Origin of the sequence: Endozoicomonas sp. OPT23 (genome assembly GCF_009653635.1) — a bacterium.
Taxonomy (GTDB): Bacteria; Pseudomonadota; Gammaproteobacteria; order Pseudomonadales; family Endozoicomonadaceae; genus Endozoicomonas_A.
Map to the genome: position 1 here is coordinate 405,110 of NZ_PPFD01000001.1, position 57,671 is coordinate 462,780.

At 47.0% G+C, this 57,671-nt stretch carries 48 protein-coding genes (1 of these 48 cut by a window edge); 32 read left to right on the plus strand and 16 right to left on the minus strand.

All coding sequences use genetic code 11. From position 1 onward, the window contains the following. Window positions 1–575: the 5' portion of an autotransporter assembly complex family protein gene (locus tag EOPP23_RS01630; protein WP_153764232.1), read on the minus strand. The gene continues 1,144 nt to the left of window position 1, outside the view; only the first 575 of its 1,719 coding nucleotides appear in the window; the start codon lies at window positions 573–575; its stop codon lies off the left edge, out of view. A gap of 397 nt (window positions 576–972) precedes the next feature. Between EOPP23_RS01630 and rpsF the strand changes: the two genes are divergently transcribed. From rpsF to EOPP23_RS01665, 7 genes are all read left to right on the plus strand, one after another. Then, window positions 973–1,416 carry a 30S ribosomal protein S6 gene (gene rpsF, locus EOPP23_RS01635; RefSeq protein ID WP_153764233.1) on the plus strand — a complete coding sequence of 148 codons (444 nt, stop codon included), beginning with the start codon at window positions 973–975 and terminating at the stop codon, window positions 1,414–1,416. A gap of 57 nt (window positions 1,417–1,473) precedes the next feature. Then, window positions 1,474–1,698: a 30S ribosomal protein S18 gene (gene rpsR, locus EOPP23_RS01640; RefSeq protein WP_020584246.1), complete on the plus strand. Its 225-nt coding sequence runs from the start codon at window positions 1,474–1,476 to the stop codon at window positions 1,696–1,698. 43 nt (window positions 1,699–1,741) lie between these two features. Continuing rightward, window positions 1,742–2,614: a hypothetical protein gene (locus EOPP23_RS01645; protein WP_153764234.1), complete on the plus strand. Its 873-nt coding sequence runs from the start codon at window positions 1,742–1,744 to the stop codon at window positions 2,612–2,614. Between the two features lie 31 nt (window positions 2,615–2,645). Next, entirely contained in the window at window positions 2,646–3,092 is a 447-nt protein-coding gene (gene rplI, locus EOPP23_RS01650; protein ID WP_153764235.1) for a 50S ribosomal protein L9, read from the plus strand. A 143-nt stretch (window positions 3,093–3,235) separates the two neighbouring features. Further along, window positions 3,236–4,642: a replicative DNA helicase gene (gene dnaB / locus EOPP23_RS01655; RefSeq protein WP_153764236.1), complete on the plus strand. Its 1,407-nt coding sequence runs from the start codon at window positions 3,236–3,238 to the stop codon at window positions 4,640–4,642. Window positions 4,643–4,803: 161 nt separating this feature from the next. Continuing rightward, on the plus strand, window positions 4,804–7,272 hold the full coding sequence (locus EOPP23_RS01660; RefSeq protein WP_153764237.1) for an autotransporter domain-containing protein: 2,469 nt from the start codon (window positions 4,804–4,806) through the stop codon (window positions 7,270–7,272). Window positions 7,273–7,373: 101 nt separating this feature from the next. Further along, window positions 7,374–8,126, plus strand: a complete 753-nt coding sequence (locus EOPP23_RS01665) for a hypothetical protein (RefSeq protein WP_153764238.1) — start codon at window positions 7,374–7,376, stop codon at window positions 8,124–8,126. A 66-nt stretch (window positions 8,127–8,192) separates the two neighbouring features. On the opposite strand, the gene EOPP23_RS01670 is transcribed toward EOPP23_RS01665, so the two are convergent. The 4 genes from EOPP23_RS01670 to EOPP23_RS01685 form a co-directional block, all read right to left on the minus strand. Then, a complete protein-coding gene (locus EOPP23_RS01670; RefSeq protein ID WP_153764239.1) occupies window positions 8,193–10,667 on the minus strand; it encodes a CS1-pili formation C-terminal domain-containing protein in 2,475 nt (824 codons plus the stop codon). Between the two features lie 129 nt (window positions 10,668–10,796). Further along, complete coding sequence (locus EOPP23_RS01675) at window positions 10,797–11,702, minus strand: hypothetical protein (RefSeq protein ID WP_153764240.1); 906 nt, start codon at window positions 11,700–11,702, stop codon at window positions 10,797–10,799. Between the two features lie 154 nt (window positions 11,703–11,856). Then, window positions 11,857–12,396 carry a hypothetical protein gene (locus EOPP23_RS01680; protein WP_153764241.1) on the minus strand — a complete coding sequence of 180 codons (540 nt, stop codon included), beginning with the start codon at window positions 12,394–12,396 and terminating at the stop codon, window positions 11,857–11,859. Between the two features lie 261 nt (window positions 12,397–12,657). Beyond that, entirely contained in the window at window positions 12,658–13,656 is a 999-nt protein-coding gene (locus tag EOPP23_RS01685; RefSeq protein WP_153764242.1) for a serine/threonine protein kinase, read from the minus strand. Window positions 13,657–14,289: 633 nt separating this feature from the next. Between EOPP23_RS01685 and EOPP23_RS01690 the strand changes: the two genes are divergently transcribed. Then, on the plus strand, window positions 14,290–19,281 hold the full coding sequence (locus EOPP23_RS01690; RefSeq protein WP_153764243.1) for a hypothetical protein: 4,992 nt from the start codon (window positions 14,290–14,292) through the stop codon (window positions 19,279–19,281). On the opposite strand, the gene EOPP23_RS01695 is transcribed toward EOPP23_RS01690, so the two are convergent. Continuing rightward, the gene (locus EOPP23_RS01695) at window positions 19,278–20,027 is read right to left on the minus strand and encodes a ComF family protein (RefSeq protein ID WP_153764244.1); all 750 of its coding nucleotides are present in this window, start codon (window positions 20,025–20,027) and stop codon (window positions 19,278–19,280) included. The genes EOPP23_RS01690 and EOPP23_RS01695 overlap by 4 nt on opposite strands. Before the next feature lie 199 nt (window positions 20,028–20,226). Between EOPP23_RS01695 and bioB the strand changes: the two genes are divergently transcribed. From bioB to EOPP23_RS01725, 6 genes are all read left to right on the plus strand, one after another. Further along, window positions 20,227–21,285, plus strand: a complete 1,059-nt coding sequence (gene bioB, locus EOPP23_RS01700) for a biotin synthase BioB (protein ID WP_153764245.1) — start codon at window positions 20,227–20,229, stop codon at window positions 21,283–21,285. A gap of 2 nt (window positions 21,286–21,287) precedes the next feature. After that, window positions 21,288–22,490, plus strand: coding sequence for an 8-amino-7-oxononanoate synthase (gene bioF / locus EOPP23_RS01705; RefSeq protein ID WP_153764246.1), 1,203 nt, complete (start codon window positions 21,288–21,290; stop codon window positions 22,488–22,490). Continuing rightward, window positions 22,487–23,239, plus strand: coding sequence for an alpha/beta fold hydrolase (locus EOPP23_RS01710; RefSeq protein WP_153764247.1), 753 nt, complete (start codon window positions 22,487–22,489; stop codon window positions 23,237–23,239). Before bioF ends, EOPP23_RS01710 begins: the two co-directional genes overlap by 4 nt. Further along, entirely contained in the window at window positions 23,224–24,027 is an 804-nt protein-coding gene (gene bioC, locus EOPP23_RS01715) for a malonyl-ACP O-methyltransferase BioC (RefSeq protein WP_153764248.1), read from the plus strand. The genes EOPP23_RS01710 and bioC overlap by 16 nt, the downstream gene beginning before the upstream one ends. A gap of 33 nt (window positions 24,028–24,060) precedes the next feature. Continuing rightward, entirely contained in the window at window positions 24,061–24,741 is a 681-nt protein-coding gene (bioD, locus tag EOPP23_RS01720) for a dethiobiotin synthase (RefSeq protein ID WP_153764249.1), read from the plus strand. Window positions 24,742–25,125: 384 nt separating this feature from the next. After that, a complete protein-coding gene (locus EOPP23_RS01725) occupies window positions 25,126–26,916 on the plus strand; it encodes an acyl-CoA dehydrogenase C-terminal domain-containing protein (protein ID WP_153764250.1) in 1,791 nt (596 codons plus the stop codon). Between the two features lie 75 nt (window positions 26,917–26,991). Here the strand turns inward: EOPP23_RS01725 and EOPP23_RS01730 are convergent, their stop codons facing one another. Then, on the minus strand, window positions 26,992–27,222 hold the full coding sequence (locus tag EOPP23_RS01730) for a hypothetical protein (RefSeq protein WP_153764251.1): 231 nt from the start codon (window positions 27,220–27,222) through the stop codon (window positions 26,992–26,994). Window positions 27,223–27,413: 191 nt separating this feature from the next. Between EOPP23_RS01730 and EOPP23_RS01735 the strand changes: the two genes are divergently transcribed. Both EOPP23_RS01735 and EOPP23_RS01740 read left to right on the plus strand, forming a co-directional pair. Further along, window positions 27,414–28,034 (plus strand): hypothetical protein, encoded by a 621-nt coding sequence (locus EOPP23_RS01735; protein WP_153764252.1) that lies wholly within the window; start codon window positions 27,414–27,416, stop codon window positions 28,032–28,034. 184 nt (window positions 28,035–28,218) lie between these two features. Continuing rightward, window positions 28,219–30,003 carry an acyl-CoA dehydrogenase C-terminal domain-containing protein gene (locus tag EOPP23_RS01740; RefSeq protein ID WP_153764253.1) on the plus strand — a complete coding sequence of 595 codons (1,785 nt, stop codon included), beginning with the start codon at window positions 28,219–28,221 and terminating at the stop codon, window positions 30,001–30,003. Window positions 30,004–30,170: 167 nt separating this feature from the next. Here the strand turns inward: EOPP23_RS01740 and EOPP23_RS01745 are convergent, their stop codons facing one another. Continuing rightward, on the minus strand, window positions 30,171–32,972 hold the full coding sequence (locus EOPP23_RS01745; RefSeq protein WP_153764254.1) for a response regulator: 2,802 nt from the start codon (window positions 32,970–32,972) through the stop codon (window positions 30,171–30,173). 188 nt (window positions 32,973–33,160) lie between these two features. Beyond that, complete coding sequence (locus tag EOPP23_RS01750; protein WP_153764255.1) at window positions 33,161–34,528, minus strand: S8 family peptidase; 1,368 nt, start codon at window positions 34,526–34,528, stop codon at window positions 33,161–33,163. A 163-nt stretch (window positions 34,529–34,691) separates the two neighbouring features. Here EOPP23_RS01750 and EOPP23_RS01755 point away from each other — a divergent pair, with 163 nt between their 5' ends. The 5 genes from EOPP23_RS01755 to EOPP23_RS01775 all read left to right on the plus strand — a co-directional run bounded on the left by EOPP23_RS01755 (window position 34,692) and on the right by EOPP23_RS01775 (window position 39,654). Beyond that, window positions 34,692–35,273, plus strand: coding sequence for a DedA family protein (locus EOPP23_RS01755; RefSeq protein WP_153764256.1), 582 nt, complete (start codon window positions 34,692–34,694; stop codon window positions 35,271–35,273). A 26-nt stretch (window positions 35,274–35,299) separates the two neighbouring features. After that, window positions 35,300–36,490, plus strand: a complete 1,191-nt coding sequence (locus EOPP23_RS01760; protein WP_153764257.1) for an ATP-grasp domain-containing protein — start codon at window positions 35,300–35,302, stop codon at window positions 36,488–36,490. A gap of 35 nt (window positions 36,491–36,525) precedes the next feature. Beyond that, window positions 36,526–36,990: a YHS domain-containing (seleno)protein gene (locus EOPP23_RS01765; protein WP_153764258.1), complete on the plus strand. Its 465-nt coding sequence runs from the start codon at window positions 36,526–36,528 to the stop codon at window positions 36,988–36,990. Between the two features lie 105 nt (window positions 36,991–37,095). Next, complete coding sequence (locus tag EOPP23_RS01770) at window positions 37,096–37,542, plus strand: MauE/DoxX family redox-associated membrane protein (protein ID WP_153764259.1); 447 nt, start codon at window positions 37,096–37,098, stop codon at window positions 37,540–37,542. 330 nt (window positions 37,543–37,872) lie between these two features. Further along, window positions 37,873–39,654 carry a lysophospholipid acyltransferase family protein gene (locus EOPP23_RS01775; protein ID WP_153764260.1) on the plus strand — a complete coding sequence of 594 codons (1,782 nt, stop codon included), beginning with the start codon at window positions 37,873–37,875 and terminating at the stop codon, window positions 39,652–39,654. A 20-nt stretch (window positions 39,655–39,674) separates the two neighbouring features. Here the strand turns inward: EOPP23_RS01775 and EOPP23_RS01780 are convergent, their stop codons facing one another. Continuing rightward, a complete protein-coding gene (locus EOPP23_RS01780; protein WP_153764261.1) occupies window positions 39,675–40,187 on the minus strand; it encodes a DinB family protein in 513 nt (170 codons plus the stop codon). A 241-nt stretch (window positions 40,188–40,428) separates the two neighbouring features. On the opposite strand from EOPP23_RS01780, the gene gcvH reads away from it, so the two are divergent. Both gcvH and EOPP23_RS01790 read left to right on the plus strand, forming a co-directional pair. Beyond that, complete coding sequence (gene gcvH, locus EOPP23_RS01785) at window positions 40,429–40,821, plus strand: glycine cleavage system protein GcvH (protein WP_153764262.1); 393 nt, start codon at window positions 40,429–40,431, stop codon at window positions 40,819–40,821. 185 nt (window positions 40,822–41,006) lie between these two features. Further along, window positions 41,007–41,765: a molybdopterin-synthase adenylyltransferase MoeB gene (locus tag EOPP23_RS01790; protein WP_228550515.1), complete on the plus strand. Its 759-nt coding sequence runs from the start codon at window positions 41,007–41,009 to the stop codon at window positions 41,763–41,765. Window positions 41,766–41,817: 52 nt separating this feature from the next. Here the strand turns inward: EOPP23_RS01790 and EOPP23_RS01795 are convergent, their stop codons facing one another. Further along, window positions 41,818–42,078, minus strand: a complete 261-nt coding sequence (locus EOPP23_RS01795; protein WP_153764263.1) for a TfoX/Sxy family protein — start codon at window positions 42,076–42,078, stop codon at window positions 41,818–41,820. Between the two features lie 150 nt (window positions 42,079–42,228). Then, on the minus strand, window positions 42,229–43,380 hold the full coding sequence (locus tag EOPP23_RS01800; protein ID WP_194842455.1) for a bifunctional aminoglycoside phosphotransferase/ATP-binding protein: 1,152 nt from the start codon (window positions 43,378–43,380) through the stop codon (window positions 42,229–42,231). A 107-nt stretch (window positions 43,381–43,487) separates the two neighbouring features. On the opposite strand from EOPP23_RS01800, the gene EOPP23_RS21310 reads away from it, so the two are divergent. From EOPP23_RS21310 to EOPP23_RS01815, 4 genes are all read left to right on the plus strand, one after another. Further along, on the plus strand, window positions 43,488–43,715 hold the full coding sequence (locus tag EOPP23_RS21310) for a hypothetical protein (RefSeq protein WP_194842458.1): 228 nt from the start codon (window positions 43,488–43,490) through the stop codon (window positions 43,713–43,715). After that, window positions 43,699–45,954 carry a penicillin-binding protein 1B gene (gene mrcB, locus EOPP23_RS01805; RefSeq protein WP_228550516.1) on the plus strand — a complete coding sequence of 752 codons (2,256 nt, stop codon included), beginning with the start codon at window positions 43,699–43,701 and terminating at the stop codon, window positions 45,952–45,954. The genes EOPP23_RS21310 and mrcB overlap by 17 nt, the downstream gene beginning before the upstream one ends. Next, a complete protein-coding gene (locus EOPP23_RS01810) occupies window positions 45,955–46,347 on the plus strand; it encodes a M48 family metallopeptidase (protein ID WP_153764266.1) in 393 nt (130 codons plus the stop codon). Window positions 46,348–46,431: 84 nt separating this feature from the next. Beyond that, a complete protein-coding gene (locus tag EOPP23_RS01815) occupies window positions 46,432–46,746 on the plus strand; it encodes a YqcC family protein (RefSeq protein WP_153764267.1) in 315 nt (104 codons plus the stop codon). A gap of 31 nt (window positions 46,747–46,777) precedes the next feature. On the opposite strand, the gene EOPP23_RS01820 is transcribed toward EOPP23_RS01815, so the two are convergent. Further along, window positions 46,778–47,251, minus strand: coding sequence for a DUF4124 domain-containing protein (locus tag EOPP23_RS01820; RefSeq protein ID WP_194842456.1), 474 nt, complete (start codon window positions 47,249–47,251; stop codon window positions 46,778–46,780). A gap of 354 nt (window positions 47,252–47,605) precedes the next feature. Between EOPP23_RS01820 and EOPP23_RS01825 the strand changes: the two genes are divergently transcribed. Together EOPP23_RS01825 and ilvN are read left to right on the plus strand one after the other, a co-directional pair. Then, the gene (locus EOPP23_RS01825; RefSeq protein WP_370514579.1) at window positions 47,606–49,324 is read left to right on the plus strand and encodes an acetolactate synthase 3 large subunit; all 1,719 of its coding nucleotides are present in this window, start codon (window positions 47,606–47,608) and stop codon (window positions 49,322–49,324) included. Further along, window positions 49,324–49,815 carry an acetolactate synthase small subunit gene (gene ilvN / locus EOPP23_RS01830; RefSeq protein WP_153764269.1) on the plus strand — a complete coding sequence of 164 codons (492 nt, stop codon included), beginning with the start codon at window positions 49,324–49,326 and terminating at the stop codon, window positions 49,813–49,815. The genes EOPP23_RS01825 and ilvN overlap by 1 nt, the downstream gene beginning before the upstream one ends. 300 nt (window positions 49,816–50,115) lie before the next feature. Here the strand turns inward: ilvN and ilvY are convergent, their stop codons facing one another. Then, window positions 50,116–50,988, minus strand: a complete 873-nt coding sequence (gene ilvY, locus EOPP23_RS01835; protein WP_153764270.1) for an HTH-type transcriptional activator IlvY — start codon at window positions 50,986–50,988, stop codon at window positions 50,116–50,118. 184 nt (window positions 50,989–51,172) lie between these two features. On the opposite strand from ilvY, the gene ilvC reads away from it, so the two are divergent. The 3 genes from ilvC (at window position 51,173) to EOPP23_RS01850 (ending at window position 55,963) form a co-directional block, all read left to right on the plus strand. Then, complete coding sequence (gene ilvC, locus EOPP23_RS01840; protein WP_153764271.1) at window positions 51,173–52,189, plus strand: ketol-acid reductoisomerase; 1,017 nt, start codon at window positions 51,173–51,175, stop codon at window positions 52,187–52,189. A gap of 149 nt (window positions 52,190–52,338) precedes the next feature. Beyond that, window positions 52,339–53,259 (plus strand): DMT family transporter, encoded by a 921-nt coding sequence (locus tag EOPP23_RS01845; protein WP_153764272.1) that lies wholly within the window; start codon window positions 52,339–52,341, stop codon window positions 53,257–53,259. Between the two features lie 232 nt (window positions 53,260–53,491). After that, window positions 53,492–55,963 carry a M48 family metallopeptidase gene (locus tag EOPP23_RS01850; protein WP_153764273.1) on the plus strand — a complete coding sequence of 824 codons (2,472 nt, stop codon included), beginning with the start codon at window positions 53,492–53,494 and terminating at the stop codon, window positions 55,961–55,963. A gap of 44 nt (window positions 55,964–56,007) precedes the next feature. Here the strand turns inward: EOPP23_RS01850 and EOPP23_RS01855 are convergent, their stop codons facing one another. After that, a complete protein-coding gene (locus tag EOPP23_RS01855) occupies window positions 56,008–56,532 on the minus strand; it encodes a DUF3087 domain-containing protein (RefSeq protein WP_153764274.1) in 525 nt (174 codons plus the stop codon). A gap of 35 nt (window positions 56,533–56,567) precedes the next feature. Further along, window positions 56,568–57,521 (minus strand): hypothetical protein, encoded by a 954-nt coding sequence (locus EOPP23_RS01860; protein ID WP_153764275.1) that lies wholly within the window; start codon window positions 57,519–57,521, stop codon window positions 56,568–56,570. Window positions 57,522–57,671: the final 150 nt, after the last annotated feature.

A 57,671-nucleotide genomic window follows, 5' to 3' on the forward strand; every position in this document is an offset into this window, starting at 1 on the left:
ATGTCTCCGACCCGGTATCGCACACCTGAATCAAGAATAAGGTCAATGTCTGCAGCCTGCTGCTCTGGATAAACCTTAATGGTATGGCGTATCACGTGAGCATCAAAAAATCCCAGAGTCAGGGAGAGTGAGTTGAGCCTACCCTTCAGTGCTTCGTATTTGCCCTGATTGAGCACAGCTCCTTTTTTTAGAGTTGTTTGACTCAATAAACGTTTGAACGCTTTTGACTGGCGGGCATCACCCAACAGCTGAATGGATACATCCCGAAGCAGAACGGGGTTTCCGGAAGACATATTCAGGCTCAATGTATCGCCTTTCAATTGTTCCTGAATGTCTGGTTGGTAATACCCCAGTGCCTGTAATGCCTTGTGAGTCGTATCAATAATTTTTTTTCGAGAGCTCTGGTAGTGACGAGCTTCGATATCCGGCAGGGATTCCAGAAAAAGTCTGACATTCTGTTCAAGATCGTTGTCCAGCCCTTCTACTCGATACTTAAGCTGCCCGGCCTGAGTAGATGAAACGGATAAGAAGAGAAACAGGAAAACCGTAATGACACTGGTAAATAGTGTTTTCACAAAAATCAGCTGTCAGTAAAAAATGAATTTATAGACTTGGGGGCAGTGAGCTACTACTTATTAGAGCTACTACCCATAGGTCAACTACTCATAGAGTAGGGAGTGTCAGAACCGGACTCAAGCGATTAAATAATAATCACTAGGCTTATTCACCTAGTTATTTGATGACGGTAACAGACAGTCCTGCGGCCATTGGCTCTTGCAACCATCGTCACACTTCTCTAGAATTCCGGCCTCTTGTATGCTGGGGATGAGCTATGGTTACTGATTCGGTTTTTCTGAAGCACAACTAAAGCTTGTTTCCACCTCCTTGCCTTACTACTGGCGTGAGGAACAAAAGTTCTGCTTTTGTTATGAACGTTGAGTGGGAGGCTGTTTAACCCGTAAGGAGCAAATAATGCGTCATTACGAAATTGTTTTCCTGGTTCATCCTGACCAGAGCGAACAGGTACCAGGCATGATTGAGCGTTACACACGCGCAATCTCCGAGAACGGCGGTCAGGTACACCGTCTGGAAGATTGGGGTCGTCGCCAGCTGGCTTACCCAATCAACAAGATCCATAAAGCTCACTATGTTCTGATGAACATCGAGAGCAGCAATGAGATCCTGGAAGAGCTGACTGATAACTTCCGTTACAACGACGCAGTTATCCGTAACATGGTGATCCGTCGTGATGAGGCTATCTCTGAGCCATCCATCATGATGCAGGCTGAAGAAAAGCGCGAGCGCCGTGATGATCGTCGTGACGACCGTCGCGAAGAGCGTCGTGAAGCTCCAGCTGCTGAAGAAGCTCCAGTTGCTGAAGAAGCACCTGCTGCTACTGAAGAAGCTGCCGAGTAAGTTCTGATCTTTCGGGATCGAACTATCACCATTTAGTTAATTCAAGGAGACGTTGCAATGGCACGTTTTTTCCGCCGCAGAAAGTTCTGCCGTTTCACCGCTGAAGGCGTGAAAGAGATCGATTACAAAGATCTGAACACTCTGAAAGCTTATGTTTCTGAAACTGGCAAGATCGTACCAAGTCGCATCACCGGTACCAAAGCCCGTTATCAGCGTCAGCTGGCAACAGCTATCAAGCGTGCTCGTTACGTAGCACTGCTGCCTTACACTGATCGTCACTGATCAGCGACTGGCATAGATATTTGAAACTGTAGGTATTGCTTTGATGCGTAAACTGGCGGAACTGGCAATGAAAGGCCCGAAACAAGCCCTGTTTCTGGCCGTATTATTTGCCTGTATTCCCATGGTCTCCTGGCTGAGTGCGGCGATTGTATCCCTGGTGGTACTTCGTCGCGGTGTGGACCACGGACTTAAAGTCCTGATGTGGGCCCTGCTGCCAGCGATTGCGTGGGCCGCCTTTGGTCAGTTCAGCGTTATTATCGGGTTGGTAGCGACTACGCTATTAGCCTGTGTACTGCGACAGACGACTTCCTGGCAGAGTACTCTGCTGGCTGTGGTACCGGCCGGAGCAACTATTGCTTTCGGCATGTATCAGTTCGCTCCAGAGACCATTGAGTTCATGGCCAATGCTGTGGTCGGGCTTTTGAAAGAAAGTCTGCCACAGGCGGGTAATGAAACTCTGGTCAATAAACTGGAAGCGGTCAGGCCAATAATGGAATACGGTGTTGCAGGTGCCATGGCGTGGGTTCACAGTTCATTCAGTGTCTTATCACTGATGCTGGCCCGCAGCTGGCAGGCAGGTCTGTATAACCCGGGGGGATTCGGAGACGAGTTCCGCCAGGTAAGACTGTCTCCCGGTGTGGCGATGACATTGCTGGCTCTGACGTTGATGGGTTCCGCTATATCACCGGTATTAACGGTGTTGCTACCCATCGCTTCGCTGCCATTGTTCTTTTCTGGCATGGCCATGATGCATGGTCTGGTCAAAATGGGACGTATGAGCAGCTTTTGGTTGATCGGCATCTATGTGTTGCTGATTGTCCTTACGCAACTGGCATACCCGGTTATGGTTTTGACAGCTTGTCTCGACAGCCTGTTCGATTTTCGCAAACGCGCATCGATCAAGGCTCAGGGCTGACAGGCACTAGGTATAAGGTAAGAGGCTAGCGATGGACGTTATCCTGCTTGAGAAAATTGCCAACCTTGGCAACCTTGGCGACAAGGTATCGGTTAAATCCGGTTACGGTCGTAACTTTCTGATTCCTTTCAGCAAGGCTGTGCCTGCTAATAAGGAAAACGTAGAAGCATTTGAAGCTCGCCGCGCCGAGCTGGAAAAAGCTGCTACAGCAAACCTGGCGGCTGCTGAGAAGCGTGCTGCTGAAATGGCTGAAGTTGAACTGACCCTGACTGCCAAATCTGGCGACGAAGGTAAGCTGTTCGGCTCTATCGGTCCACGTGATCTGGCTGAAGCCATCACTGGCGCTGGTATGAAAGTAGCCAAGAGCGAAATCCGCATGGCGGACGGTCCTATTCGCGCTACTGGCGAATACGACATCGCTATCCAGCTGCACACTGACGTTGCAGCTACCATCAAGGTATACGTTGAAGCTGAATAATTTCAGATTTAACTGACTTGATGTAAAAAGCCCGCTCCTGGTAGCGGGCTTTTTTTTGCCATCAATAAATTGCATTTAGAGTTCAGCCACCGTTGAACTTGCGGTATGCTTTTTCCATTAGTCCTCTGAATCCTTTATCCATCATGCTTGAAGCTCTGCCCCGGGATAGCGTACAACTCCCCATTGATGAAGCCACGGTTTCATTAAAGACTCCGCCTCACTCCATAGAAGCGGAGCAGTCTGTCATTGGCGGTCTGCTGCTGGACAACGAAGCCTGGGATAAGGTTGCGGACAAGATCGTAGCGGAAGATTTTTATCACCCGCGTCACAAGGTGATCTTCAAGGCGATGGCTCAATCGGCCAACGAAAGCCTGCCCTTTGACCCTCTGACACTAGCTGCTGCACTGGATAACCTGAGTGAACTGGAAGAAGCCGGTGGTATGGGGTATATCACCGAAGTCGTAGCGAATGTGGCGGGTATCGCGAATATTGAAGCCTATGCCGCCATCATTCAGGAAAAATCAGTTTTCAGAAAGCTGATTAACATCAGCTCCCAGATTTCCGAAAAAGCCTATCAGCCGGAAGGCCTGAACAGTCAGGCGATTCTCGATGAAGCTGAACGACTGGTGTTTAACATTGCCGAAGAGCGCCCGAAAACCGGTGGTCCTGTAGGCGTTCGAGAGATACTTGATAACACCGTTCAGAAGATTGATGAACTGTTCAACACCAAAGGTTCATTAACGGGTGTCACTACCGGCTTTAAAGATCTGGATGAGATGACCTCGGGTATGAACCCGTCGGACATGATCATTGTTGCAGCTCGTCCTTCCATGGGTAAAACCACCTTTGCCATGAACCTGGTGGAAAACGCCCTGCTGAATTCTGACAAGGTGGTGATGGTATTCAGTCTGGAAATGCCCAGTGAACAGTTGATGATGCGTATGTTGTCATCTCTTGGTCGTATCAATCAATCGAAGGTGCGCTCCGGTCAGCTGGAAGAAGAAGACTGGCCGAAGCTGGTGTCTGCTGTGGAACGTATCAAAGACAAAAAACTGTTTATTGATGATACGTCGGGTATCAGTCCTTCAGAAATGCGCTCACGAATTCGCCGTGTTGTACGTGAACATGGTGATATGGCCATGATCATGATCGACTACCTTCAATTGATGCAGATTCCTGGCTTCAGTGAAGGCCGTACCAACGAGATCTCTGAAATCTCCCGATCTCTGAAAGCGATTGCCAAGGAATTTAATGTTCCGGTGGTTGCACTTTCGCAGCTGAACCGTTCCCTTGAGCAAAGACCGAATAAGCGCCCGGTAAACTCTGACCTTCGTGAATCCGGCGCAATTGAGCAGGATGCTGACGTCATCATGTTTATCTATCGTGATGAGGTCTATAACCCGGACACTGAGTACAAAGGTGTCGGTGAAATCATCATTGGTAAGCAGCGTAATGGCCCTATCGGTTCTTGCCGACTGGCCTTTATTGGTCAATATACCCGTTTTGAAAATCTGGCTCCGGATGCCTTTGCCAACTTTGATGATGAATGATTGAAAACCCGCTTTAACCTATAAATCGCCTCAGTTTTGTTACCAGTGCTGTCATTGCAGTTAGTGCCGGTAACAACTTCCTTCCAGTTCCTTTTTTATAAGGAACTTTGCTTCTAGCCTGTAATCAAGTCTACGAATAAACGTTACAGGGAAGGAACGTTATGAAGTATTTACGCGCTCTTTTAATCACTCTATTAACTGCGTCAGGCATGGTGCTTGCCGAGCCTGTATCGAATGAAGCAGACGATAAAGTAAAGATACCTCAATCGAAATACGTCAGGTCTATCTATTCCGGTGGTGATCCAAGGGATTACTCGGAAGATATAAAACAAAACCATAAACAATATACCGATTGGCGTGGTATGGATTACCAGTTTCATGACCTTTCCGAGTCAGGATCTCCTGTCATGAAGGCGTTGAACGGCAAACAAAAATACTGGGCCAAAATCGTTATTCTTCAGCAGGCCATGAACGATTCTAATATCCCTGAAGGTAGCTGGGTTGCCTGGGTTGATGACGATATTGTTATCAATGATGTTAATCATAGCCCTGCAATGATAGACCGTATTATTCAGAAACATGGAGAAGGAAAAAGCGTCATAGTTGCAAAAGAAGACAGTGACTGGGCTTATCTGAATACCGGGATCATGCTGATTAAAAAAGATCAGGGTGGGCGAGATGTATTAGAAAATCTTATGAAAAAGTCAGATCAATCTAAATTTGGGAAGCTTGATCAGACTAAAAGTTTTCATGAACAGGGCGCTTTGAAAGAACTTTATTTAGGCTCTGACAAGGATAGTGCCGGAGAAAATCTGAAACGACATGTCGCAGTTGTCCCACAGCGAGATGAAGAACTGAACTTTAATAACTTCAGAAGGTTCTCACATACCGATGAAAACCGTTTGATAAAAAATCCAGAAACTCAAGAGTTTGAGCCGATGGAACTGGTTTATGACGACAGTCAAAGTGCCAAGGCTCAGGACACGGATGCATTTATTCATCACACAGGAATGAAGCAAAGCCTACGTTCTGATTCCATTAAAAAAACCATTAATGATGTAAATAAAACACCTTTGAATTTTTTTCCGGAAGAGTCAGATGAGAAATTCAAAGCTGATCAGGTAGAGCGTCGAAATAGCATTCGAGAAGAGAAAATCAAAGAGCGAGATGAGAAGAGAAGAGGTACTCCAATTTCTCCTCCTTCAGAAGAAGAGCTGACAGCTTATCAGAGAGAACATCGAGATAATACTCGAAAGGAGAGACTTAAAGAACGGGATGAAAACATCAGAAAAAGAGACGAGAAGAGAAGAGGTATTCCAGTTTCTCCTCCTTCAGAAGAAAAGTTGAAAGCTGATCAGAGAAAGCACCGAGATAACATCCGAAAAGAAAGAATTAAAGAACGAGACGAGAAAATAAGGAAGCAAGCTGAAGAAAGAGCGAAGCTGGATGAAGCAAAGAAAAAGGCTGAACCGGAAGTTATTGAAGAGCCTGTTGTGTCTGCTACGGACACAGTAAAGCCTGCAGAAGAAGCAGTTGAACCTTATAACCTTTATGACTCATTGAAAGCTCAGCTGCTTTCTGAAGTCAGCGAGACTGTGGAACAAGGCATTTTGGGTGTGCAATCACTGAACAGTGCTGCATCCATGATGATGCTGACAACAATGACTGGCTTCAGCAGTGCAATGAGTGGCTTCAGAACAGGGCGCTTATTTTCTTACGGAATGACCAGTATCGATGAAGTTGTGCCAGAGGGTGCTGTGGCCAGTATTCACCCACCTGCACAGGGTCGCACTATTAGTCGTGAAGTAGGCAGCTGGCACAATTTTGTGCAGCTTAATATGCTTCAGGGTGATCGAAAGGCTGTGGATGGCTTACCGGGTGGCAGTGTAAAAGGCCACGGTTTGACGGCAGGTGTTTTTTACCAACTGGATGAAGATCTGATTACAGGAATGATGCTGTCCATTGGTAAAACTCAACACAGCCTGAGTCAGGCTAATGGCTCTGGCAGTATTGAAAGCATTGGCATAGGGCCATTTATTTCCTACACAAAGAATGACTGGCACATAGATGGTGCACTGACTTATTCCAGCGACAGTTATGCCATGAAACACAGTGACGCTCTCGGAAATCAGTTCAAGTCGGAGTTTTCCGGCAATACGCTGACTGGTTATCTCGGGGTAGGTTATGACATTCATCTTGAATCGTTATCACCATCCCTGACGCTGACACCCATGATTGAGGTGATCCACAGTCGCTCAAGTCATGATAGTTATCAGGAAAAGACTTCTCAGAGCCAAGGCATGAAAATAGGAAGCTCATCCACTCAGGTCACAAGCACTCGCTTTGGGCTGGAATTGGGCTACCTCATGGATCTGGAAAACCCGATGGAGCTGAAAGTGCGTGCCGGTATGCAGCATCAGACTATTTCGGGACAGAGCACCAGCTATGAGTTGCCATTTGGTATGCAGGGGCAACTGAGTGTTCCCGGTAGCAGCGAGAAAGCTCTGTTTACCGGGTTGGCTCTGCATAAAAGAGTAGGAAGTGGTCATATGGCTCTGAGTTACTCGGGTACCCATTCTTCTGCCAGCAGTAGTCACGGCTTACAGCTGGAGTATGAAAGAAGCTTCTAACCGAAGCTTCTTCTTTACTTACTTTTCCAGCTAACAGTCAGTCTAAGCTGAACTACCATTAAAGGTAATCCGGTTACCTTGAAATGGACTTGAGGCGAAGAATGGACTTTCAACTTAGCAGACAATCACTCGTTAAAAATATCTGTAGAAACACTTTTACCGGTTTTTTTGCATCTCTGGTTTTCTCATTGCCCGCTCAGGCAGATATGACGCTCAGCCGAATGATTGTCGATTTTCAGTCGGAGACCCTGCATCATCAGGATGTGACAGTTTTTAACGGGGATCAGGGCAACCTGTATGTCACTGTTAATGTCTTTGAAATATTGAACCCCGGAACGGCTCAGGAAAAAAGAGTGCCAGTTCAGGACATGAAAAATATCCCTCTGGTTGCTACGCCAAAAAAACTGATTGTTCCAGGCAACAGTCAGAAAAATGTCAGGCTGGTTTCCCTTGAAGAAAGTGTTTCTAAAGACAGAATTTTCAGGGTTAACTTTTCACCGGCTTTAGGCAAACTAAAAGCTAGAACGTCCGGTATCAGAATTCTGGCCGCTTATGACAACCTGGTGATTATCAGACCGGAGAAACCTGTTATCGACATCACTACTGAGCGTAAGTCTGGCCGTATTGTGTTCCAGAACAAGGGCAATAGTAATGCCATTCTTCAGAATGGTTACCAGTGTCATCCGGAAAAGAAGAAGCAATGCGAGAAGCTACCGAATCGCAGGCTTTATGCGGGCAATACCTGGGAGCTGAAGACACCTTTCAGCGGTCCGGTTTACTATGAAGTGGATGATGGTAGCGGTGTGAAGAATCGGACATTTGGTGCTGCAGATAAAAAACTGACTTCCAGATAATATTCTTATGCCATCAAATTAATGATCATAAGGTGCTGAGTAGTGAACACCTTATGATCCATATCCTTACTTACAGATTAACTCTCCAGTCAGTACCACGCCTCTACGAACCTTTAACTGCTCAGGTAGTTCAAATGAACAGCTCTTACCATTCTCAAGATTGGCGTTAAGTTTTCTGACTCCTGTGTTCACTCTTGCCTGAAAAACGCCATTCTCATCAGTATCAGCAACGCCTGTCACGCCTTCCAGTTCAGCTTTTCTAATGGGCTGACCACCGCTGTCGACCAGCTGCCCGATAATGACCAGAACCTGCTCAATATCCCAGCTGAAACTCTGAACGTTGCCTGGATAAAGGGCAAACTCCTGCTCTCGCTCATCAAACTCATAGTAGGACTCTCCCCGGGATTTGATGGATACCCGATAACGTTCGAAAGAGGGCAGATTAATCAAGGTACTGCTGCCAACACTGCCATACCCTCTGCGTTGGCCGTTGACCAGAATGTCGAACTCACCTTTTACCTGACCATTAAGTTTAACCAGCAGGCCACTCTCGGTGTTGCCCTCGCCACCAATAACAATCTTCTTACCGTCGGTGATCAGGCTGGTATTTAAGCTGCCGGAATAACTGGTGACTTTGTCACCGTCTTTCTGGTCGAGGTGGTTAACTCGGGCCGTGGTGTTCAGGTATTGGCCGTTATAATGAATGCCTGCACCCAGTGTTGAGCGGTTATTCTGTTTTTCGGCAAAGCCTTCCAGTTCGATTTCCGCTTCAAAGGTATCCCGGTCATACCAGGTCGCGGCTGCCTGATAATGATCGTCCTTATCAGTGATAGTTGCGTCGTCAGTCTTGTCGCGATTATGTTCAGCCTGATAGGAGATGCGGTTGTACCAGCTTCTGGTCCACTGACGAAGTTCTACGCCAGCCAGAATACGGAAGTTATCCCGCTCCTGAGAAACATCTGTTTTGAACTGAAGCTCATAACCGGCTTCCCGCCAGAGAGGAAAACTGAGTGAAGCGCCGTCAATGACCCGGGTTCTGTCGTCGGACTCATCCTTAAAATAACTTCTGCGAAAGTCCAGGTTGCCCTTACCCAATGCAATGCCCAGTGACGCTGTGCCCTGATAAAAGCTGTTGCCCAGCAGGAGGTAATCATCATCAGCGGGGGGGTCCTTGATTGCTGTACTCCAGAGTCTGCGGTAATTAAGGTTCAGATTGGCTCGGCCCATGGACAGAAAAGTCATCATGGAAAAACCGTACCTGTCCCGATCGGCGACCATGACACTGGTACCCAGCTGGTAGAAATCACCCAGTTTCAGCCCTGAAAGCTCAAGCAGCGCTTCTTTGCCTGTTGCAGCACCGGCTATCGCCAAGCTGGCTGTTTCACCGGCTCGCCAGTTATAGCCTGAACGAACAAGTGATGTGTCCTGGGTTTCAGGGAAGGTTTTGTCCGCTTTGGTGTTTACTGGCTTACCCATTTCCAGAAAGTACTGGGGCTCATCAGCGGGTGGCAGGAACGTGGTTTTTACAAAGAACCGTGTGTCTTCGTCTCGCAGAACATCTCCGTCATACTGCTTGATCGTGATTTCGTAGGCTCCGGAAGGAAAAGAAACAGTATTGATCAACTGGCTTCCTGCTTCCTGAAATTCAGAGTGGATCAACCTGCCATCACGAAACACTTCAACCCGACCACGGTTGCTTCTGAATACTTCGAGCCTGGTGCTCTGGGTGACACCATTACTCGTCAGAGTTCGCAAAGACGAACCAAAGCGACCACCAATCATGGTCTTGTCAGCCGTGAAGGTCAGGCCGAAACTCTGACTCTGAATCAGGCCTGCGCCGTATGAAAAGCCTTCCTTGTCATGATTGAAAGAGAGGCTTCTGACACTGGTATTGCGCTCTTTATCGTAATCCCAGAGGCTTTCCAGATTGTTTTCCTGAAATGAAAGCATTGAGCGTCCAAACAGAGTCCAGGTTTCATTGTTTTCGGTATTGTTGTCACTGCTACGAGAGCCGGTAAACAGAGCGTTTACTGTCTGAAGGAATGCTGTGTCTGAAGTTGATTCAGGCAGGTAGTGCGACGAAAGCTCTTCAGGTGGCAGCAGGAATTCAGGGTTAACGACCAGATCCACACGGAAGCGTGATTCATCAAAAATAAGCCCGGCGACATCCGGTAACAGGCTGGGGCAGACAGCTCTGTTGTTACACAGGTAATCACTATGACGATCCTGTGAGCCGGTCAGCGCTTCTGTCACCAGTTTCAGATTATTAAGACCGGGCAACATTCGGGCTACCTGCTCGGGGTCCGGGAATTCCACGGTAGTCGGTGTATAAACCGCTTTAACAGCATTGAGATAACGACCGTTGTAATAGACATCAACCACGGTCAACTGTGGTGAAGCAAGCAGTTCAAACCCCTCAGGAATACCGTCCTCTTCAAAAACAGTATCGGCACTGATGGCAGGAAGGCTGGTGCTGAGCAGTAAACAAAAGGCAGGTGTACTGAATATCTCACGCCTTAAGGTATTGAGTACCTTTTCCATGGCAGAATCCGGCTGGTTGTTATTCTGTTGATTGAGTGCAAGCCAACTTTTTCAGGTATTCAATAAACCTGAAAAAGTGGGGCGCAACCTCACTTTTCACTTAAGAGCAGTTATCGACTGAAAACGGCTTTATTGCACCCCGACACTGATGGTCAGCTGACCCTGGTAAGAGCCAGCGTAAGCCTTTTCAATCTCTGAAGATGGGACAGAAACAATCAGGGATAGAGGGTTGGAGCCGCAATTTTTACTGCCCTTTAGCCCAGATACGGGCACTTGAGGAGTCAGTGCCTGAACGCCATGGGCACTGTTTCTAATTTCGAGGTTGTACTTTATCCGGCTGGCTTGCTGCCCGCTTCGAATCATCTCAAACGAACCTGGATTTGAGTCAGGTGCAGAGGCTCGAAGAGTGAAGCTCCCGCCGCCATTTCGGTTAACGCAGATATTGACTTCCTTTCTTGGGTTCCTGAAGTCTTCCAGGACAATCTCTTTTGGAAGGGTCAGTTTGATCACCTCGGGAATCTGAATAAGGATATCTAAGGTCTGTTCTGTCATTTTTTGAAAGACCCCTGAGAAGGCTGAAATCCTTACTTTGGCCTGATAATCACCGGCAGGCAGGTCATCAAGGTTGCTGGCTTTGGCGATCAGTTGCAGATCAGGCACATTACAGAGAGTGTCGCTTTGAATTGATGCTGAGTTTCGGTTAGCTGTAATCTCTTCTCTTCCGGAAGACGTTACCAGGATAAGGTTGATGGGGATTCTGTTGCCCTTGCTGATGGCCACAATCTCATTGCCGCCACCATTTAAATCCTGAAAGCGCAGTGAGTAGTTGATATTACTGTTATCCAGGCTGTCGGGCTGGGCACTGCTCTCGGCCTGCAGGCAGAAAGTTCGGGAAGCCTGAGATGTTGTTTTTCCGCCAGACCAGTCAATTCGAATAGGATCAGAAAGGTGTTCAAAACGTGTTTTGGTTGGTGCTGCCTGGGCAGGGTGAATAAAGGAAAATAGAAGAACAAAAAACAAGAGTTGATTTAACATGAGCTTTCCCTGCATCAAAATTCAAAGGCTTCTTTTGAGTGTAGGTGCCTGAGGGAAAGTTGGAGTGAGGAAAAGCTGGGCTAGGAAAAGTTGAGGGTTGGAGAGTTAGGGCTAAAGAGATAGGGCTGGAAAGTTCCAGCCCTTATAGAGAGTATTAATCGACAGACACAGTCATTTGCAGGGTGGCTGTGTATTCGCCGTTATAGACCTTCAACATGTTTTCTTTGGTGATATCTATCTTCAGGCTGCTGGTGTCGTTGCAATCAGACAGCCATTGAGCTCCCTTGATATCGTCATGCTTCTTGCCATATGTGATGCCTTTCTCTTGACCCTCAGTGATGTAGGTCACAGTGAATGGCACAGTGTTATGGTCAGTCAATTTAGAATCTGTATTGACCAGTTCAAATTTATTCTGTGCACTTTTGCTATCAGTCAAAATCAGGCTAACAGGGGTGTCTGTACCCATGTTAGAAGCAATACAGAATTTCTGAGTAACGGATTGAGCACTGTTACCATCGAATTTCATAGTGAAATCAGCTGGCTTGGTCACGTTAATCAACTTAGGTACAGTCAGCTTAACGGCAACGTTTTCTTTCTTGCTTACGGTCAGATCTGTCGGAATCGCAGCAGCAAAGGTAGTAGATGCGATGGTCAGGGCAGCGCCCACTAGAGCCATTTTAAAAGTAGTTTTCATGGTGTTTCCTCCCGGTTATTTGGCTAGTCATCCTTGGCCAGCCCGTGTTTCGGTCTGTTTTTGTGGCCAGGTATAAACTTTGATGCAGAGTCGGGGGGAAAGTTCAGGCTTTTATCGGGGTGAAGGCGCTTTGTTAGGAATACTAACCAGAAAACGGCATTTTGATCAGTGAAAACTACAGTTTTCAGACCTCTATATAGAAGGCATAGCGGGAAGGGTTAGAGAAGCCCTTTGACTTTGTAGAGCTTCTCTTGAGTCAGATTAGAAGTTTCCAGACAGCGCCAGAGGTGGCTCATCCAGAGCCGCAAATTGCTCCCTGAGTTCCAGAATATGCTCCGCCCAGTACCTTTCAGTGTTAAACCAGGTAAAGGCCATGGGGAAAGCCGGGTCATTCCAGCGTTTAGCCAGCCATCCGGAATAGTTAATCAGTCTGAGGGTTCTGAAATACTCCACCAGATTCAGCTCCACTGGGTTAAATTCATGAAACTCCTCATAACCTTCAAGCAGTTCAGTGATTTGTAGCGTCTGATTCTGGCGATCGCCCGACAGGAACATCCACAGGTCCTGAATAGCGGGAGCCATGCAGGTATCGTCAAAATCGACAAAGTGAGGGTTATCGTCTCGCCAAAGAATGTTTCCGACATGAGCATCGCCGTGAACGCGGATAATGTCCGGTGAGAATCGGGATTCAATTCTGGCCAGCTTATCGAGGATGTCTCTGGCCAGAGTCTGGTAGGCCGTTTTTAGAGAATCAGGGATAAAGTTGTTAGCCTGAAGCCATTCAACGTTTTCTACGCCATAGCGCTGCAAAGTGATTTCAGGCCTGTGCTCAAAAGGTTTGGCTGCGCCAAGGCTGTGAAGCCTGCCCATATGGCGGCCCAGAATTAAGAGATGATCAAGGTTATCGAGTTCTGGTGGATAGCCGCCCATTCGCTTGAATAGAGCGAACTGAAAGCCTTCAAACTCAAACAGGGTTTCGCCATTGTCATTCATTATTGGGGCGACAACGGGGAATTCCATATCCTTCAACTCGTGGGAGAAAGTGTGCTCTTCCTGTATCTGCTCCCGACTCCAGCGCCCAGGGCGGTAGAATTTGGCAATAACAGGAAGATCATCTTCAATGCCGACCTGATAGACACGATTCTCATAGCTGTTCAGAGCCATAATTCTGGCGTCTGACAGAAATCCCTGGCTTTCCACAGCATCCAGCACCCTGTCCGGTGTCAGTGATTCATAAGGGTGTTGGTTAGTCGTGGACATCAGTGACTCCGGAATACAAACAAGCAGTGTACCCTGAATATCCTGTCCCCTCTAACGGTACAAAATCAGTAAGTAGAAAAATCTTCAAGCTAAAGAACATGAGAATAAATGCTGTAGATGCTCGGCAAGCTTAAAGTCTGCTGATGCGGGCTTTGAGTGTTGTGCAGAGCAGTAGAACTGCTTTGCAGCATACATTGACCGACGGCAGGAGAGTTATTTTTATTTCCGAGAATTTTTTACGACAGTTTTCAACAGTTTCTTATCGTACTGCCATTCGGTTGATAGCTGATGAGTTAGGTCTATGGAAATCAGGCCATAGCCATACTGTAAATTCTTCTGAAGAGCTGCTTCGTGATGTTGTTGAGGTATCTGAATATGATTAACTCATTGTTGGAGGAGTACTATTTGCGAAATTTCCTGAATCTGTACGTTATTGGTACGAAAGTTATTGTTGTGGAAAATAGAAGAAATTAGCAATTCAACTCGATTCGTAAAGGTTTTGATAACTATATAGTAGTTTTGATTTTTCGTGGTAGCTCATTAATAAATTATGTTTGTGTGATTTAAAATAGATGTAAATATATTTAGCTACTACTTTTTCAGGTTATTATTAATCAAATAAAATTAAATAAAGTGCATAAACACATTCATTTGATGTTCTTGGGGTTGTTTACTGTTGGTTTGCTGATTCATAGTCATGAATTATCTGCTGGTGGGTTTAAGTTGGTAGAAAGCCATTGGCATCATGTCTATTCAGGCGACTCTACAGGTCTAGTGCATTCAAGGCTCAAACGTGATGTTCATAGAAAGGAAACTGTAATCAATGCAGTAAGAAGAATAAGAAAAATAAATGTTAGTTTTGATTCGAGTAGGGTGTCATCAGGAGAAATAGTAGAGCTCTACGAATTTCTATGGAATGGGGTAGGAAAAAGCGAAACTGATGTATTAGAACTTCTTATATGTACAGGCTCTGTTGATCAAACTTTTGATGACGACTTGATAAGAGTAGAACGGGTGGAGGCCTTGCTGGCAGGAGAGAGTGGTAGTCAATGCTCAAAAGTGTATCTCTTAGCAGAGGCAGGAAAAACCAGCTTGTCTCTCAGGAGCACTTCAGTTGCAAAATTAGGTTTTATTGACAGTAACGGAAAAATTTTCTGGATGGATGAAGGTAAGTTCTCCAATGAGAAGGAAAGTGTAACGGTTGATGATTTTGATAGTCAGAACTTTAAGGGAAAGTTGAACATCAAGTATGACCGCTGGATCGGTAAGAGTGACATTGAGATGAAAGTTGAAAGCCTTGCTGAAGGAAACCGTCAACAATCAATGTTGGGCTCAGGGAGTGGTGGCTATGGGGATGACGATGATTCGGATCGAAAGCACGGGAAATCACCAGCACCTACTTCAATGCTATCCACAATACTTATTTGGTTTAACGGCTCCAGACAGAATGAAAATTCAGATCCGTCGGCTTTTATGTTGAGCTCTCTATTACCGGAAGCCGTCCAGAACACATTCAGAATTCAGCTGGTTACAGATGATGGTCATGTTTATATCGCTGACCTTTCGAAAGAAGATTTAGATAAGGCATTACGGATAGCGCCATTCCAGTCCCCCGACTATTGGCAGGACTTATTGACGGGTATAACTGCGGTCGAAGATATTCAGAGCGCTTACCTGAACTGGATGTTTTATCAGGGAGGAGAGACTGTTCTGCGAGAAGAGTTTGAAGCAAGAGTGGATGAACTGGTCAGGACGTTGGCAGGTGGTTCTGTGGATATACAGTTACCAGCAAAGTTAACCACAGCACTGGGAATCCACAGTCCTGCTGGTGATCCTCCTGGAACCTTTGTGGATATGCGGTTGCCAGAAAAATTAATCAGAGCACTGGGAGTACATAGTCCTGTTGGTGACCCGCCAGGAACTTTTGAAGAACCTGTGGACATGCTGAGAGTACGACGGCAAGGACAGCATGGATCGATTTATGGGGAAGAAGCCAGAGGACAGAGAGAGAGAGCCGAGAGAAGTAGGCAACTAAGGCAACAAAAACTGGGTAGAGGGCTTGAAGGAAACGGCAATGGCGAGGGGCACCGACCTCCGGAGTCACATGAGCGAGCTGTACCGTCTGGTAATCAACAATCTCGATTAAGTGAGTACGGTCGAGCTTTTATTGCCGCAGAGTTACGCAGTTTTCAAGGTCAAAGTGAATCAGAGTTGGCCGAGTCGGTACAAAATTTTTTGATGCACTATTTCTCGAATTTTATTTCGCAACCAATGCTCAGCGGAGTTAGAGCACTGTTTGAAGAAGGAGGGGGGCAAAACCGGATATCGAAACGACTGAATATTCGAAAAAATTCGATGAAGTATTACATCATGAACCTGATTCTTTCGGGTAGGGCTGTGCGGCTGGCCGAAAAACTGGTTTCTTTTATCAACATCCAAAGCATTATCCAGCGTATTGGAAGCACTCAGTCCCCGCATTTGGCTCAGTTTATAGAGACTCCAGTACCTTTTCGTAGCGCTGAATGGTTCGTTGAAGGTGCAAGTATTGATAGCAGTGTTATTGAACACTTAGGCAGTGAGTTGCCTCTGGCTTTCTGGTCCTCTTTGTCAGATACACTTGATAGTGATAATGAAAATAGCCTGGTAACCATCAGCTATGTCTCCCAGAATAATTCACATCAACATGCAAGGCTGACCCTGCTTGACTCCTCAGACAGTGGAGGGGTTACAGACGTGGTGTCAGCCGGCCATCTTTGGCAAGCGCTGGTTCCTTCTGCTGTAGGCATGCTGGATTTTCAGGGTGAATTGCTACGAACGCTGATAAAGTCACTAGGGTTGAAGCAGAATGTTGCTCTGCTGATGGAAAAACTGCTGAGAGCAGGTTTCTTCAATCAACTGTGTGGTTTTGACTGTACACCAGCTTTAGCTTCGAAGGGTAGAGGTGTTCAAATACAGATACAAAAGAATGAAGATGGTACTGTTCAGGTTTCTATCCAATTGCAAGTAGTTGACCTCAGTTCCAGGGGTAGGCTGAGAGCTACTGTTCCAGTGGATATGTCATTGTCGGTGGAGCTGTTTTTTGATGCCTCTGGTCATAGGCATGAGATTACAGGGCGTAGAATCAGAATTATAAAGGCTCCTGACTCGGATGCTCTAGCTTATTTGAATCAACTTATGAAACTTGAAGGCCTGAATCCGTCAGCAGCGAACCGCTCACTTCTTGAGGCAGCGCTCGGGTCATCTTATCGTGCCGACTACAATCGACTAAGCCCTGAAAATCAGCTAAGAGAGAGAAGTGAAAATCGAACATTTCTCATGGTATATGAGCATTTGATGGCGGCGAATAAAAATCTTAACCAAATGGTTGGTGAGATTCTGGAAAGCCAAGGCTATCGTTTATCACATGGGCGTTATGCAGGTAGTTTTAGTTCAATATTTTCTAACATAAGGCCGACTCTTGATCTTCTGGAGACTTTACTGCGTTATCATCAGGAAGTAGAAGAAACGACTTATTGGGACTTAAATAGAAGTTTGGTGAGACGTGCAAATGGGATCAATCAATATACTTGGCCAACCGTTTTGTTAAGAAGAGCGGTCATAGGGTTGAGGAAAAAAATTGAAAATTATCGGAAGAGATTGCGTCAAGGAAAATACTGGGCTAAACGACAGTTAGCAAGCCAATGTGAGGCTAGTAGGGAGCTACTGCTAGAAGTACAGAGATTGAGGGATGAGTATTTAAGATTATCCAGCACTATAGGTAGGGATTATAATTCCGATTCACCAGAGCATAAAAATTTACAGGCATTGATTAAACCGCTGGAGATTGAACTTAGCTTTTCAGAAGTAGTGGCAAGGATATGGCACCTTCAGGCGCTTCATCAAACCTATATAGAGAGACGCGAGGTGCACAATGCGTTTATTGGTAAATATGGAACGACCTATTTAAGGCTTAATCCTTACGAAGACGTTGAGGATAGACAGCGGGGAACGGAAGCAACTGCAATTACAGCACGCTATATACCTGTTCCAGGAGGGAGTGGGGGGGCTGCTCAATTGACTGCGTATAATTCATTGTCTCAGCCAACTGCTGACAATGATCCATTTGTAGTTATTGATAGTCCAGGTGCTTTATCGCAGCCAGTAGCTGCTGGCTCAGGGCAAGAAGTGTCGTTTGAAGATTTTCTGAGTGAAGACCAAATGACTACTCCAGTAGACACCAGAACAGCGTCGCGGACGGAGACCACTCATCTTCCTCACTCTGCACCGACTGGAACCGCTCTACCCTATTACCCCTTAGATGCAGAAGGTCCTCCGCCTGCTTATGAGCCAAGGCAGGTTGAGGAACAGCAAGAGCGAGAAGCAATAATGAGGAGGACCAGTCTTCCTTTAAGACAGTGGTCAACGCTCCATGATGGAAACGGTAGCAGAGATCATCCTCGATCTCTTCAGGAAAGCCAAACTCCCAGATATGCATATAGCCATGAGAGCCACAGACCTAAAACTTGCAGTAGTCGATCTGGCTCAAGTCGTTTACCGACGACACCAGAGGGTGTAGAAACGTTATCTCCTTTTTCATCGGAATATTTGGGACGATCACCCACAGATCCATCGATATTGACAGCAAACCGAGTTCAGAGACACGATGCGCAGTTCGGGCCGTTATCTCTTCAGGACTCGCAGGGAACTGCTGATTATCATCGGCATCCATCTTCCTCAAGTGTCCCTGTCCCTGTCCATGTTCATACTCGAGCTCGTAACGGGAATAGACAGCCACCAAGTCTCAGTGGTTCATCTTCAGTTTCAACCACAGCCAGGTCGCCTGTATCTCTTCCACCCTTAGCACAATGGTATGGAGTGGGCCTCAGCCAACCGAGGATGGAACGGTCGTCGGTGTCTCCCCCTCACACGGCAGTACGGGATGGGTTCAGTCAGCCTTCGACCAGCCTCGGCTATTGGGGACCTTCAGCACGTGACTTTGAGCAACTCTCTTCAACCTGGTTGCCAGATGGTCATTCAATGTCTCAGGGCGGGCTTGGTCAACCCGTTACAGGAAGAGGGCAGTCCATACCGGGGAGGTATGCGTCTCAATCACACTTGCCTCAGTCAGGAAATACACGCAGTAAACGCCCAGGTTCAGCCAGTCACTTCAGAGAGCTTCAATCTGCAGCAACTTCTGACAATATTAATCAGATGGGGTTGGAAGATCCTTCCGCCTCAGAGAGGTTGACCAGAGCAGGCCGTGAGTGGTCTAGAAGCCGTAACTCGCTAGGAAGTATGGAAGATCTCAGGGCTGCAGGGCCGGCTATTAGAAAAAAACTAACCAGTTTTCTTAGATCTCTCCGATCAAGTCCTGGCAATCATGAATTAAGAGCGGCAGCTGATCAGTTGTTTAAGTATCTTTCGAAAGGTAAAGGGTTCTCGGTTATCCGTATTGCAGCAAGGTTTCAGCTAGGCCAAACGACTTATAGAAATAATGTAGATAATTTTTTAACGCTGATGAAGCTAGTTTTAGAGGGTAATCAGCCACAAATAGTAGCCGAAGCTCTCTTTGGTATATGTGAGTTTGAATTGAGAAGTTGGTATGAGGAAGCAATAGTCGAACCTGCGTTTGGGACTTTACTCTAGTTTTGAAGAACAGCTGTCCTGGCCAAACACCACACATCAACCCTCTCAGCACCCTGCTTTTTCAAAAGCAGGGCAATCTCTGAAACTGTGGCACCCGTTGTCACAACATCATCAACAATAGCTACATGCCTGAATGAAAATGACTTACTGATGATGAAGGCATTTTTAAGATTTGTTTTACGGCGTTTGGCTGTCAAACCCTGCTGAGAGTCAGTGTACTTCTGTCGCTTGACCAGTCGTGACTCAAGACTTAAAACAGAGTTTTCATTTATACCTGTATGAAGTTTACGGGCCAGTAACAGGCTCTGGTCAAATCCTCTCACTCTTAATCTCTGATTATGCAAAGGGACAGGAATAATGGTTTCCGGCCATGGTTCATCGTCATAACTGTGGATAAGTATTTTACTGAGCTGTTTAACCAGCGGCGGCAGAAACACAATCTGCCGCTGATGTTTTATTTTCTGGATAAGAAAGTTAACTGGAAAATCGTACTGAAAGGCAGAGATACAGCGGTCGAATGCTGGTGGTTTTTTCAGGCAGTTTGCACAGACCTGAGAGAACGACTCCAGCATAGGTAAACCACAACAATAACAGGCATTTGAAGCTATCGGCAGGCTGTCTATGCAGAGCCCGCAGAGAGGCTTGTCAGCTGTAGTATCTGCTCGGCACAGCAAACAACTGATGGTTATGTGTTGTTTGAAATTTAACCAGTTGTAAACTCTGTTACGAATTTTAAATTGACGCATGGTTTCAGTTATTTATCATCAAGCATAATTTTATTTCTATTCCTGATATTTGCTGAGTCCTGTTAAGTACTCGAATATACAAAATCATAAGCCAGTTGCCCGCCAGTGATGGGCAATTGATCATTTAATATTCGATTACACACATAAACAGGTGTCAGCAAAACAATAAGAGAGCTTTCCCAGAAAGCGCAGTGAGAAGATGACTGACAGCCTCCGCCACGACTGGACTATTGAAGAAGTTGAAGCCCTGTTTCGCAAGCCGTTCAACGACCTGATCTTTCAGGCGCAGGTGGCTCATCGGGAACACTTTGATCCAAACCGTGTGCAGGTTAGTACACTGCTTTCGATCAAGACAGGCGCCTGCCCTGAAGATTGCAAATATTGTCCGCAGAGTGGCCACTACAACACCGGTCTTGATAAAGAAAAACTGATGGAAGTGCGCAAGGTGCTGGAAGAAGCCCGTCGTGCCAAAGCATCCGGTGCTACTCGCTTCTGCATGGGTGCCGCCTGGAAAAACCCGCCAGCAAAAGACATGCCTTACATTTTTGAAATGGTGAAGGGTGTTAAAGAGTTGGGTCTGGAAACCTGCATGACTCTGGGTATGCTGAATAAAGATCAGGCGACTCAACTGGCAGAAGCGGGTCTGGATTATTACAACCACAACCTCGACACCTCTCCTGAGTTCTACGGTAGCATCATTACCACTCGTACCTTCTCCGATCGAATGGATACGCTGGCTCACGTTCGTGATTCCGGCATGAATATCTGCAGTGGCGGTATTGTGGGTCTGGGTGAAACCGAGCGCGATCGTGCCGGTATGTTGATCGAATTGGCCAACCTGCCTAAGCACCCGGAAAGTGTGCCTATTAATATGCTGGTTCGCGTGGAAGGTACGCCGCTGGAAAATGTGGACGCTGTAGATGGTATTGATTTTGTACGCTCTATCGCCGTTGCCAAAATTCTGATGCCTGCTTCCAATGTACGTCTGTCGGCCGGTCGTGAAAACATGAGTGATGAACTTCAGGCACTGGCGTTTCTTGCTGGTGCTAACTCTATCTTCCTTGGAGATAAGCTACTTACGACGCCTAACCCGAAAGAAAGCCGTGACCGTCAGCTGTTCGACAAGCTGGGTATCAATATGGATGAAAATACGGTTGACGAAGCCAGCGAAGAGGAAATGGAAGAGTTTGCTAAAAACTGTCCACTGCGTGAGCGTGATAATGATCAGTACTACGACGCGATGAACAAGGCTTCCTGAGAATGTTCGATCTGGAAACTGATCTGCGAGCACGAAAAGAAGCCGGTCTTTATCGTTCCCGAAAGACGCTGGAAACTCCTCAGGGGCCAGAGGTCACCGTTGATGGTAAACGTTATCTGGCTTTCTGCAGCAATGATTACCTCGGGTTGGCTAGCCACCCTGAGGTAAGCAACAGCATTGCTTCAGCGACACAGGATTACGGTACCGGCGGTGGTGCTTCCCATCTGGTCGTTGGCCACAGTCGTGCACACCATCAATTGGAAGAAGAGCTGGCCGAATTTACCGGGCGTGAACGGGTGCTGCTGTTTTCCAACGGTTATATGGCTAACCTGGGTGTGATCAGTGCGCTGTTGGGTAAGGAAGATGCTGTGTTTCAGGACCGCCTGAACCATGCTTCTCTTCTGGACGCAGGCCTGCTTTCCGGTGCTCGTTTTCAGCGTTATCTGCATAATGATGTGGATAATCTTGAGAAACGTCTGGCTCGAACGCAGGCTCGTCGAAAGCTGATTGTCACCGATGGTGTGTTCAGCATGGACGGTGATCTGGCTCCGATGACTGAGCTGGTTGCAACGGCAGAAAAGCATAATGCCTGGTTGATGGTCGATGATGCTCACGGTTTTGGTTGTCTCGGCAAACAGGGTGGTGGTGTTGCGGAACACTTTGGTCTTTCACAACGACAGTTACCTGTTCTGGTCGGGACTCTTGGTAAAGCGTTCGGCACAGCGGGTGCTTTTGTTGCGGGCAGTGAAGCATTGATTGAAACACTGATTCAGTTTGCTCGGACTTATATCTATACCACTTCAATGCCGCCCGCTGTGGCAGAAGCTTCGCGAACCAGTTTACGATTGCTGCAGCAGGAAAACTGGCGCCGTGAAAAGCTGACAATCCTGATTCAACAGTTCCGCAAAGGTTGTGAGCAGCTGGGACTGGAACTGATGGACTCGCACTCTCCTATTCAGCCTGTTATGGTCGGCTCAGCTGAAGCAGCTGTGGCCATGAGTGAACAACTGGCAAGTATGGGAATACTGGTGACGCCTATTCGTCCACCAACGGTTCCCAAAGGTACTTCCAGACTGAGAATTACCTTCAGTGCCAGCCATGAAGAACACCATGTTCAACAGCTGCTTGATGCTCTGGATAAAAGCACTCATTTGTTGTGTGAAAAAAGCTCGCGGAAGCAATCGTTTCAGGAGGAAGTATCATGAACACTCTGCCTATTGTTCTGGTTAGTGGTTGGGGAATGCCTGCATCAGTAATGGAACCTCTTGCCGGGGCTCTGGATGGCGATGGCCGTGCATCGGTGGTTCAGCTTCCGGGACTGGTAGAAGAGCCTGGTCGTAAATACGACTGGCAGTCCATGCTTCAGTATCTTGATCTTCATCTGTTTGAAACCCCGGTCATTCTTATTGGCTGGTCTATGGGCGGAGCTCTGGCATCACTCTATGCCAGCCAGAATCCGGACAAGGTAGCTGGACTGATCACGCTGGCCAGTAATCCATGTTTTGTCAGAAATGACGATTGGGCAGAGGCCATGCTGCCTCAAACTTTCGACAGTTTTTATCAAGGTATGAAAGAAGCACCTGCTGCGACGGTCGATCAGTTTGCAACACTGTGCAGCATGGGTAACGGCAACCGCAAAGATGTTCTGCAAAACCTGAAGAAAGCTATTGAATTCGATATGGATCTTGATTCAGACATTCTGCTGCAATTGCTGGAAATGCTGGGTAGCAGTAATGTCAGCTCACAGTTGTCTGATATTCGTTGTCCGGTGGTTCATTACTTCGGTAAACAGGATGCTCTGGTGCCAGCGGACGTCGCTGGTCGAGTCAGCAGAACATTCCCGGCACATCGGGTTGAACTGATTGATGGAGGGCATTGCTTCTTCCTGGATAAGGACAGCGGTGTGATTCAGCAGATTGCAGATCAGGTTAAGCGTCTATGCAGTCGAAGCTGAGAGACAGGGAAGCTCTGTTCAAAACCGTCGACAAGCAGCGGGTAGCTGCCAACTTCAGTCGTGCGGCGGAAACTTACGACAGTGCAGCAGCGTTGCAGAAACGTGTTGCTGCTCGAGCCATGCTGGGTGTTCCGGCAGGCTTTCAGCCTGAACGTGTGCTGGACTTAGGCTCTGGTACAGGCAGTCAGACTTCTATTCTGAAAACTACCTTTTCTGATGCTCATGTTACCGGTGTTGATCTGGCGATGGGTATGTTGAAGCATGCCAGCTCCCAAGAACTGGATGCTTCATGGTGCAGAGGTGATATTGAATCGCTGCCTTTTAAAAATGACTCTTTTGATCTGGTATTTTCCAGTCTCGCTATTCAGTGGTGTGAACTGGAGACTGTTCTTTCTGAAGTCAGAAGAATTCTAAAACCAGGTGGCCTTTTTGTGTTTTCGTCACTGGCGAAAGGCACTATGGTTGAGTTGAATCAGGCCTGGCAGCAGGTTGATTCTCACGTGCATATTAATGGTTTTGATCCTTTCAGCCTTCAACAACAGAAAGTCTCAAATTCAGCATTGCAACAGCGCTCCCTCATGTTGCAGCAGGAAACGCTTTACTATCCTTCGGTTCTGACTCTGTTGCGAGAGTTAAAGGCACTTGGAGTGAATACGGTGCACTCCGCTCAGCAAGGTCTGACAACCCGTGCACGCATTCAAAAGCTGGAACAGGCTTACGAATCATCCCGAACAGAGGTGGGGCTGCCTCTGTCCTATCAGGTCATCTACGGCACTCTTGTTAATTGATAGTGGCAAGTGAAGTAACTGGTTAACTGAATTATGGCGAAAACATTCTTTATCACTGGCACTGACACAGATGCAGGTAAAACCTTTATTACCTGTGGTTTACTGGAAGCAGCTAATCAAAAAGGGTTGCAGACTCTGGCACTGAAACCTGTTGCCGCAGGTAGTGAAGAGACGGAAGATGGTCCAAAAAATGAAGATGCCATTAAACTGATGGCATCCATGAGTATTGAGCTGCCCTATGCTCAGGTAAACCCTGTGTTGTTTGAGCCCGCTATTGCCCCTCATATTGCTGCTCAGGAAGAAAGCCGCCTGGTTACAGTTTCACGGCTGACAGGTATCTGCCGTGGTGCCTTGATGAAGAAACACGATGTTTCTTTTATTGAGGGCGCTGGTGGTTGGAGAGTGCCTCTCAACGATCGGGAAATGCTTGCGGATCTGGCTAAAGAATTGAATACGCCAGTGATTCTGGTTGTAGGTATGAAGCTCGGCTGCATCAGTCATGCATTGCTGACGGCTGAATCTATAGTCCGTAGTAGTTGTCGATTGGTCGGCTGGGTAGCGAATCAGGTTGATCCGGAGATGAACCGCTTTGATGAAAACGTTGAAACTTTGAAAAGTATGCTCTCTGCTCCTTGTCTGGGTGTCGTGAAATGGAAGGAGGGCGCTGACTCTCAGTGGACGGGCAACCAGCTGGATATTACATCTCTTCTTTAAGCCTTTTATAAGCTTACTTACTTCTTTCCCTTCGAATCTACTGCAATCAGCCTCTTGCCCGCCTCCGGGTTGGCAAGGCTGAGTACATGTCTAGTTTTCAACGCCTCCTGAGTTTTGTATTTATTTTACTCTATGGCCCATAAATAAAAGACACTATTCATCTACTAGAACCACTATCCCTTCATTTGCTTTCAGCCTCCAAATTGTCGAGAAGTTCCACTTGTGATGACCGATATAAGGAAGGCTTTGTCACAAGATGTTCATCAAAGCAGTTGACAATTAATGTAAGCAAACGTAAGTTTCAAACACCTGTTTGAAGTGTGCGCTATACTTTTATAAAAATACGTACACCTAATAAATATAAGAGCACTCAGAGGTACCACCATGCCAGACTTTAAGGCTCCACTTCGTGATCTCCGTTTTGTTCGTGATGAACTGCTTGATTATGAAGGACACTATTCGACACTTCCCGGTGCAGAAGAAGCAACTCCCGATATGGTGGGTGCCATCCTGGAAGAAGGAGCCAAGTTCAGTGAGCAGGTTTTGGCACCACTGAATCAGATTGGTGACCAGGAAGGTTGTACCTGGTATGAAGGTGGTGTGAAAACGCCAACCGGTTTTAAAGAAGCCTATCAGCAGTTTGTTGAGGGTGGCTGGCCATCACTAGCTAATGGTGTCGAGTATGGCGGCCAGGGGCTTCCTTACTCACTGGGTCTGGTACTCAGTGAACTGATGGGTGAAGCCAACTGGTCCTGGGGTATGTATCCGGGGCTAAGTCACGGTGCTATGAATACGCTGGAAGCTCACGGTACTGAAGAGCAGAAACAGGAATACCTGACCAAGATGGTTTCCGGTGAATGGACCGGTACTATGTGTCTGACAGAATCGCACTGCGGTACTGACCTGGGCATGCTGCGCACCAAGGCAGAACCTCAGGAAAATGGTTCCTACAAAATTTCCGGTACTAAAATCTTTATCTCTGCCGGTGAACATGACATGGCAGAGAACATTGTTCATATCGTACTGGCCCGTCTGCCTGGCGCTCCAGCCGGCACCAAGGGTATTTCCCTGTTCATCGTTCCAAAATATCTGCCGGGACAAATCGGTGAGAGTAACGGCGTAAGTTGTGGCTCCATCGAACACAAAATGGGTATCCATGGTAACGCTACCTGCGTTATGAATTTCGATAACGCTACTGGTTTTCTGATTGGCCCTGAAAACCGTGGTCTGAACTGCATGTTCACCTTTATGAATACAGCCCGTTTGGGTACAGGTATTCAGGGGCTGTCCCACGGTGAAATCGCATTCCAGGGCGCACTTCGTTATGCCCGTGAGCGTTTGCAGGGGCGCTCCCTGTCAGGTGCCAAGAATCCTGAAGGTCCTGCTGATACAATCATCGTTCATCCTGATGTTCGTCGCATGTTGTTGACCATCAAGTCTTTGACTGAAGGGAACCGTGCGCTGCTGTACTACACAGCGAAGAAAGCCGACCTGTTGCACCACCCGGATGAAAGTATTCGTGAAAAGGCTGACAAGGAACTGGGCTTCCTGACACCAATCGTTAAAGCTTTCATGACCGAAACCGGCTTTGAATCAGCCAACCACGGTGTGCAGTGCTACGGCGGTCATGGTTTTATTAAAGAGTGGGGAATGGAGCAGAACGTTCGTGACTGCCGTATTTCCATGCTCTATGAAGGAACTACCGGCATTCAGGCGCTGGATTTGCTGGGCCGTAAGATCATGCAGACCGGTGGTGAACTGATGAAGCCTTTCACCAAGGAAATTCATCTGTTCTGCAAAGAACATGCAGATGATGAATCCATGGAAGAGTTCATCGAGCCTCTGACAGCCATCAACAAAGAGTGGGGCGACCTGACCATGCAGATTGGCGTTAAGGCCATGGAAAACCCTGACGAAGTGGGTGCTGCAGCTGTCGATTTCCTGATGTATTCCGGTTATGCGACTCTGGCTTACATGTGGGCTGATATGGTTCGTGTTGCCAAGGCCAAACTGGCTGAAGGTACTACTGAGGAAGGTTTCTACAAAGCCAAGGTTCAGACTGCCCAGTTCTATTTCCAGCGTATATTGCCAAGAACTCTGGCTCACAAGGCCGCCATTCTGAGTGGAGCAGATAACCTGCTGGCGATGGATGAAGTGGACTTTGGTGATATCTAAGTAACGATGTAACACCTGCTTGCTTATTTAAGAGCTGCCTTCTGGTAGCTCTTTTTTATTGTGAAATAAAAATGTTTATTCTGTTTCATCAAGAATAATAAAAGACAGCAAGCTCATAGGTAGGGCAATCAACATTATTAAATGAACCGCCGGGTTTATCAGCATTAATAAACAGGCAATGATCCACAAAGGTTTGAGCTGCTTTCGCTTGAAACGATAGCGTTTTGTAAATCGTCTTTGATGTGGATGGTCAGGGTCAGGCGTTCCGTTTTGCAGCCATCCAGGCAGTAAAATAATTTTGATCATTATCAACAGCAGCGAACAGGAAACACGCATAACACGTCCTTTGCAGCAGGATTAGTTTACTGTACTGCATCTTGTACCCGGATACTTCCCCTTTCTTTTTGCTATCGACCAGTTGCTGGTCTATACATTTTCATTCACGAATAAAAATTCTCTTTCCACGGAACATCAGCATCCGGAGCTGTTTACGGATAATGAAACAAATAAAAAAGACACTTATTTTTGTAGCTGGCCGATTGCTGTTGATTTTGATTGCAGCTATTTCTGTTTCTTTCTGGAACAAGGTATCCGCTGAAGAAAATCCTCAAACAGAGATGAGCTATCAATTGGATCTCAATGCTTCCAGCCGTGAGCAGAATGAAGACAATAGTTCTGACCCCATTGATCCTTACATCAGCTTTCATGAAGAGGGTGGCTGGTCAGCCAAACTCTGGGGTAAGCCTTTCGACAACAGACTACTGCTGGGAATGTGGACTCATCACTTTGAATCCGGTGATGACCAGGAGAATAACAATGAACTTTTGGGAATGGTTTATAACGGCTACTACGTTGGCACGTTTATTAACACGCACAGCGATCGCGTCGTCTCGGCAGGGTGGCAGAGAAAGCTTTACTCTCTAAGTTCTGGTGAGTGGAGTGTTGAAGCGGGTTACCGAGCAGGCGTTATGTACGGCTATAAGAAGTACTTGAGAGCATTCGATACTGACTTTTTCCCTCTCTTTCAGACTCTACTGGATGTCAGTTATAAAAATGTAGGGCTTGAATTGTCATGGGCTGGGGTTGTTATGACAGCGGGCTTTTATTTCAAAATATGACATTAGACGCTGCGGGGTCATCAATAAAAGGCCATTCACAACAGAATTAAGTGCCTTTGTGACAAATTAATACAAAAATTTAAAACGATAGTTTGAAACGGTCTTTTCACTGCATAGCAGCCTTGGGTAGAATAGTTGCCAACACTTAACTATAAACACAATAAATTCCCAAGGAGTGTCGAACATGGCTGATTATCAGGCGCCTTTGCGTGATATGCGTTTCGTGATGCACGAAGTGTTCGAAGCAGCAGAGAAGTGGCAGCAGTGGCCTGCAACTCAGGAAGCAATTGACAAGGAAACAGCGGACGCTTTTCTGGAAGAAGGTGCAAAGCTGGCGGCTAATGTTGTCGCGCCACTTAATCGCGAAGGTGATGAAGAAGGTTGCCACTGGAGCGAGTCTGGTGTTCAAACACCAAAAGGTTACAAAGATGCCTATCAGCTGTTTTCTGAATCGGGTTTCACTGGCCTGACAGGCAATCCCGAGTTCGGTGGCATGGGAATGCCAAAAGCACTCAGTGCCCAGTTCGATGAGATGTTCAGTAGTGCCAGCCTTGCCTTTATTCTCTATCCAAGCCTGACTTCCGGTGCGGCTCTTGCTCTGGATGCTCATGGTTCTGATGAATTGAAAGAATGTTTTCTGCCAAAGATGTATTCCGGTGAATGGTCTGGTGCCATGTGCCTGACCGAAGCGCACAGTGGTACAGATCTCGGGATTATTCGCACCAAGGCGGAAGATAATGGCGATGGTTCTTACAATATCACCGGCACAAAAATCTTTATCACCGGTGGTGAACACGACCTGACGGACAATATTATTCATCTGGTGCTGGCAAAGCTCCCTGATGCGCCAGCAGGGCCGAAAGGTATCTCCCTGTTTCTGGTGCCAAAAGTTAATGTAAATGATGATGGCAGTCTGGCAGACAGAAATGAAGTTCACTGTGGCTCCATTGAGCACAAGATGGGCATCAAGGCTTCTTCTACCTGTGTTATGAATTTTGATGGTGCTAAAGGCTACCTGGTTGGAGAGATCAACAAGGGCTTGAATGGCATGTTCACTATGATGAACTATGAACGACTGTTCGTAGGTATTCAGGGCTTAGGCACCAGTGAGATGTCCTACCAGTCAGCGCTGGAATACGCTAAAGATCGTATTCAGGGCAGAGCCGCAACAGGTGCACAACAGCCAGAAAAAGCCGCTGACCCAATCATGGTTCACGGTGATGTACGCCGCATGTTGCTGAATATGAAAGCACTAAACGAGGGCGGTCGTGCATTTTCGACTTACGTAGCCATGTTGCTCGATGCTGCCAAATTCAGCACTGATGCTGTTGAAAAACAGAAGGCTGTTGATCTGGTAGCTCTGATGACTCCCGTTGTTAAAGCCTTCCTGACCGATATGGGGTTGGAAGGTTGTGTTGCTGGTCAGCAGGTGTTCGGTGGTCACGGTTATATTCGTGAATGGGGACAGGAGCAGCTGGTTCGTGATGTTCGTATCGCCCAGATTTACGAAGGCACTAACGGTATCCAATCTCTGGATTTGCTTGGCCGTAAGATCGCCATGAATGGTGGCAAGTTCTTCAATATCTTTGCGGAAGATGTTCGTTCGTTTATTGCTGCAGATTCTGCTGGCGAGTTTTCAAACGAATTGAGTGATGCACTGAATAAGCTTGAGAAGTTGACGGGCGAATTGGTTACTCAGTCCAAAGACGATGCGAATGTTATTAACTCTGCCTGTGTTGAATATCTGCACGCATTTTCCTACGTGGCTTATGCCTGGATGTGGGCGATGATGGCAAAAACAGCAAAGGAAAAGCTGGCAGAAGGCAGTTCTGAAGAGAGCTTTTATCAGGCGAAAATAATAACCGCCCGTTACTACTACAAACGCCTGCTGCCAAGGCTGGATGGTTTGATGGTTTCTGCTGCATCCGGCACTGAAGAACTCTACGAACTGAGTGACGATCAGTTCTAATTAGAACGATTGTCTATAGTTAGATTACTGGGCCTTTAATCTACAGGGATGTAGATGCAGGATGCTGATTTGAGCAGGATGCTCACAAGGAGTCGACCCAGTAGAAAGCCTCGCTTTGCGGGGCTTTCTTTATTTAAGGACTCTTTATTTAGGGGCTGTACTACGCGCTATGAGTTTCTTGTTTTCTGTAGAGACTTTGTCGTAAGGTCGAGTGCTTTTTCCAATTGCGGAATCAGTTCAACAGCTTCGGTCAGTTTCTTCTCTTTTCCCTGCTTCTCTATTTCAAAAGCAATGCCAGCGAGAAGAGATGCGCCCAGATTATTACTGCTGGATTTGAGTGTATGAGCTGCTCTGACCAGGATATCCAAATCCGCCTCTATTGCTGATTGTTTTAAGTCTTTAAGCAGTGACGGTGCATCTTCAAGGTAACTGTCCAGTAGACCGGTGAACTCATCTTCCATGATATCTTTGAGTGTATCGAGAACGGGATCATTGATGACAGGGTCACTGTTGTCGCCAAAGATAGCCATCGGATCATCTTCTGCTTCTTCAGAATCGTCTTCGGTTTCATTAAGGTCACTGATCAACCACTGAGCCAGTTTCTCTTTTAGTAGTGTGGCTTTGATTGGCTTACTGAGGTAGTCATCCATGCCGCAGGCCAGACACTTCTCACGGTCTCCCTGCATGGCATTAGCTGTCATGGCGACAATCGGAATTCTTGGCAGGTGATGAGTGCTTTCTCGCTTACGAATCAGACCTGTTGCTTCGTACCCACTCATCACAGGCATCTGGCAGTCCATTAAAATTAAGTCATATTCTTCTTTTAAAGTCATTGCAACAGCTTCTTTGCCATCTTCGGCAATATCAGGTTCACTGATACCGACTCTTTTCAGCATACTGATAGCGACCTTCTGGTTAACGATATTGTCTTCAACCAACAAAACTCGAATGCTCTTACTGAAGGTACGAGGATCTTCTTCGACAATGGCCGCTTCGTTGTTGCCGTTTTGATGTTCATGCATCACTAACATGGCAGTGTCGAGCAGTCGTGACTGTCTGAATGGTTTGTTGAGACAGGCTGAAATACCGGCTGATTTTTGTTTTTTTCGAGTAATAAAACCTGAAGAACTGAGCATGATTCTGCGTGATTTAGCCAGTTCAGGAATTGCTTCAATCTTTTCGGACAGCGTGAAGCCGTCCATGCCGGGCATGTCCATGTCCAGTAAAACCAGCTCGAATGGTTTACCTTCTTTCACTGCTGTGTGCATCTTCTCGAGTGCAGATTTACCGGAATCTGACTCATCGTGTTCAATCCCCCAAGCGGTTAAATAGTGCCTGAGAATTTCCCTGTTGGTCGCATTGTCATCAACAATCAGAGTGCGGGTTCCCTGAAGGTCGTGGGTAATGTTTCGGGAATTGAGTGTCTGTCCTTCAGAAATTTCCAGATCCAGACTGAACGAGAAGGTTGATCCCACTCCGGGAACGCTGGAAACCTCCACTTCGCCGCCCATCAGGTTAACCAGCTGTCGGGAGATAGTCAGTCCCAGCCCGGTACCACCAAACTTTCTTGTTGTGCCGCTGTCCGCTTGGGTGAAGGCTGAGAACAGGTTAGGCAGAACATCTTTGGCAATACCAATACCTGTGTCTTCAACGAGGAACTCAATACGGACATAGTCGTTCTTTGTATTGGTCAAATTCAGTCGTACAACCACTTCGCCTCTTTGGGTGAATTTGACGGCGTTACCTACCAGGTTGGTCAGTACCTGACGAAGTCGGACTGAGTCGCCTTTGACAACAGATGGCAGGCTGACATCGGTAAAGCAGTTGATCTCAAGACTTTTCTCCCTGGCTTTGCCAGACAACAAAGCGCAGACATCTTCAGCAATTTCGGCAGGGTTCATATCGATATGTTCGATTTCCATTTTTCCTGCTTCGATCTTGGAGAAATCGAGAATGTCGTTGATCACCTGTAATAGGGAATCAGCTGAGCTGTAGGCTGTTTCCAGAAAGTCCCGTTGAACCCGGTCCAGCATGGTGTCTTTGAGCAGTTCCAGCATACCCAGCACACCGTTCATAGGCGTACGAATTTCATGGCTCATATTGGCCAGGAAAGCACTCTTGGCTTTGGCGGCTTCCAGAGCAGCCTCCTTGGCTTCGTTCAGCTCGCTGATGTTCTCTTTCAGCTCTCGGTTGGTCAGGTTCAGCTCTCTGGTTCGTTCGGCTACGGATGCTTCAAGGTTTTCACGGTGCTGCTGAAGGCGCTGGTCACGCTCCTGAATATGCATCAGCAGCTCATTGAAACAGTCGTAAAGCTGACCAATTTCGTCGTTATCAAACTTGTGAACCTGTTGGTCGTACTGCTCCTTTTCAGTCATTAAACTGATGGTTTTTGCCAGCTCGGAGATAGGCTCACTGAGCAGTCGCTGTAATCGTGCAGCCAGAAATGAGGCCAGAGCAATGGAAATTAGTGCGGCAATCAGTGTTAACAGCAGGTTCTGGGTCAGTTCCATATAGAGCGGTGACAGGTTGCACTGAATGTATATGGCACCAATCAATTCGCCCTTATCAAAAATAGGGCGATAGAGGTGAAGGCGGGTGTTACTGAATACCGTCAGGGGCTGATCAAGTTCCTGAAGAGAAAAAGTCCATGCTGGGTTATCGCTCTGGGAGTAACGGGCAACCTCTTCGCCTTCTGGGTTTAACAGGAAGGCAGTCTCTGCATGATGAGTGCCTTTCAGGCTCTCCAGCAGCATCCTTGCAGAATCAGAGTCGCCATCCTCCAGAGAGCTTCTGGCATTGATACCAATAACCTCTGCCAGGGTTTCCATATTGCTGACCAGAGCTGCGCGGGATCGAATAAGGTCACTGATACTTTGAATAGAGAGAGTCACCAGCAACACTGAATAGGCGATGATCAGCATTGCATAGCGTAGTTTACGTTTGATGGGCAGATTCTTGAAAGTAACCATGAAGTCCCGCTTGATTCTCTGATACCCAGAACACTGCGAAAGAATTGGGAAGATAAATATGAAGCTCCTCTATAAAACCTAGTTGAAGCGGAACAAAGGAAAGGCCGGTTCAGGAGCTATTGATAGAATTGCCAGAAAAACACTGGTGAACAGTGCCGTCTGGCAATCAGTCACTGACAGAAATATGGCTATTCATCACTGGCATCAAGTACTGCAGCACCTGCGTCAAGAATACCGGCACCACAGATTGAGGTATTACAGCTGCTGTTGGGGAATGCTCGGGCATTAGCTTTAATGATCGCTTCCACTCTTGCAGGTGTGATGTTTGGGCTAACGGCATACATCAAGGCCACCACGCCTGCTACATGAGGGGTAGCCATACTGGTTCCATCCATAAAGCTGTAAATACTTTGGCCTGGAGATTTTTGACCTGAGTTGTAGGTGGACAGGACGCTGGAGCCCGGCGCTGAAATATCGACGGTTGCACCAAAATTGGAATAGTCTGGCCGACTACCGTTTCTGTCGATGGCTCCAACGGTAATCACATTATTACAGTTAGCTGGAGAGGTCGTGGCAGCGTTGACACTTTCGTTTCCCGCAGCCACCACAACGGTTACACCCGCAGCAACAACCCTGTTGATAGCATTCTGATAATTTTGCGGGCAATAATTACTGCCGCTTCCCCCCAGGCTCATATTAATTACTTTCACTGGCTGTGGGTTGTTGGTCAGGCCAGTGACTGGCAATCCTGCAGCCCAGAGCATGGCGTCAACAATATCGGAAGTGTAACCATAGCAACGGCCAATAGCTCTGAGGGGGAGTATTCTGCTCTGCCAGGAAATACCTGAGACTCCGTCACCATTATTGGACTCCGCTGCGATAGTGCCTGAAACATGGGTGCCATGCCAGATGCTGGGGACGGGAGAGGCAGGCACAGCGGTTCCTTCTTGATAACCACAGTCACCACTCAATACGTTGTTACCAGGATTTCTCGGGTCAGAGTCCCGGCTGTCACCATCATTCGCTATCCAGATGTCTTTGATGAAGTCGTAGCCATTCAGCAGTTTGTCCTGAAGGTCACTGTGGTAAAGCACGCCTGAATCAATGACACCAACAGTCACGTTTGAGGAGCCTGTGGTGATATTCCATGCAGCAGGCAGATTGATGCCTGATGTGGCGTCAAAGTAGTGCCACTGCTGGTTGTAGAAAGGGTCGTTAGGAATCTGCATGGTTTTCATCAGATAGTCTGGTTCTGCATAATCTATCTGTGGGTCTACCTCCAGGCGGTCTGCAAGAATTTTGACTTCGTTCAAAGCCACACTGCCGTCAAGGGAAACACTTTCTTTTGTACGACCAGCAGCTACGCCAAAGCCTCCGTGAGTGACGCCGTGTTTTATATAGGCGAGGGCGTTAGCTTCTGTAGGTTCCGGGTGGTACTTAATAAAAATTCGGTCGGTATCATTTCGTACAGGAATGCCTTCATCCTGAACCTGAGCTGAAGCTGTGGATAAATAAGTGAAGGGAAGAAGGCAAAATAAAAATCCGTAAAGGTTCATCAGCACTATCCTTGTGTTCAAATCTTTGCTGTTCAGGTGTCGGAGTCAGTTTTTAATGGATAAAAAGAAGTATGGTTTAGGGTTTTAGTGATAACCAATCCCCGACCAAATTGATTGAATTTAAAGCGATCAAAGGTATAACCTGATAGCAGGTGTCGATTTAATGACAGGGTTTTTAATGTTCGAGGATTTACTGGCTTCGATTCAGCATCCGTTGGTTCTTGCCCTGATGTTGCTTTTGGGAACCTACCTTCTGGAAGATGCTGCCATTATTACCGGAGCCCTGCTCAGTGCTGATGGTTTGATCAGTTCCGAGCTGGCTTTTATTGCATTATTTATCGGAATTTTTACCGGTGACCTGGGTCTTTATGGGCTGGGTGTATTCCTAACCCGTGTTGTATGGTTGCAACGTTTTTTTGACTTAAACGCGGTGAATAATGCTGGAATCTGGTTAAGAAAGCGGATGACCTTCACGGTTCTCTTCGTCCGTATTATTCCTGGACTACGTTTGCCAGTTTATACGGCCTGCGGTTCTTTCCGGCTGTCCTTCATAAGATTTGCCATACTGGTTCTTTTTGCCAGTCTGGTATGGACCGGTTTTATTTTCTTTGGGCTATACAGTCTGGGGTCTATGTTCTGGGAGCAGATGGGGCTATGGAAATGGCTGCTGCTACCACTATTAATATTTGTTTTCTTACAGGCACACAAACTGATTGGGCGCTACAAGGCTGTACTCGATGAATAGCAATCATCAACAAAGCAGATTGATTCATGAAAGAGCTGGGCCAAGGTCAAGGTGAAGCTAAAGAGGTGAAAGAGGTGTTTGACACAGCGCAGCTGGAAGCCTTTATTAAACCAACCTTTGAAGATAAAAAAGTACATCCGGGAATGCCGCCATTGGCCAAAGCTTCAAAGCCGGTGTCCTTTTTTGAATTCTGGCCTAGCGGCCTTATCTATTTTCCAGTTGTGATTCAGTGGCTCTGGCTGTCTATTCGTTATCGGGGTATCAGCCTTCCGCTCAACAGTAATCCAGGGATCACTCTGAGCGGTATGGTTGGTGAGTCCAAAGCTGAAATATTTTCTATTGCCAAGGATAAGGCCTGCGAGCGGATAGCTCCATGGTGTTTACTGAGCGACTGGGATTCTCCGGAGAACGCTCTCTGGCAAGCCAGACAATTGATGGGAAGTATCGGGCTCGATTTTCCGGTTGTTGCCAAACCTGATATTGGTTGCCGTGGAGCAGGTGTTCAGATCATTCGTTCCCCTGAACAGCTAAGTGACTATGTTCTGAGTTTTCCTGAACAGGGGAAGATTGTTCTCCAGAAACTGGTTCCCTATGAGGCAGAAGCCGGTATTTTCTATATCCGCTATCCGGGCGAAAATAGGGGCAAGATATTTTCCATTACTTTGAAATACCCGCCTTATATTGTTGGTGACGGGCACTCAACCCTTCAACAACTCATTGATAAAGATCCAAGGTCAAGCCTTCTTTCCGAGCTGTACCTAAAGCGTCACAGTCATAGGTTGAATGAAGTTATTCCTGAAAATCAGCCTTTCAGACTGGCATTTGCCGGCAGTCACAGCAGAGGGTGTATTTTCAGAGATGGCTGTGAATTTATTACCGAGGCTATGGAAAAGTCCTTTGATAAAGTCGCTGATGGGCTGCCTGAATTCTACTACGGAAGAATAGATATTCGTTTTAGAGATATAGACTCCCTAATGAATGGCGAAAACTATCATATACTTGAAATAAATGGTGCCAGCAGTGAAGCCGGTCATATCTGGGATTGCCGCAGTTCTCTGAAAGAAGTTTATCGGGTTCTTTTTTATCAGTATCGCACCCTGTTTCGTTTAGGTTTTCTAAACAGACGTCGAGGTTTTCGTTCTCCTTCCCTGTTCAGCTTGTTGGCGTCCTGGAAGAAAGAGCGGGAGCTTGTCAGGCATTATCCGGATACTGAATAGCTGCTTTATCAGCAGTGTCAGAAAGGAGAGCAAATATGGTGGCCAGACTCAAAGGATTGAGACTGCAAATCACACTGCTGGGGTTGTTATTCTTGTCAGCTGGAGCTATCGCCAGCAAAGATATTTATACCGGCTGGTTTAGTAATACCGCTGTCAGTGGCTATGATTCAGTGGCTTATTTCACTGAAAGCAAGGCGGTTAAAGGCAGTGCCCGTTTCAAGTTCAAACACAAGGGTGCCGAATGGCACTTTTCATCAGAAAAACATCTGAAGATGTTTCAGCAGAACCCTGAAAAGTACAGTCCGCAGTTCGGCGGTTACTGTGCCTGGGCGGTCGCTGCCAGAAAGCAGAGAGCACCAGGTGATCCGAATTACTGGAAGATTGTCGATGGTCGTTTGTATCTGAATTACGATTCAGAAATTCAGAAAAAATGGCTTCAGGATATTCCCGGTTTTATTAAGCGAGCCAATGAAAACTGGCCGAAAATGACTACCCGTTAAGTGCGTGGATATATGAATTCAGACGTTGTTTTTCCGTCGAAGGCGGGCAAATAGCGGTGAGATATTCGATGGCGTGTCTACACACTTAAATAACAGGAGCTTGTTATGAAAAACGGTTTGAAGTGGTTGTTAAGCATTTATATCGCGTTTGTATTTATTCAGTCGTTGTTTTTTAAATTCTCGGACGCCTATGAAACGATTTATATCTTTTCAACGCTCGGGAACTGGTCCGGTTTTGAGTGGTTCGCAGACTATGGTGCCTATGGAGTCGGCATTGTTGAATTGATCGCTGCGATTTTACTGCTGATACCTGCAAGCAGGCTTTATGGAGCAGGTATTGCGGTGGGTGTTATGGCGGGAGCTGTTTATTTCCACCTTTTCACGCCTCTCGGTATCGAGATGCCCGAGTTCGACGAACTGGGTAATATCACTGGCTACGATGGCGGGCTGCTGTTCTATAACGCTTGTGGTGTGTTCATTTCAGCCATTGTCCTTGCTCTCTGGGAACTCACCTCTACAGATAACTGGATAAAAAGAACCTTTCTGAGCTGATTGCCGCTAATGTCCTCAGACATGGAGATAATTCCTCCATGTCTGCCTCTCTTGAACTAGTCTTCGCCTCTGACACAGGAAATTCACTGGTTGTTAACAGTACTGTCATTTCTGCTTTCTAGTCTTGTTCATAGAAGCCAGCTTGGTCATTATAAAGTCAGGAGTCTGGGGTATGACGGATATTTTGAAGTCTTGTCACGTCAGGTTGGCTTCTATGCAGTCTCTGGAAACAGAGTATTTAATCATCGGAGGATCAATATTGGTTCCGGTGGTGCAATAAGAGGTTGTTCAAACAGCCTCTAAGCATAAGAGCCCTGATAAGGACAGCTGATGAGCCCTGAAACTTCACCTTTCCGCTTGCCCAAGGTAACCCGTACCGGCTGGCCTGAAGCCTTTGCCGAATGGCTACTGGGTCTTAAGACCATGGACAGCCTTTACCGGAGTGAGGTGCGTGAAAAGTACCACTACAGGGAATTCCTGAAAGTGGTTCTGAAAATCTTTCAGGTGAACCACACCGTATCTGCCGGTTCCCTTGACTCTGTTCCTACTACAGGCTCATCGGTCGTTGTCGCCAATCACCCTTTTGGTGGCATTGAAGGTGTAGCGCTGGCTGATCTGCTGTTGAAGGCTCGGCCTGACGTTAAGGTTCTGACCAACGAAATCCTTTGCCGCATTGAAGAACTCCAGGATCTCTTTATTGGAGTGGATGTTCTCAGTGCCAATGCCCGCAAGAAGAATCAGAAAGCCATTGAAGAGGCGCAGCAGTGGGTAGCGGATGGCCATATGTTGCTGATTTTTCCTGCAGGCGAAGTGTCCAGTTATAGTTTCCCTCTCAAGCAGGTTACAGACCCCAAGTGGCGCAACACTGCTTCCCGCATTGCCCGGCAGACTTCTGCCAATATTACGCCCGTTTTTGTTGAAGGTCGTAATGGCTGGTTTTTTCATTTTCTGGGAATTATTCATCCCAAGCTAAGAACGGTCAGACTGATTAGAGAACTGTTGAACAAGAGAGGCTCAACTATAGGCTTCAGAATTGGTAAGTCACTGACACCTAATGACTACCGTTCGATGGAGTCGGACTCAGCACTGACCAGCTATCTTCGACTGCATACTTATCTATTGTCTGCCCATGACCCTGAGCAGAAGACACATAATGAAACTCAACCGGTTGGAGCTGGTGATGTGGAGCCGGTTGCTGAAGAGATAGCGCCAGAATTTTTAGCTGCTGATGTCTCTGCCCTGGCGGATGAATGTTTGCTGCTGGAAAAAAACGAGATGGCTGTTTATTGCGCTTCAGCCGAGCAGCTTCCCAATATTCTTCCCCAGATCGGTCGGCTTAGAGAGCTGACATTCCGTGGTGTCGGTGAAGGAACAGGTTTTCCCCGGGATCTTGATAAATATGACGAATATTACCTGCATCTTTTCCTGTGGAATCGTGACAAACAGGAAATAGTCGGTGCCTATCGAATCGGGCAGGTGGATCGAATCCTTCGCGAAAAAGGTATTCATGGCATCTACTCAAGAAGTCTCTTTCGGTATCACGCTGACTTTATCCACAGAATGGGTACCTGTCTGGAAATGGGGCGCTCTTTTATTGTTCCGGAATACCAGCGCAGTCTTGGGTCGTTGATGATGCTCTGGAAAGGCATCGGTGCTTATGTGGCTGCTAATCCCTGGTATCGGGTTTTATTTGGCCCGGTCAGTATCAGTAGTGACTACCGTGAGATATCCCGTCAGCTTATGGCGGGTTGCCTGTCTGTGAATAACTCGGATCAGGTTCTGCAAGAGCTGGTACAACCGACAACGCCGATGAAACGAGGCAGAAAGCAGTTCTGGAACCCCGCAGACTTGCGTGGTGTGGTTGATATCGAGCAGCTGTCATTGCTGGTTCAGCAATTGGAAAAAGATAACAAGGGTATTCCGGTTCTGCTCAAACAATACCTGAAACTGCGTGGAGAGCTGGCCGCTTTTAATGTTGATCCTGATTTTAACAATGCCCTGGACGGATTGATTATTGTTGATTTGATGAAGGTCGATGAACGCACCCTGAATAAATACATGGGAGCGGCTGGGGCCAAAGCTTTCATGGAATACAACAGAACAGCTGCCTAGAACGTTCTGGCAGTATGCATCTAGGCAGTTTGAACTGCTCTGTGCAGGCGGGTTGATGCTGCAACGCCAAAGTTTTTGGGTACTTTCATTCCGCCCTGTTCCATTAACAGAGCAATCATGGCCAGATGATGAGTTGTGTGACCCTGTAAAAATAACAACTCACGGCTGACATTACTGCTGGTTTGTATTGAGTTATCTGTATCAAGCACTGCGAAAATTTCAACGGTTCCCTGATGGTTATCAACTGTGGGGCTGTTAAGCATCAGGCGAACATTTTTCAGGTAATCCACCGCGAGTTCTATCGACTCTTCGAGTTCAATATTTCTTGGGCGGTTATCGTAATCTATGACACCGAAATCCAGCCCTTTGAAAAAACACTGGTAGAACTCAATGATATGCCTGACATGAGTACCAATAGAACTGGATACAGCAGAAGAATGATTCTGGTACTGAGAGTCGGACAGAGATTGAAGAACACATTCCAGCTCAGTTAATGAACTGTCATTAAACTGGCAGGCTTCAGCTAGAGTCATGACCAATCCGGTTTTTATGCATTTGTAAATCAGTCTGTCACACGCTTTCAGGGTTTGCCAATGGAATGTTGGCGATAGCGGCTAATCTGGTTAGAATGCCTCGATAATTGTCCTCTCCTGATTGTCAGAACCTTGTCTTATAAGCGCAACTTAAAGCTTATAAATACAAGAAACAAACCTGACAGTAGCGATGAAGAGTGGTGACATAGAACAATGAAACCAATGACCAGAGGGTTGATAGATGAGTAGCATTCCATCTGAGCTGCGTTACGTACGTTCCCACGAGTGGATCCGCATTGAAGACGACGGTACTGCAGTTATCGGTATTACCGAGCATGCTCAGGAGTCCCTTGGGGACGTAGTCTTTGTGGAACTGCCAGAAGTGGGCGCGATTCTGGCTGCAGACGATGAAGCTGGTGTTGTTGAATCCGTAAAAGCCGCTTCCGACATCTATGCACCACTTTCCGGTGAAGTTGTTGCTGTTAACGAAACTCTGGAAGATGCTCCGGAAACCGTGAACGGTTCTTCTTACCAGGATGGCTGGTTCTTCAAGCTGAAGCTTTCTGACGAAGGCCAGCTGACAGAGCTGATGGATGCAGAAGCTTACGCTGAGTTTGTTGATTCTGAATCCTGATCTGTATCAAGTCTTTGCTAAAAAGAAGTGATGAACAAGCCTCGAATATTTCGGGGCTGCTATTTTTGTGAAATCCTTTCATCACTCAGGGTGATGAAAAAGTATTTCTTTGCTCATGGCTGTTTTATAAGTTCGATGAAATACTATTTCCGGACAATGGTTTCACGCAGGAACAAGCCGTCCTTATGATGAATGACGATCAGCTGCTTAGATACAGTCGACAGATCATGTTGCCTCAGGTGGATATTGAAGGTCAGGAGCGCATATTGGACGCTCATGTCCTGCTGGTGGGCATGGGGGGGCTCGGTTGTCCGGCCGCGATGTATCTGGCTGCTGCCGGTATAGGCAGATTAACCATTATTGATCCGGACGTAGTGGATATGACCAATCTGCAGCGTCAGGTGGCTTTCTCCACCGATGATATTGGTCAGTTTAAAGTGGATGCCGCTGCTGCAAGAATCAGTGCAATCAATCCGGGGGTTCAGGTAACTACTATCAGCCGGAAGCTCAATGAAGCGGAACTGATGGAAGTGATCGAACAGTGCGATCTGGTACTGGATGCCACCGATAATTTTGACAGCCGTTTTGCCATCAATCGTTGCTGTGTTGAGCATCAGGTACCACTGGTTTCCGGAGCAGCTATTCGACTCAATGGTCAACTGACTGTTTTTGATCATCTTCAGAACGATGCTCCTTGCTATCGCTGTCTCTATTCGGAAGATGTTGCAGAAGACCTCAGTTGCTCTGAAAGTGGTATTCTTGGTCCGGTGGTAGGCACCATTGGTACCATGCAGGCGCTGGAAGCCATCAAATTACTGACAGGGTTTGGTAAGTCACTGAGTGGAAGGCTGCTGATTTTTGATGCCAGCACAATGGAGTGGCAGACAATGGGACTTCAGAAAGACCCGGACTGCCCAGTCTGCAGTAAGGCTGATAAAGGGTAAACGTTAGCAGTTGGGTGCTGCTAATCAGGTGAACCAGGGCTGAAGGAGAGGATCAGCCCTGAAAACGATCTACTTCAGAAAGCAGGCGTTGCTTATAATCGTTGTCCAGTTCATTCCAGTGAGCACCGATCAATGCTCCTTCCATGGCATAAAGCAATACCTTGGAAACTTTGAAACCACGATCTCTTACTTTGCAGTATGCAGCTACTGATCCAACTTCATGGAGTTGCTCCAGTGTTCTGATACCAACAGCGTTAAGCCATTGTACTGAAGTTTTTCCAAGGTTTTTCGTTTCGATCAGATCGGTTGCCATGCCTGTTTCCTGTTAAACCAATGCGTCCGTGATGGGTTCTTAATATTACGGATCGTCAGAAGTAATCTTCTTTTAATGATTAAAGGATAGACCAGTATTCTCAGCTGCCTTGACATGAAAGACTAAGACAGCTGAAAAATAAAAAATAGATCAGTTCAGGTGAGAGGCAAACGCGCTTTTTAATTGCTGTTCCCAGTCGCTGTCATTGGTATGTAGGACGATGGTTTTCTTTTTTTCCTCGGCAGTTAAAGGCTCTTCCCATTGTTGTTGCTGATCAATCAAATCAAATGTTGCTTCTGAAGCATCAGCGTTACTGGACTGACGTTTTGTAATTCTAACCTTCAGTATTTCTCTGGGTGCCAGACATTTGACGATGAGTGCGGGTACATTAAGCTCATCCGCCAGAGTCAAAAACATGCCTCGTTCTGTCTGCTTTAAAGAAGCCCCATCAATAACCACAGAAGTGTGGGTTTCAATGATTTTGATAGCAGCCTGTTTGATCAGTGCATAGGTCTTTTCTGTGGCTGCAGACGTGTAAATATCAATACCAGCATCAGTACTGTTTGCCAGTGCTGAAAGCCCATACATTCGTTTGCGCTCAACATCAGTTCTCAGAATCAGGGCGTTAAAGTGCTCGGAAATTTCTTTGGAAACCGTCGTTTTTCCTGTGCCGGATAATCCCTGCATGACAATGATAAAAGGTTGTTTGTTTTGGCAATAGCTACTGGCAAGCTCGATATAGCGACGACAGGTTTTCAGCGTTTCGGGCGACTGATCTGTCTTAAGAAGGTTCCCTGCTGCTGACACAGCATGAAACACTTTGTAGAAAGCAAACAGTGGCAGACCTGCGTAGTCACCTGTGATCTCAAGGTAACGATTAACAGCAGCGGCGGTTAGATGACTCAGATCGAGGCTGTCCAGCTGAACGATAAATAAAGCTAAATCTGAAAGGGTATCTGCCCATGGGGTTTGGTGAATATCCAGAGAGATATTGCATTGCTCCAGGCAAGACACGAGGGGACTTAACCGAACAAAACCATCGTCTTTTCGGTCATCCAGCAGAAACAGCAGCTTTAGATATTGGTCAGCGGTCCATTTTGAGAGTTGTTTCAGATCTTCGCCATCACGCTGTTCGTTCAGCAGTGTGGTGATTTCATCAATATTCTGGTTGGCATCAAGCCATACCTGTTGGGCAGTGCCATCATCGCTGAAGATGTCACTGGTTTCAGCTGATTGGTGACGTTCTGCTAGCAGTCGTGCTGCTTTAATAACCTGATTTCTGGTTATGAGTTCCTTGCTCACAGACAGTTCCATTCTTTAAAAGTCATTATTGTGGATACATGCACAGCGTAAGTTTTCAAATGAAATGACTGTGATTCAATTTATGGGCGGGAATTATACCTGTCTGAATGAAAACAGCTATTGCAGTGTCTGAATATGCAGTTCCAGATGATAAGAACCGCAGCGATGGTCTGAAACCAAGGATATTCCATAGCGTTATTACGGTGCTCTTTTGCCGTATAATCGTGAACCATGGTCGCAAAAAAGAAAAATCCACCTGCCAAAAAACGCAGCCGGAAGAAAAAGAGCCGGAGCAACGGGTGGTCAGTCAGGAACTGTTTGTCGTTTTTATTTAAGCTGGGGCTCTGTGGACTTGCTCTGTTGCTGACGTATTCGGCTTATCTGGATTCTGTCGTTACGCAAAAATTTGAACGCAAAAAGTGGGCAATTCCAGCCCAGGTGTACGCACGTCCATTGGAGCTCTATGAAGGCCGTCTGCTCAACCCCAAAGAGCTACAGGCACAGTTAAAGAGGCAGGGTTATCAGGCAGTACGAGCAGCCAGCCGGGCAGGAACCTTCTCCCGCTCAGGTAATACTTTTGTTATCTACAGTCGTGCATTCCATTTTCCAGATGGTGCTGAGGTATCACGTAAGGCAAAAGTCATTTTTGTTGGCAACGAGGTGATATCTCTGACCAATGCAGACAACACTGCCTTGCCTCTGCTTCGACTGGACCCTCAGCCAGTTGGAGGGATTTACCCTGCGACTTATGAAGACCGTGTACTGATTCGTACCAGTCAGGCACCGAAATATCTGACTAAAGCTTTGACGGCCATAGAAGATCAGCGATTCTATGAGCATTGGGGGCTATCTCCAACCTCCATAGCTCGAGCTTTTATCGTCAATGTGATGGCTGGTGGTGTGGTGCAGGGTGGCAGTACATTAACTCAGCAGCTGGTAAAGAATTTCTATCTAACCAATGAGCGAACGCTGACTCGTAAAGTTAATGAAGCCATTATGTCGGTGTTGCTGGAAGTTCACTATTCCAAAGATGAAATTCTAGAAGCCTACCTTAATGAAGTTTATCTCGGACAACATGGACGACGGGCTATACACGGCTTTGGTCTTGCCAGTCAGTTCTATTTTGCCCAGCCATTGAAAGAGCTGAGTCTGGCTAAAACAGCCTTGCTGGTGGGTATTGTTAAAGGGCCTTCCTATTACAACCCAAGACGTTTTCCTGAACGAGCACTGGAGCGGCGAAATCTGGTGCTGGATGTTCTTGCTGCAGAAGGCATAGTTTCACAAATTGAAGTTGATCGTTCGAAGAAACTGCCACTGGGCATTGTCAGTCGTGAGCAGATTAATACCAGTGCGTTCCCCGCTTATATCGATATGGTAAAGAAACAGCTGAGGGAGGACTATGACAATAAAGACCTGACCTCGGAAGGGCTGAGAATCTTTACCAATATGGATCCGATCATTCAGCGTTATGCCCAGAAAAGTATGACGGACACCGTGAGTGCTCTGGAGAAAAATAACCCTGATCTTCAGGGGGCGATGGTCGTCACTTCAGCGCAGACGGGTGATTTGCTGGCTGTGGTGGGTGATAAACGACCAGGTTACGTAGGTTTCAACCGTGCCATTGAAGCGCAGCGACAGGTAGGCTCACTGCTAAAACCGGCGATCTATCTGACTGCACTGGAGCAGCCTGCCCGCTTTACTTTGACGACACAGGTCAAAGACTCTGCGATCAAAGTGAAAGACGGCAAAGGAGGTTTCTGGGAACCTCAAAACTATGATGGTAAATCCCGTGGTGACGTACCGCTGCAGAAAGCGTTAACGCATTCCTACAATCAGGCAGCGACCCAAACGGGAATGGCGCTTGGTGTTCCCAATGTGTTGGACACTGTGCATAGGTTGGGGATTAGTAAATCATTGCCTGAGTACCCATCAGTATTACTGGGTGCTGTTTCTCTGTCACCGATGGAAATTGCCGCTATGTATCAGACCATCGCCAGTGGTGGTTACAGAATGCCTATTCGTGCCATTGAAGCCGTGGTCGATGCCCAGGGACAACCTCTTAAGCGGTACAACATCTCGGTGAAGAAGGCCTTTGACGCTGCGCCGGTTGAGCTGCTTAGAAGTGCCATGGGGCAGGTGATGAGGGAAGGAACCGGACGCAGGGCTTACTGGAGTATCGATAAGAAAATTCAGCTGGCTGGAAAGACTGGTACGACCAACGATTCCAGAGACAGCTGGTTTGCTGGTTTTACCGGTAATCTGCTGGCGGTGACCTGGCTGGGTAATGACGATAACAGTCCTACCAGCCTGACTGGTAGCAGTGGTGCCTTAAGGGTTTGGAGCAAGTTAATGCAACAAATTCCGATCAGTTCGGTCAAAAGCCTGAATAGCGACAAGCTGGAATATGTCTGGGTAAAGCCGGCGACCCATAAACTGGCGGATAAAACCTGCGAAGGGGCGGTGCAGGTACCTTATATCATTGGGTCTGCACCGAGGGAGTACGATGAATGCACCTCTCCAGCCAGGGCAAAAGCCAGAAACTTCTTTGAGTCCATTCGTACATGGTTTGAATAAATGAAAAGAATAATAGTAACCGTTGGTTTTTCTCTGTTTTTGGCAGGCTGTGCAGGCACGGGTCCGCAGTTTGCTCCTGAGGAACGGGCTGTAACGCCAGAAGATACAGCAATATCTTCACCTTATGAGGGGCGGCAGGATGCGCTTGGAGCATTGATGGATCAGGCCGTAAAAGCTCTTGATTCAGGTGAGCTGGCCACTGCCAGCAGCTGGTTATCCCGTGCCATGCGCATAGAACCTACAGACCCGGCTATCTATTACTATCTGGCCAAACTGCGAATGGAACAGGGCAATCTGATAGAAGCAAAAGAGCTGGCAGGGCGGGCTATGAGTCTTGGCCCGGAGCAGGAGTTAAGGCTTAAATTGATCGATTTTCTCGGGCGGCTTGGATAGGGAGAGATAACAAAGTGTTGCAGGAAGAACTGGTACAATAAACTTTTTTATTTTGACCAGTATTCTAATTAACGAGCACCATAAATGAGCCAAGAAGCAAAAAAACTGCTGACTGCTATGGAACAGGAACTTCGTCGTCTGAATTGTTGGCAGAGCATGCCACCTTCATCCAATGCTATGGCCAGTACTACTCCTTTCTGTATGGATACAATGGGGTTCACTCAGTGGTTGCAATGGGTCTTCATACCAAGAGTTCGGGCTATTCTTGATCAAAAGACAGAGTTACCGAAAGGGGCTGATATTAAACCTTATGCTGAAGAAGCGTTGAGGGTTGAAAGAGTAACTGACACTCGTTGCCTGATTGATCTGGTGGCACAGTTTGATGAGCTTATGAGTTGAAGAATAAAGGAAGGAACTGTGAAGTTTCTTCCTAAGCACAAAACTTACCCATCTGCCCACGAAGTCGTGACATCTCTCTTTCCCTGGCGTCATCACCCAGTATTTCAATAGTCCCGTCTTCCTGCTGTAGTTGAACCCGCTTTTCAGATTCCAGAATGCCGAGATTCTTTTTGAGTTTTTCACAGTAGGCAACAACATCAGCAGACTTGTTTCCCTCTGAATCTACGGATAGATCACCTTGTTCAGGAGGTTGGTTTTCAGATTTTTCGTCTGCTGATTTTGATTCAGAATCTTTGTTTTCACTGCTTTCCAGAAACAGTTCATCGGGTACTCCGGACATATTAATAACCTGAGTATCCACTTCAATTTTGGGTGGGCGAGATGAGTAGTGAGTGGTGCCTCTTTCGTCAATCCATTTGAAAACCTTGCCGGCATTGGCTGTTAGTGTCATAAATCCGGCGAGTAATAGAAGGCCGGTAGCAATGCGGGCGGGTTTGATGTTCATGACTGTGATCCTGAGAGAATTTCGGTATATATCTTGAATATATGAAATTTCCGAAGTTTCGCTTCGCTTTACTATTGACTCCTTGCCTTGCTCGGTAAAGAATGGCATCTCCCGGCGCTGCCCAACAGGCGATTTCGGGGTATATGCGACAATCCAGAGCACCAACCGTAGCTCTGGCTAAGAGCATTCCTTGGAAGATTGATGGTTGAACCTTGCCAGGTATCACTGTCAGCTTCCTGCCCCACCTGCACTGGAATGTTGTGGCCTTGCAAGACGAAGGCCTGAGTCCCAAACAAACTCAGCGGCGCCAGCCGAATCATTTCTAATAATTAGTACTGCCAGGGGTAAGCACACGTGGAGCTTTTATCCGGCGCGGACATGGTTGTCCGTTCATTGGCTGATGAAGGGGTTGAATACATCTACGGGTATCCCGGTGGAGCCCTGCTGCATGTCTACGACGCCATCTTCAGACAAAAAGAAGTCACCCATATTCTGGTACGCCATGAACAGGCGGCCACACACATGGCTGACGGTTATGCACGAGCCACAGGAAAGCCGGGCGTAGCCCTGGTTACTTCCGGTCCGGGAGCCACCAATACTATTACCGGTATTGCCACGGCTTTCATGGACTCGATTCCTATGGTCGTGATCTCAGGTCAGGTACCTTCCGGCTTCATTGGCACAGATATGTTCCAGGAAGTGGATATGGTGGGTATTTCCCGTCCAGTGGTTAAACACAGTTTCCTGGTCAAACGTGCCGAGGATATTCCCGAAACGATTCGCAAGGCTTTTCATATAGCCCAGAGCGGTCGACCGGGACCTGTGGTTATCGATATTCCTAAAGACATTACGGATCTGGCGAATACGTTCCCGTATTCCTATCCGGATAAGGTCAAGATTCGTTCCTACAACCCGCCATCAAAAGGGCACAATGGCCAGATTCGTAAAGCAGTTGAACTGCTGATGAGCGCCAAGCGTCCAGTGTTGTATGCTGGTGGCGGTGTCATTCTTGGTCATGCTTCCGACCAGGTGACACAACTGGCGAAGGAACTGAAGCTACCGGTTACCAACACCCTGATGGGGCTGGGTGGTTTCCCGGGTGATGATGAACAGTTTATCGGTATGCTGGGCATGCATGGCAGCTATGTAGCCAATAAGACCATGCACGACTCTGACGTTATTCTTGCCATTGGAGCTCGGTTTGATGACCGTGTAACCAACAACACCGAGAAGTTCTGTCCGAACGCCAAGATCATTCATATTGATATTGACCCGGCCAGTATTTCCAAAACCATTGCTGCTGATATTCCAATAGTGGGTCCTGTGGATACCGTTATGGATAATATGCTGCGTCAGGTTGCCGAGTTCGAAGGGCAGCAGGATCAGCAAGCGCTGGCAGAGTGGTGGAAAACCATCGACATCTGGCGTGAGCGTGGTCTCTTCCCTTATGAAAAGGGCACAGAGATTCTCAAGCCGCAGGAGGTTATTGAAACTCTGTCGAAGGTGACTAAAGGCAACGCCTATGTAGCCACCGATGTCGGTCAGCATCAGATGTTTGCTGCACAGCACTACCGCTTTAACAAGCCGAACCGCTGGGCCAGTTCTGGTGGTCTGGGTACCATGGGCTATGGTTTGCCAGCCGCCATGGGCATCAAGCTGTCCTTCCCCGATGAGGAAGTGGTTTGTGTGACCGGCGAAGGCAGTATCCAGATGAATATTCAGGAACTGTCGACCTGTCTTCAGTATGACCTTCATGTGAAGATCATTAACCTGAACAACCAGGCGCTGGGAATGGTACGACAGTGGCAGGATATGCAGTACGACAGCCGCTACTCACATTCCTACATGGACTCTCTGCCTGACTTTGTCAAACTGGCAGAATCTTACGGCCATGTTGGTATAAGGGTTACTCGACCGGAAGACCTGCAGGCGGCGATGGAAGAAGCTTTCTCCATCAAGGATCGTCTGGTATTCATGGATATTCAGGTTGACCCTAACGAGCATGTGTATCCGATGCAGATAAAAGACGGAAACATGTGTGATTTATGGCTCAGCAAGACGGAGAGGACCTGATGAGACGGATTATCTCTGTACTGGTTGAGAACGAACCGGGTGCTCTGTCACGGATTGTCGGTCTGTTCTCCCAGCGTAACTACAACATTGAAACACTTAATGTTGCGCCGACTGAAGATGCGTCCCTGTCTCGTCTGACAGTGACGACGTCCGGTAACCCTCAGGTTATTGAGCAGATCACCAAACAGCTGAACAAGTTGATTGATGTGGTTAAGCTGGTGGACCTGTCGGAAGGCACTCACGTTGAACGTGAACTGATGCTGATCAAGGTTCGCGCCAGCGGTCCTATGAGAGCGGAAGTAAAGCGTACAGCGGATATTTTCCGCGGCCAGATTGTTGATGTCACCAGCTCGGTATACACCATTCAGCTGGTTGGCACTCAGGACAAGCTCGATGGTTTTATTGAAGCCATCGGTCAGGCTCAGGTGCTGGAAGTAGTACGCAGTGGTATTACGGGCATTGCCCGAGGTGAGAAAGTTCTGACGCTTTAACCTCAACCGCTGTACTGAAAAAGCCGAAGCGCTCGAAAGAGTCCTTCGGTTTTTTTATGCCATTCAAACCAATAACCTGCTCTCTCTTGATTTGCCTCACTTTTCTTCATGAAACTTACATTAGTATTAATTAATATAGATTCGATAAAGGTGAAGGATTACTGATGGATACTATGTTGTGGATAACCAGAGATCATCCATTTCTGGCGCTGATTTGCGGGCTGTGTTTCTTTCTTTTCTTATTCAGTATCAAACCATTTCTGATGTGGCTTGGTGATCGCAAGAATAGGAAAGACTGAGTTACCGGGTTTCAAGTAACTCCCAGAACGCCTGTATTAGAGGGCTTTTAAGCTTCTTCTCAAGAACGCAGATTCCGACGTCATAAGCGGCCAACCATGGTTTAACGTCCAGTACACGAACCCTGTCTGCCAGCGGACTGTTATCCAGAACGATCTGCGGCACTACACCAATGCCAAAGCCAAGGCTGACCATACTCACTATGGCTTCGTTACCTGCTACCTGGGAATAAATTCTGGGAGTGATTTTTTTACTGGCGAACCAGCTATCGACACGCTGTCGTCCAATACCCCTTTCAGACAGAATCATAGGCGTTTGAGCCCAGTCTTCATTGGTTTCCGGAATGCTGATTTCATCGTTGGCTGGTGCAATAAAGGTCAGGGGAGACAAGCCAATGCTGTGGAATCTCAAATCACTAGGCATTTGCTCAGGCCGAGCAGAAACGACAACATCTTCCTTGCCTGACATCACGTGTTCGATGGCAGAATCCGGATCACCGGTATGAAGTTTTATTTCGATCTTTGGGTAATGCTGGCGAAAGCGGTTAAGGATTTCGTAGAGAAAGCTGTAGCTGGCGGTAACAGAGCAATAAACACTGATTTCACCTTTCAGCTCTGTGGACTCTGCCATCAGCTCATTACGAATGGTCGCCCACTGGCTGATTGTTTCACGGGCATAGGTCTCAAATTTCTGACCTTCTGGCGTCAATGAAACAGTACGATTGTCTCGTTCGAACAGTACAACCCCCAGCTTTTCTTCCAGCTGCTGAATACTGCGACTCAGGGTTGATGGGCTGACATGGGCTGCAGCACTGGCGCGGCCAAAATGCAGAGTCTCAGCAAGGCTTAGAAAGTGATGAAGGCTCTTGGTATCCATATTTTACTGTTATTATTAGTGTTTCATATTTTGGGATATTGTATTGCAAATATATCATTTTACGCAAAGCTCTGCCTGATTTAATCTTCACTCAACTTTTAAGAACAACCGGTTCAGAGCAGGGTTCTACTGAAGAGCTGCTGTACTGATTCAAAGCCGGGTAACCTCATAGCAGGAGTTAGCCATGCAAGTTTATTACGATAAAGATTGTGACCTCTCCCTCATCCGTGACAAGAAGGTTTCCATCATTGGTTACGGTTCCCAGGGTCATGCCCATGCGAACAACCTGAAAGATTCAGGTGTAGACGTTACCATCGGTTTGCGTAAAAACTCTTCTTCTGTAGCCAAGGCCGAATCTTCTGGTCTGCAGGTTAAAGAAGTTGCTGCAGCGGTTGCTCAGGCTGACGTTGTAATGATTCTGACACCTGACGAGTTCCAGTCTCAGTTGTACAAGCAGGAAATTGAGCCAAACCTGAAGAAAGGTGCGACTCTGGCATTCGCTCACGGTTTCGCTATTCATTACAATCAGGTTGTTCCTCGTGAAGATCTGGACGTAATCATGATTGCGCCAAAGGCTCCAGGTCACACGGTACGTTCAGAATTTGTTAAGGGTGGCGGTATCCCTGATTTGATCGCTATCTATCAGGACGCTTCTGGAAAGGCCAAAGACGTTGCGCTGTCCTACGCTTCCGGCGTTGGTGGTGGTCGCACCGGTATCATCGAAACTACCTTTAAAGATGAAACCGAAACGGATTTGTTTGGTGAGCAGGCTGTACTTTGCGGTGGTGCGGTTGAGCTGGTTAAGGCTGGTTTTGAAACCTTGACCGAAGCGGGTTACGCTCCGGAAATGGCTTACTTCGAATGTCTGCATGAGCTGAAGCTGATCGTAGACCTGATGTACGAAGGCGGCATTGCCAACATGAACTACTCCATCTCCAACAATGCGGAGTACGGTGAGTATGTAACCGGCCCTGAGATCATCAACGATGAATCCCGTCAGGCCATGCGCAATGCTTTGAAGCGTATCCAGAACGGTGAATACGCCAAGATGTTCATCACCGAAGGTGCGACTAACTATCCATCCATGACAGCTTATCGTCGCAACAATGCTGCACACCCAATCGAAAAGACCGGTGCCAAGCTGCGTGAAATGATGCCATGGATCACAGCTAACCAGCTGGTAGATAAATCCAAAAACTAAATACTGTTTTTGCTTAAAGAAAGGGCGCTTTATGCGCTCTTTCTTTTTTTCTGTTGGCGACTAATCTGTCATTACCAGCTGCATATAAATAGCCGCTGATTTATTCTTGCCTTAATCATAATAAAAAATGGCACCAGCGGAGAGTAGTTGTGGAAAAAGGCAGTTCCCGTTCAGTAAATAGAAGAACTCTGGCTATTCTCGGCCTGGTTCTTGCGGTAATGTGTTGGGGAGGAAACAGTGTTGCCGGTCGTATGAGCGTCGGTGAAATCCCTCCTTTAGCGCTTTCTTTCTGGCGTTGGTTTCTGGCGCTTCTGGTTATTCTGCCGTTTACATGGAAAACAGTTCTTCGTAATAGAAGAGAAGTGCTTAGCCACTGGAAAGCAATACTTCCTCTTGCGGTACTGAGTATCTCTTGCTTCAACAGTTTGCTCTATCTGGCCGTTCAAACGACTCAAGCCGTTAATATTGCGCTCCTTCAGGTGTCACTCCCTGTTTTTACCATGGTTCTGGCTATACCACTTTTGAAACAGTTTCCTACTAAGGTTCAGTTGCTGGGTATGCTGATTGCGGTACCGGGCCTGATTTTGATTCTTGGAAAAGGACACTGGCAGAGCATCATTGAATTGAATTTTGGCGAGGGTGATCTGATTATGTTGTCAGCTGTTACTCTCTGGGCTATTTATACCGTTTTGTTGAAGCGTTTTACCTTACCTTTATCCGGAGCCCCTATGCTGACGGTGTTTATTGCCGTTGGTGTGGTATTTATTCTGCCTTTTTATCTGTGGGAACTTTCGATCAAAGGAGGCTTTGAACTGAATACGAGTACGGTCAGCCTTTTATCGTACGTGGTGATATTTGCCTCGCTGGTTGCTTATATTTGCTGGAACTTTGGTGTGGATGTTCTGGGAGCGAGTAATACTGCGCTGTTCAACTTTCTGATGCCAGTGTTTGCCGCTGCTTTTGCTATTCCACTATTGGGAGAAACCCTGAATCATTATCACTGGACAGGTGCCTTTTTAATTTTTACAGGGTTATGGGTTTCCAGTCGTAAACAAGTTAAGGCAGGGTAAACCCTCTGCCTCTTGGTTTTAAGTGTTGATGAACCAGATCCAGAGGTTAAGGGAGAAGAGGCTGTGTTTGCCTGACAAATTAGTCAGGGATGCTGGCAGTTATCAGCTATGAACTCTTGATAATCGGGATTACCGTAATATTAACGACCATGGCTATATAATGATTAGTATGTAAAATACTCTCAGGATAAAAATAACAGCAGACAAGGAGTACCCCGCAGGGTTTGTGGCTATGGGTGCAGTAGAAAAAACACTGGAAGAGTACAAAGTTCTGTTCAGCGGTCGGCTACGACAGGGTGTTGAGCCGGAGCAGGCAAAGCAGTCCTTTGCAAAGGTATTTAAATTATCTGCTGATAGAGTAGATAGAATTTTTTCCGGGCAACCGGTCTCTCTGAAGAAAACGGGTGATAAGCAGGTTGCAGAGAAATTTGCACTCAGGCTGGAAAAGCTGGGGCTGGAATGTCTGGTTGTTAATGGAAACACTGCTGAAAAAGCATTTGAGAATAAGGCACTTGAAAGTAAGTCACTTGAAAGTAAGTCTCGAAAACCTGAAAAGGCGGCAATAAAAAAGCTGAATCCAAATCAATTATCCATTCAGGATATTGATCGAATGTTTTCCGGGCAGATTAAACCGGTTAACGTATCTGCAGGGTATAGTCTGATGCTGTTGTTCGGTGCCCTGATTATTTTGCTTTTGCCGTTACTGTATCTAGCAATGACGGGGGCGGTCGCAGCACTTACCGGCTACCACGCCATCCATAATCTGGATTTACTGCTGGATCGTCAGGGTATGATCTTGGCGGCCGTCTTTTCTTATGGTGGCCCCATCGTTATTGGCACCATACTGGTTTTCTTTTTGCTTAAACCACTGCTTGCGCCAGCCTATTCAAGAGAAGTTGAAATACGACTGGACCCGAGAAAATACCGACGTTTTTATCGATTTGTCGAGCAAATCTGCCAGAGAGTCGGTTCTCCAATGCCTGCTGAAATTCTCGTAGATCATCAAGTGAATGCCTCTGCCTCGCTGAAAAAAGGACTTTTCTCAAAAGAGCTGACTCTGACTGTGGGTATGCCACTGATATATGGCATGAGCTCACGACAGCTGGCAGGTATTCTGGCCCATGAGTTTGGTCACTTCAGCCAATCCTGGGCTATGCGTGCTGGTTTCAGCATGGGGTACATCATTAACTGGCTTTATCGTGGAGCCTTTGTACGGGATAAATGGGATTACCTGCTAGAAAAATGGAGTGAGGAAAGCGAATGGTTTGGCGCAATGATCACTCTCTACATTGCTCGCGCAGGAGTCTGGCTCAGCCGTAAAATTTTACACGGACTTATGTATGTCGCTCTTTTTGTACGACAGGGGCTGGGGCGGCAGATGGAATTTGATGCTGACCGCTATGAAGCGCGTATGAGTGGCAGCCAGCATTTCAGTCAAACAACAAGAAGGCTGGTTGAACTGTCTATTGCTTACCACCGCGCGGATGAACTCAATAACAGATCATGGACGGAAGGTAAGTTAGTCAATAACCTGCCTGAGATGACTGAATTTCAGGCCGCTCACTTAACGGATGATGATCATAAATACATTACTCTAGGCCTGGAGAACGGTAAAACAGGGTTGATGGATACGCACCCCTGCGACCAGGCGAGAATTGCCTCTGCAGAGAAAGAAAAGGCAGAGGGTATTTTCACCTCTGATTTATCCGCCAGAGTTCTTTTTCAGTCTCCGGAAAAACTGGCAGAACGAGTAACCACTGCTTTCTATGCAAACAATGGCCTTGTTTGTGACAGTCGTCACCTGATCAGCAGAGATCAACAGCTGGAAATGACAGGTCGAAGTCAGCAGAGCTTCGAAACTTTGGAGGCTTACTGGGGACGTTGGTTCGATGCCAGTAAAGTTCTGCCTGTTGTTTCTCTGTCTGACGTTGAAGATGAGCAGGCTGTTGTCAAAAAACTTGAGCAGTGCAAACTAACCTTTCGACGTATGTCGGTGGATTACGATCAACTCGAAGATCAGCTGGTAAAGGCTAATGACAGAATGATTTCTGCTCTGCTTGGTCGAGCCTGGTTCGCGGCCGGGTTTGAAGTTGATATGGAATCCTATGGTTTCGAAAGGACAGAGCCAGAAGCCATAGCCAGAACTCTGAGAGAAAAAGCAGGTGATTTTCAGGCATTAGTTAAGAAACAGTTGCCCATGAATAAATTACTGGGTGAGCAATTGCGGCTGGGTTTAATGCTCTACGTACACCTTCATCCGGAAGATAAGCAGTTGATCTCGGGTATGATATCGGCACTAAAATCACTGCGAAGCCAGCAAGTGATTCTGGATAAAATCTGGTATAGCACTCAGGCTCTTGGCCATATAGAAAAAGTCTTCTCTGAAGAGCCGGACGCAAACAAGGATATGTATCAGCGTGCTATGGACAGTGCTCGTGAGAATATCCCGGAGTGGCATAACCAGTTTATGGCTGTTGCTGACACCATTTCCGTCTGTCTGTACTCCGGTGAGCAGCCAAACGACCTTGGTCACCATATTAATGCTTACCTGAAAGGGGCAGAAGGTTCTGCTGACTACTACTATTCAGCATGGGAAGGTATGACCTGGTGGCACAGACGTGTGATGCTGAGGCTGGGAGAGTTAGCGCTATCAGCCGAGAGGCATTACGATGTTCAACCTTTGCAGATAAAGGTGGCTTCCTAGGCAAATGATAAAGCAGGCTCAATGACATCATTGAGCCTGAACCGTTAAAAACCTTTCAATAATTCCGGGGTGAACTGGTCAGTTGATACAGATATCCCGAGACTGCTTATTTGGCTGTTCAGTGTTTCAATATTCCGGTCCAGCTCTTGAAGAGTTAGAGTGTTGTCGTCCAGCAGATATATCTGCCTGAGCGCAGTGTAATAGAAGGTCAGACAAACCAGTGCATTTTGATTGTTTTCATCAGCAGAAACTTTAACTTTGGCCAGCTTGCGATAAATCCGGTTGGTCAGCTGCTTGAGTCGCCAGATATAGTAAACCTCTGCAAGAAATGGGTGATTTCGTAGCCTGAACAGAATCGCACTGCAGATCAGTGCAGCAGCAATAACGCCTGCCAGATTAAACCTGAAATTGCCGGTAGACTCCGCACCTTCAACAGGAGTCTGCCCATAGTAGGCAATTAGCGTGAAGCTGATGGTCAGCGATAGAATCACTAAGCCGGCAATAAAAGAGCCGATAACAATATTGGCGTGCTTTCGGTATGTTGCCTTGTCTATTTCTTGGAGCTGCATTCAATAAATTCTTGGCTTGAAAGTGAGTGAGAAGCTTACGACGCTTCAACAGTAAGTGATAGCGTTCCCGAGTATACACCAGCCGACTTTCCGGCAAGTTCACTGTCATTAATTCTAATTCGGACTCTGGCATTATTCTGCCCGTTACAGCTAAGGGAATTGCTGCCTGCTGTAGAGGTTACGGCCTGATCAACGCTGACTGTTTCAAGACTTGAACCGTCGGCTGCCTTCGATAGTCGAACCATATAGTTAATAGTGTCAGAGCCGTTGCTTAGCAGGAATTGATTGCCAGTGCCGCCATTTGCCCTGATGGTATAGCTTCCACCGCCCCAGACAAAGACACAGAAGCGTTCGTCCTTTCGGTAAAAGCTTCGGTTGGGAACTTTTTCTGTGAGGACTATATCGTCGAGTCCACTTATTTTATACAGATCAGGAAGAGTGATTTGAAAAGGAATTCTGGAATGGTAAAGGTTACTACCCTGTCCCATATCCATACTGAGTTCACCACTGTAACGTCCGGGTTGAATAGATTGCAGCTGGCTTGCATTTAATGTTGCTCTAATCGAGGCCATGGCATTTCGGTCAGAGCAGAACCTTGCACCAGCAGTATCATTTGAAAGCCCGGAAGAGCTTATGTCTGCATAGGCAGAATCCGGATTACCTCGCCATTCCATTTTGATATCAGGACCATTATTGCCAATCTGAAAGAAACCACCGCCGACATCGGAGGCGGAGGTTCCTGTTTGAAAGGCAATGTCGTAAGAGGTGGGATTCCCATCGGCTTGCCGGTAGGAGAGTGCACAGTAATTTTCGACAGTGCTAATGTCTCTGTTAGACGTACCATCCAGATCAGACTCTTCGGGAATTAAAACAATTTCATCAAGCGCCTGAATATCTGCGCAGACACCGTTGCGACACTGTAAATCAGCATGGACAGGGCTGGAGAGGCAAAGAGCTGTAACAGCTGAAAGCTGCGGTAAATGTCTCATAATATGCTCCGGAGTGTTTAAACACTGGAGGCATTGGCTAAGAGTCCATTCCCGCCGATCACCATCGGATTATTAAAAAGTGCTTATTTTATAATCAGATTCACATTTTAGTACAGCCTTACAAGCGGTTAGGTTACTTGTAAGGCCATC

Excerpts from the sequence above, each read along its gene's own strand:
- EOPP23_RS01675 (WP_153764240.1), bottom strand. The coding sequence starts at position 11,702 with ATGTTAAATCAACTCTTGTTTTTTGTTCTTCTATTTTCCTTTATTCAC.
- EOPP23_RS01725 (WP_153764250.1), top strand. The coding sequence starts at position 25,126 with ATGCCAGACTTTAAGGCTCCACTTCGTGATCTCCGTTTTGTTCGTGAT.
- EOPP23_RS01760 (WP_153764257.1), top strand. The coding sequence starts at position 35,300 with ATGAAAGAGCTGGGCCAAGGTCAAGGTGAAGCTAAAGAGGTGAAAGAG.
- EOPP23_RS01665 (WP_153764238.1), top strand. The coding sequence starts at position 7,374 with ATGGACTTTCAACTTAGCAGACAATCACTCGTTAAAAATATCTGTAGA.
- EOPP23_RS01685 (WP_153764242.1), bottom strand. The coding sequence starts at position 13,656 with ATGTCCACGACTAACCAACACCCTTATGAATCACTGACACCGGACAGG.
- EOPP23_RS01790 (WP_228550515.1), top strand. The coding sequence starts at position 41,007 with ATGATGAATGACGATCAGCTGCTTAGATACAGTCGACAGATCATGTTG.
- EOPP23_RS01780 (WP_153764261.1), bottom strand. The coding sequence starts at position 40,187 with ATGACTCTAGCTGAAGCCTGCCAGTTTAATGACAGTTCATTAACTGAG.
- EOPP23_RS01815 (WP_153764267.1), top strand. The coding sequence starts at position 46,432 with ATGAGCCAAGAAGCAAAAAAACTGCTGACTGCTATGGAACAGGAACTT.
- bioF (WP_153764246.1), top strand. The coding sequence starts at position 21,288 with ATGTTCGATCTGGAAACTGATCTGCGAGCACGAAAAGAAGCCGGTCTT.
- EOPP23_RS01670 (WP_153764239.1), bottom strand. The coding sequence starts at position 10,667 with ATGGAAAAGGTACTCAATACCTTAAGGCGTGAGATATTCAGTACACCT.
- EOPP23_RS01770 (WP_153764259.1), top strand. The coding sequence starts at position 37,096 with ATGAAAAACGGTTTGAAGTGGTTGTTAAGCATTTATATCGCGTTTGTA.
- EOPP23_RS01745 (WP_153764254.1), bottom strand. The coding sequence starts at position 32,972 with ATGGTTACTTTCAAGAATCTGCCCATCAAACGTAAACTACGCTATGCA.
- EOPP23_RS01645 (WP_153764234.1), top strand. The coding sequence starts at position 1,742 with ATGCGTAAACTGGCGGAACTGGCAATGAAAGGCCCGAAACAAGCCCTG.
- rpsR (WP_020584246.1), top strand. The coding sequence starts at position 1,474 with ATGGCACGTTTTTTCCGCCGCAGAAAGTTCTGCCGTTTCACCGCTGAA.
- gcvH (WP_153764262.1), top strand. The coding sequence starts at position 40,429 with ATGAGTAGCATTCCATCTGAGCTGCGTTACGTACGTTCCCACGAGTGG.
- rplI (WP_153764235.1), top strand. The coding sequence starts at position 2,646 with ATGGACGTTATCCTGCTTGAGAAAATTGCCAACCTTGGCAACCTTGGC.
- EOPP23_RS01750 (WP_153764255.1), bottom strand. The coding sequence starts at position 34,528 with ATGAACCTTTACGGATTTTTATTTTGCCTTCTTCCCTTCACTTATTTA.
- EOPP23_RS01730 (WP_153764251.1), bottom strand. The coding sequence starts at position 27,222 with ATGATCAAAATTATTTTACTGCCTGGATGGCTGCAAAACGGAACGCCT.
- EOPP23_RS01710 (WP_153764247.1), top strand. The coding sequence starts at position 22,487 with ATGAACACTCTGCCTATTGTTCTGGTTAGTGGTTGGGGAATGCCTGCA.
- EOPP23_RS01740 (WP_153764253.1), top strand. The coding sequence starts at position 28,219 with ATGGCTGATTATCAGGCGCCTTTGCGTGATATGCGTTTCGTGATGCAC.
- EOPP23_RS21310 (WP_194842458.1), top strand. The coding sequence starts at position 43,488 with ATGAAAACAGCTATTGCAGTGTCTGAATATGCAGTTCCAGATGATAAG.
- EOPP23_RS01795 (WP_153764263.1), bottom strand. The coding sequence starts at position 42,078 with ATGGCAACCGATCTGATCGAAACGAAAAACCTTGGAAAAACTTCAGTA.
- EOPP23_RS01765 (WP_153764258.1), top strand. The coding sequence starts at position 36,526 with ATGGTGGCCAGACTCAAAGGATTGAGACTGCAAATCACACTGCTGGGG.
- bioD (WP_153764249.1), top strand. The coding sequence starts at position 24,061 with ATGGCGAAAACATTCTTTATCACTGGCACTGACACAGATGCAGGTAAA.
- EOPP23_RS01680 (WP_153764241.1), bottom strand. The coding sequence starts at position 12,396 with ATGAAAACTACTTTTAAAATGGCTCTAGTGGGCGCTGCCCTGACCATC.
- ilvN (WP_153764269.1), top strand. The coding sequence starts at position 49,324 with ATGAGACGGATTATCTCTGTACTGGTTGAGAACGAACCGGGTGCTCTG.
- ilvC (WP_153764271.1), top strand. The coding sequence starts at position 51,173 with ATGCAAGTTTATTACGATAAAGATTGTGACCTCTCCCTCATCCGTGAC.
- ilvY (WP_153764270.1), bottom strand. The coding sequence starts at position 50,988 with ATGGATACCAAGAGCCTTCATCACTTTCTAAGCCTTGCTGAGACTCTG.
- EOPP23_RS01850 (WP_153764273.1), top strand. The coding sequence starts at position 53,492 with ATGGGTGCAGTAGAAAAAACACTGGAAGAGTACAAAGTTCTGTTCAGC.
- EOPP23_RS01735 (WP_153764252.1), top strand. The coding sequence starts at position 27,414 with ATGAAACAAATAAAAAAGACACTTATTTTTGTAGCTGGCCGATTGCTG.
- bioC (WP_153764248.1), top strand. The coding sequence starts at position 23,224 with ATGCAGTCGAAGCTGAGAGACAGGGAAGCTCTGTTCAAAACCGTCGAC.
- EOPP23_RS01775 (WP_153764260.1), top strand. The coding sequence starts at position 37,873 with ATGAGCCCTGAAACTTCACCTTTCCGCTTGCCCAAGGTAACCCGTACC.
- EOPP23_RS01695 (WP_153764244.1), bottom strand. The coding sequence starts at position 20,027 with ATGCGTCAATTTAAAATTCGTAACAGAGTTTACAACTGGTTAAATTTC.
- EOPP23_RS01810 (WP_153764266.1), top strand. The coding sequence starts at position 45,955 with ATGAAAAGAATAATAGTAACCGTTGGTTTTTCTCTGTTTTTGGCAGGC.
- rpsF (WP_153764233.1), top strand. The coding sequence starts at position 973 with ATGCGTCATTACGAAATTGTTTTCCTGGTTCATCCTGACCAGAGCGAA.
- bioB (WP_153764245.1), top strand. The coding sequence starts at position 20,227 with ATGACTGACAGCCTCCGCCACGACTGGACTATTGAAGAAGTTGAAGCC.
- EOPP23_RS01820 (WP_194842456.1), bottom strand. The coding sequence starts at position 47,251 with ATGAACATCAAACCCGCCCGCATTGCTACCGGCCTTCTATTACTCGCC.
- EOPP23_RS01855 (WP_153764274.1), bottom strand. The coding sequence starts at position 56,532 with ATGCAGCTCCAAGAAATAGACAAGGCAACATACCGAAAGCACGCCAAT.
- dnaB (WP_153764236.1), top strand. The coding sequence starts at position 3,236 with ATGCTTGAAGCTCTGCCCCGGGATAGCGTACAACTCCCCATTGATGAA.
- EOPP23_RS01860 (WP_153764275.1), bottom strand. The coding sequence starts at position 57,521 with ATGAGACATTTACCGCAGCTTTCAGCTGTTACAGCTCTTTGCCTCTCC.
- EOPP23_RS01660 (WP_153764237.1), top strand. The coding sequence starts at position 4,804 with ATGAAGTATTTACGCGCTCTTTTAATCACTCTATTAACTGCGTCAGGC.
- EOPP23_RS01755 (WP_153764256.1), top strand. The coding sequence starts at position 34,692 with ATGACAGGGTTTTTAATGTTCGAGGATTTACTGGCTTCGATTCAGCAT.